The organism is Streptomyces sp. AJS327, assembly GCF_013450295.1.
Lineage (GTDB): Bacteria > Actinomycetota > Actinomycetes > Streptomycetales > Streptomycetaceae > Streptomyces.
This window is the reverse complement of the sequence record NZ_SKBR01000001.1, coordinates 2192796-2250341: the sequence shown is the minus strand read 5'-3', so window position 1 is coordinate 2250341 and position 57546 is coordinate 2192796. Positions and strand designations below refer to the sequence as shown.

Sequence of the window (57546 nt, the reverse complement as noted above, 5' to 3'; positions counted from 1 at the left end):
GACGCGGAGGTCCTCGCGGACCGCTACCTGGGGACCGGGCCGGAACGGGACACCGCCGAGCGGGCGGCGGCCGACCGGAGCTGGGTGTACGGGCACGTGATCGTGGACGAGGCGCAGGAACTCTCGCCGATGGCCTGGCGGATGGTGATGCGCCGGGTGCCCAGCCGTTCGATGACGATCGTCGGGGATCTCGCGCAGACCAGTGGGGCGGCGGGGGCGGACTCCTGGGCGGAGGTGCTGCGTCCGTACCTCGGGGACCGCTGGCGGACGGAGCGGCTGACGGTCAACTACCGCACCCCGTCGGAGGTGATGGAACCGGCCGCGGCGGTGCTGGCGGAGGTCGCCCCGGAGTTGGAGGCTCCGGAGTCGGTCCGGACCTCGGGGGTGACGCCGAGGAGGGTGCGGGTGCCAGGCGGCGGGCTGGTGGCCGGGGCGGCCCGGGCGGCGGCGGACGACCTCGCCGCGCTGGAGGAGTCGGGCGGCGGGCGGGCCGCGGTGATCGCCCCGGAGCGGCTGCTGGCGGCGGTCGCGGACGCGCTTCCCGGGGCGGCGCTGGGCGGGGGCGCGGCGGTGCTGGAGGCTCCGCTGTCGGTGCTGACCGTGCGGCAGTCCAAGGGGCTGGAGTTCGACCGGGTGGTGGTGGTCGACCCGGCGGGTATCCAGGGCGCCTCCCCGCGTGGCGGCCGGGATCTGTACGTGGCGCTCACCCGCGTGACGCATCGGCTGACGGTGGTGTACGAGGGCGAGCCGCCCCGGGCCCTGCGGCCGCCGGCGGCCGGGAGGCGGGGGCCCGGCCGTGGCCGGACTCCCCACTCCCGCCCCTGAGTTCACCCCCGGACGCGGGCCCGGGGCGGAGGCGTCAGAGGATGCGGCAGCCGTTGAAAACGCCGAGCCGCTCGCGGTACAGCTCGATGGGCACGCCGTTGGGGTCCTGGAGGTAGAGGCTCTCCTCGGCCCCACGGTCCGGCCCCGCGTAGGGCACGCCCGCCCGGTCCAGCGCGGCGCGCGCCGCGCTGTGCTGCTCCTCGCCGACGGAGAGCGCGAGGTGCTGCACCCCGCCGACGGTCTCGGTGAACTCGGGGTGCGGGTGGCCGGGGAAGTCGAAGAAGCCCAGCAGGTTGTGGTTGCCGATGTCGAAGAAGAAATGGGTCGATCCGGGGTAGTCCCGGTTCTCGACGATCTCCACCAGGGGGAAGCCGAGGAACTCCTGGTAGAAGCGGATGGTCTCCTCCACGTCCCGGCAGATGAACGCGACGTGGTGCACTCCGCGCGCGGTGCTCCCGGGGCGTTCGGACGCGGAGGCCAGATAGCGCTCCCGCAGCTGCTCACGCCGGGCGCGCAGGGTCTTCAGTTCGGCTTCGGTGGGCTCAGCCATGGCCGTTCCTCCTCGGGCGTGGTTACAACTTCAACTATCCACCCCCGCCGTCCTCTTCGGTAGCCGCACCACGCTCGGCTTCGCTCTCCGCGTGCGCCGGGCGCGCCGCGCGCCCCGCTCGCCCACCGTCGGCGTGCGCGGGGTACGCGGTGCGGGGCGGCGGGGCCCGCCCTCGCCCTCCGGGTGACCGGACGGGACGAGGTCACACCGGGGCGTCCGCGAAACCCGCCGGGATCGTGCGGTACGCCGCTCGACCCGCTGGAACCCGCTCGGACTCCGCCCTCCGGCCACCGAGCCCGCCGGGCCACGCACCGCGGGCACGGCGGAGCTGGCCCGGTCAGCGGACGGGGCGGGCTCAGCCCGCGCTGGAGGCACGCTGCTGACGGCGCGTGGCGACCTGCCGGTACAGCTCGACGGCCTCGGCGCTGCGGCCCAGCTGCTCCAGGCAGTGCGCCTCGTCGTTCCGGCTGGTCAGCGCGTGCGGGTGGTCCGGGCCCAGCACGCGTTCCCGGACGGCGGCCACCAGCCGGTACTCGTCCAGCGCCTCGGCCCAGCGGCTGAGCCAGCCCAGGCCGACGGCCACCTCCCGGCGGCTGACCAGGGTGTCCGGGTGGTCGGGGCCGAGCGTCCGCTCACGGATGGCGCAGACCTCGCGCGCCTCGGCCAGCGCCTCCTCCCAGCGGCCGAGGCGGCCCAGGTTGACGCCGAGTCCGTGCCGGGCGCGCAGCGTCTCCGGGTCGGCCGGGCCCTGCGCCCGGGTGCGGGCGGCGACCAGGTCGGCGTACAGCTCCAGGGCCTCCGCGCTGCGCCCCAGACGCCCCAGGCTGATGCCCGTCTCGTAGCGGGCGGCGAGGGTGTCGGGGTGCTCCGGGCCGAGGGTGCGGGCCCGGGACTCGGCGACCGCCGCGTAGGTCTCCAGCGCCTCCGCCCAGCGCCCCAGGCGGCCGAGCGCGTACGCGACCTCGTACCGGGTGACGAGGGTGTCCTGGTGCTCGGCGCCCAGCACCCGGGTCCGCGCGACGGCCACCTCACGCGCCATCCGGTAGGAGTCCTCCAGACGGCCCAGCCTGCTCAGGTTGAAGGCGAGGTTGTGGCGGCAGCGGAGGGTGTCCGGGTGGTCGGCCCCCATGGTGTTCTCCCGGGCGGCGAGCACCCCGGTGTACACCAGGTGCGCCTCCTCGTGCCGTCCGAGCTGGCCGAGTACGTAGGCGGACTCCTGCCGCGCGGCGAGGGTGTCGGAGTGGTCCGGGCCGAGCAGCGCCGAGCGGCCGGTGGCCACCCGCCGGTACTCCTCCAGCGCCTCGGCGTGCCGTCCCAGCCTGCTGAGGGTGAAGCCGACCTCGTAGCGGCTGGCGAGGGTGGCGGGGTGGTTCTCGCCGAGCAGCGCCTCGCGTTCGGCCGCGACCGAGCGGTGCACCTCGCAGGCCTCCTCCCAGCGGCCCAGACGGCCCAGGTGCAGACCGGTGTTGTGCCTGCTGGCCAGGGTCGCCAGCAGGTTCGGGGAGGGCCCCGCGGGCTCCTCCGCCCCGGGGGCTGACCCGGGTGGCGCGGTGGGCTTGCGGGGCAGCGGCACCAGCGGTGGCTCCCCCGGTCCGGGCACCTCGGTGGTCCACCGGTCGGCGTCGGTGCCGCCGGGCGGCTGACCGGGCGGGGTGGCGGTGCTGACCGGCCAGGCCCCGCTCGACCGGGAGGCGGCGCTCTCGCCACGCGACCCACCGCGCGTCCAGCCCGTTGGGCGGGGCCGAGCGGGCCGGGCCAGCCCGCCGCCGGGGCTGGGGGCCTCGCGCGCCTCGGCCAGGTCGCGGCCGAGGTCGGCGGCACTGTCCGGACGGGCCGCCGGATCCTTGGCGAGCAGCTGGAGGATGACCCGCTCCAGCGGTTCGGGAAGGTCCGGACGGTGGGTGCGCGGGGGTTCGGGCGGGGTGTCCCGGTGGCCGAGCAGCACCGCCCAGGGGTCGCCCCGGTCGAAGGGCGGGGTGCCGGTGACGATCTCGTACAGCACGCAGCCGAGGGAGTAGAGGTCGCTGCGGTGGTCGACGGCGCGGCCCGCGATCTGCTCGGGCGACATGTAGTGCGGGGTGCCCATCGCCACGCCGGTGCTGGTGAGTTTGGAGGTGAAGCCGATGTCGTGGCCGAGGCGGGCGATGCCGAAGTCGCAGATCTTGACGGTGCCGTCCCGGGTGCGCATCACGTTGGCGGGCTTCAGGTCCCGGTGCACGATGCCCTGGTCGTGGGTGTAGGCGAGGGCGGCGGATATCTGCTCGGCCACCTCCAGCACGTCCGGCACGTCGAGCGGCCGGTTCGCGTTGCGCTCCAGTAACTGGCTGAGGTTGTCGCCGTCCAGCAGCTCCATCACCAGGTAGAGCAGGCCGTCCTGTTCACCGAAGTCGTGCACCACCGTCACCCCGCGGTGCTGGAGGGCCGCCGCCACCCGCGCCTCGCGGCGGAAGCGCTCCCGCAGGACCTGCGTGAACGCCCGGTCCCCGCCCGGGTCGAGGGGCTTGAGGCACTTGACGGCGACCCGCCGGTGGAGGGACTCGTCGACCGCGCGCCACACCTCTCCCATGCCGCCGCGCCCGATCAGCTCAAGCAGTCGGTAACGGCCCTGGATCAGTGTGGTGTCCGCCATCGCGTGCCGTCGCCCCCGTCGAATCGCTCGTGGTGCGCTCCCCCTCCGCTCAGTATGACGTCCTCCGCGCCGTGTGTGTATGCCGTGCGTGGCGGCGGCTTCGCGCGGCGTTCGCCCCCGGAGCGGCCACGGTGGCGCTCCGGGGGCTCGGGGTGCGTGGGGGGTTTCGGGGCCGTGGGTCAGCCGGACAGCCCCCAGTCCCCGGTGATGTGCCGGGTGGAGCAGAGGGTGTCGAGGAAGTGGGCGCCTGCCCGGCCGCAGCCCTCGGAGGGACGGACGGGGGTGCCGTGGCCCATGTCCGGCACCACGTACTCGCGGACCACCACCTCTCCGCTCCCGTCGGTGTGCTCGGATCGCGTGGTGCCGTCCGGGAGTTGCTCCTCCGCGTCCGGGGTCTGGTCGGCGCCCAGGACGTCGGTCCACTGCTTGACCGACTCGGTGGCGTTCCGCGGGTGGACGGTGGTGTCGGCGGTGCCGTGCCACACCGCGACCTTCGGGCGGTCGCCCTCGTGGTCCGGATGGGCCGACCGCACCAGGTCGCCCCACTGGGCGGGGGTGCGGGTGACGCCCGGGTTCATACAGCCGAAGGCCTCGGGCAGGCTGCTCGCGCAGCCGTGCGGGATGCCCGCGATGACCGCCCCGCCGGCGAAGGCGTCGGGGTAGGCGGCGAGGAGCGAGGAGGTCATGCCGCCTCCGGCGGACAGTCCGGTCACGAAGACCCGGCCGGGGTCGGCGTCCAGGGCGCCCACCGTGTGCTCCACCATCCGCCGGATGGACGCGGCCTCCCCGCTGTCCCGGGCGGTGTCAGCGCGCTCGAACCAGTTGAAGCAGCGGTTGGCGTTGTTGGCGGTCTCCTGCTGCGGCGCGACGACGGCGAAGCCGTACTCGTCCGCGAACTCCCGCCATCCGGCGCCGTCGACGTAGGTGGCCGCGTCCTGGGTGCAGCCGTGCAGCACGACCACGACCGGGCTGCCGGACGGCAGCCCGTCGGGCACGTAGCGGAACATCGACAGGGCGCCGGGGTTGGCGCCGAAGTCCGGGACCGGCTCCAGCTCCGCCGAGGCCGCGCCCCGCCCGGCCCGCGGGGACGCCCCGGCGGGTTCACCGGGCGCCTCAGCCCGTTCGGTGGGGGTGACGGCCCGCTCGACGGGGGTGGCGCCGCCCGGGTCGGCCTGGGCCGAGGCGGACGAGAGCCACGGTAAGCAGACCGCCAGGGCCACCCCGAGCAGCAGGGGGGCGCGGCCACGCCGCGGTGGGTCCGGGGCGCGCGCTGTGCCGCGGCGCGGCCGGTACGCGTCTGACATGGGTGCTCCTTCCAGGGGTCGGTGCGACGGGACGCACCGTAGAACCGGACGGCGAGCGGGGGGATGTGGTCCGCCGCCACCCGTGCGGGGACAAGAGTGGCCGCGGGCCCTATCGGGCGGTTGCCGGGCGCTGCCTAGCGTGACGCCATGAGCACGCCAGCCTCGCCACCGTCCGACGACGCGCCCGCCCCGGCTCCGGCCGGTGTCCCGCACTCCGTCGCCCTCGACCTCTCCGCCCGTACGGCCCTGGTCACCGGTGCCGCGAGCGGTATCGGCCTGGCCTGCGCACGGCGGCTGGCCGCCGCCGGGGCCACCGTCCTCGCCGTCGACCGGGACCCGGACGGCCTCGACGCGGCCGCCGCCGGGGAGGGCGCGCTCCGCCCGCTGGTCCTCGATCTGACCGACCCGGCGGGGCTGGACGCCGCCGAGCGGGCCGCGGCCGGAGCGGACCTGCTCGTCAACGCGGCGGGCACCCAACTGGTCCGGCCCGTCGAGGAGTTCCCGCCGGACGCCTTCCGGGCGATGCTGACGCTGATGCTGGAGGCCCCGTTCCGGCTGACCCGCGGGGCGCTCCCGCACATGTACCGGCGGGGCTGGGGGCGGGTGGTGCACGTCTCCTCGGTGCACGGGCTGCGCGCCTCGCCCTACAAGGCCGCCTACGTCTCCGCCAAGCACGGGCTGGAGGGGCTGTCCAAAGTGATCGCCCTGGAGGGCGCCGAGCACGGGGTGACCTCGAACTGCGTCAGCCCCGCCTATGTGCGTACCCCGCTGGTGGAACGGCAGATCGCCGACCAGGCGGCGGCCCACGGCATCCCGCCCGAGCGGGTGGTCCGCGAGGTCCTGCTGACCGGCTCCGCGCTGAAGCGGCTACTGGAGCCCGCCGAGGTCGCCGAGGCGGTGGCGTATCTCTGCTCCCCCGGGGCGGCGTTCGTCACCGGCACCACCCTGACCCTGGACGGCGCCTGGACCGCCCGGTGAGGACCCGCCCCTTCCCACCCGTGTGACCAGCGGGTAAGCAGGTGCCATGCGGCAGCCCCACACCCCGTCCCCCGCCGCCCTCGGCGGCGTCTACCTCGACCTCCTCGCCCACGGCGCCCCGCCCGAGGAGTACGAACGCCCGCTGGCCGAGGCGCGCGCCGCGGGCGCGCCACCCGGGGAACTGGCGGCGCTCACCCGGCAGCGCACCCAAGCCCTGCGCGTCCGCGCGGAGTTGGAGGGACGACGGCGGCGGGAGACCGAACTCACCGCGCTCATCGAGACGGTGCACGACCTGGCCGGGCTGCGCGACCTGGACGCCGTGCTCCAGGCCATCGTGCAGCGCGCCCGCTCGCTGCTCGGCACCGAGGTCGCCTACATGACCCTCACCGACCCCGAGCGCGGCGACACCTACATGCGGGTGACCGAGGGGTCGGTGTCGGCGCGGTTCCAGCAGCTCCGGCTGGGCTTCGGGGAGGGGCTCGGCGGCCTGGTCGCCCAGACGGCCCGCCCCTACGTGACCGACGACTACCCCGAGGACGCCCGGTTCCAGCACACCCGTGCCATCGACACCGCCGTCGGCGACGAGGGCCTGGTGGCCATCCTCGGAGTGCCGCTGCTGCTGGGCGGCCGGGACGTCATCGGGGTGCTGTACGCGGCCGACCGCCGGGCCCGGGTCTTCGAACGCGAACAGATCGCGCTGCTGGGCTCGTTCGCCGCGCACGCCGCCATCGCCATCGACAACGCCCGGCTCCTGACGGGCACCCGCGAGGCGCTGGCCGGACTGGAGTCCGCCCACGAGGCCATCGAGCGCGCCGGGGAGATCCACGACCGGCTCGCCGAACTCGTCCTGCGCGGCGGGGAGGTGGGGGATCTGGCGGCGGCCGTGGGGCAGGTGCTGGGCGGCCGGGTGGAGTACGTCGCCCCGGAGCGCATCGGCACCGCCCTCTCCCGCGCGGCGGTCGAGCGCTCCCGCGCCGGGGGGCACGCGGTGGACGAGGGGGACGGCTGGGTGACGGCCGTGGCGGCCGGCGGCGAACTGCTGGGCGCCCTGATCCTGCGCGGCCAGCCCCGGCTCGCCCCGGTTGATCAGCGCACCTTCGAGCGCGCCGCGATGGTCACCTCGCTGCTCCTGCTCGCCCGCCGCTCCGCCGCCGAGGCCGAGCACCGGGTACGCGGCGAACTCCTCGACGACCTGCTGGACTCGGCCACCCGCGACCCCGGGCTGCTCCGCGACCGGGCCACCCGGCTCGGCGCGGACCTGGACGCCGCGCACCTGGTACTCAGCGCCCGGCTGGACACCACCGCCGGCGAGGAGACGCCGTCCCGGGCGCCGGACGGCGGGACGGCACGGCGCCCAACTCCTGGCGCCGCACCACGGATTGCCGATCCGGACCCCGAACTGACCGCCGGGCGTCGCCGGTTGGGGGCTGCCGCAGCTCATCTGGCGGCGGTGCGGCACGGCTTGGCGGCTATCAGGGACGGCGGCACGGTGCTGCTGCTGCCGCTGCCCGCCTCCTCGGCACCCCGGACGGCGGCGGGGCCGGGCGGGACGCCGGACGCGGACGCCGCCGTCTCCGCGGCGGCGCGGGAGGTGGCCGCGCAACTCGGGGCGGCGGTGGGCGCGGCGGTGACCGTCGGCGCCGCCGTCCCGGCCCGCGCCCCGGCCACCGACCCGGGCACGGTGGCCGCGGCGTACGCGGAGGCCCAGCGGTGCGCGGAGGCCCTGCGGCTGCTCGGCCGGGCCGGGGAGGGCGCCGCGGCCGGGGACTTCGGGTTCCTGGGGACGCTGCTGGCCGACGCCCGTGATGTGCGCGGCTTCGTCCGCCGCACGCTCGGCCCGGTGCTCGACTACGACGCGCGGCGCGGCACGGACCTGGTCGCAACGCTGGTGGCCTACTTCGGCTGCGGGATGAGCCCGGCGCGCGCCAAGGACGAGTTGCACGTCCATGTGAACACCGTCGCCCAGCGGCTGGACCGGGTGGCCCGGCTGCTGGGCGACGACTGGCAGTCGCCGGGGCGCGCGCTGGAGATCCACCTCGCGCTACGGCTGCACCGACTGGCCGGGGCGATCGACGGCTGAGTCCCCCAGCCGCTCCGCGCCCGGCTCCTCCTCTCCCGAACTCGCCGTATCCGGCCCGGTGTTCGCGGACCCCGTGCCGTTCCGGGACTCACCGACGCTGGACAGGTCCCGGCTCCTGGTCTCCTGGGCGAAGGCCAGCGCGACCGCGGTGAGCACCGCCGCGCCGATCACGTAGAGCGCGATGGGCGCGGAGTGCCCGAAGTCGGCCAGCAGCGCCGTGGCGATCATCGGCGCCGGGGCCCCGGCGGCGAGCGAGGAGAACTGGGCGCCGATGGAGGCGCCCGAGTACCGCATCCGGGTGGCGAACAGCTCCGCGAAGAACGCGGCCTGCGGGGCGTACATCGCGCCGTGCAGCGTCAGCCCGACGGTGACGGCGAGCACCATCGAGCCGAAGTCCCCGGTGTCGAGCAACGCGAAGAACGGGAAGATCCACAGCGCGACGCCGACGGTGCCGATCAGGTAGACCGGACGCCGCCCGAGCCGGTCGGAGAGGGCTCCCCAGAGCGGGATCACCGCGAAGTGCACGGCGGAGGCGATGAGTACGGCGTTCAGCGCGGTCTGCTGGGACAGGTCCAGATGGTCGGTGACGTAGACCAGGATGAAGGCGGTGAGCACGTAGAAGCTGATGTTCTCGGCCATCCGCGCGCCCATGGCCACCAGCACGTCCCGCCAGTGCTCCCGCATCACCGCGATCAGCGGGGTACGCTCGGCGCTCCGCGGGCTCCCGGCCGAGTTCCGGGTCGGGCCCTGGGTTGTGTCCTGGGCCCTCGCGGCCTCGGCGGCGGACCGCCCGGTCTCGGCGGCGCGTTCGCGTTCCGCCCTGGCCAGCGCCTCCTTGAACACCGGGGATTCGTCGACGGCCAGCCGGACCCACAGTCCGAGCCCGACGAGGACGCCGGACAGCAGGAACGGAACGCGCCATCCCCAGCTCTCGAAGGCCGCGTCGGAGAGCACCGCGGTGAGTACCGCCAGGACCGCCGTGGCCAGCAACTGCCCAGCGGGCGCGCCGGTCTGGGGCCAGGACGCCCAGAAGCCGCGGCGCCGCGCGTCCCCGTGCTCGGACACCAGCAGCACCGCGCCGCCCCACTCGCCACCGAGCGCGAAGCCCTGTACCAGGCGCAGCATGGTCAGCAGGACGGGCGCGAACCCGCCGACGGTGGCGTGCGTGGGCAGTAGCCCGATCGCGAAGGTGGCGCCGCCCATCAGCAGCAGGCTGAGCACCAGCAGCCGCTTCCGGCCGAGGCGGTCACCGTAGTGCCCGAAGACGAGGGCGCCGATGGGCCGGGCGGCGAACCCGACGGCGTAGGTGAGGAAGGCGAGGAGGGTACCGACGAGCGGGTCGGAGTCGGGAAAGAACAGCTTGTCGAAGACGAGCGCGGCGGCCGAGCCGTACAGGAAGAAGTCGTACCACTCGACGGTGGTGCCGATGACGCTCGCGGCGACAACTCGCTTGAGCGATCTGGGGGTTGGGGAAGCGCCTGTAGAGGCGGCCATGGTCACCACTTCCGGGCCGGTGGGCGATACGGGCGGCCAGGGGTGGCCGGCCGGTTGACTGCCGCCACACGGTAGGAACGCGCGGGTCGGGCTCCCATGTGCCGGGACACCACAGTTCACCGGGGACATATGCCCGCGGCCCCCACGCGGCCACGGACCGGGGAGCGCCCCGTACGCCGCCCCCACCGCGCCGGCCGCCAACCACCCTTCGCCGACGCGACGCCAGCGGACGGTGGCCCCGCCCGAGGCCCGGACGCCGGTGCCCGGGAGCGGTCAGCGACGGCGCGCCGCGCCGCCGTCCGGCAGGTAGTGAACGGTGAGGCGGTCGGCGTTCCGCACCAGCCAGGCCCGCGTCCGCTTGGAGCCGTACACCCCGCTCTGGGCGGCCACCACATGGGCCCCGAGGCTGAACTCCGCCGTCAGACGGCCCGCGAAATCCGTCCAGACCAGCCCGGAGAAGCGGTGCTCGTACGCGGCGAACCACATCGTGCCCACCGGGTTCAGCACGGACAACGCGCACCCCGGACGGTCCCCCCGGGCCGCCCCGGCCTCCGGGAGCACCGGCGTCACCCGGAGGAACAGCACCGAGGCGCCCTGCGCCGCGGCCGTGGCACGAATCGAGGGCCACACCAGCTCCCGCCAGCGGGCCAGTTGGTCACCCGCCGCGGCCGAGGGCGCGAGGTCGGGACGCTCACCCCGCACACCCCAGCGGCTCAGGTACCGGCCGACGGTCTGCGGGGTCAGCCGTACCGAGCAGAGCCCCGCCAGCAGTTCGGTCACCAGGTCCCGCGTCCACAGCGCACCCCGCCAGCCGAAGTCGCCCGGGGCGTGGTGCGCCAACACCCGTCGCACGGCGGCCTGTTCATCCCCGGACAGCAACTGCGCCGAACCCTGCCGGTGCGCTCCGGAACCGCTCGGGCGGCGCACCTCGGCACGTCGTTCCCACTCCTCCCACCAGCCCGCGACCAGCTCCGGCGGCACCCCCAACTCCCCTGCCAGCACCTCCGGTTCACGCCCGGCCGTCAGGCCCGTCACCGCGCGCGCCCGGAGGGCCACCCCGCTCTCCGCCACCATCGCCCCGCTCGCCACCGCCCGCTCCTCAGCGCCGCGTCCGGCACCGCTGCGGACGGCGCCTCCCCGAGCAACGAGCCGCCGCCCCGGGACGACACCCGGCCGTCAACCGCCCGCACACGGCGGGCGGTTCCGTTCGGCACGCGCGGGCCGCACGCTCGCCGGGGCCCCACCACCGGCGAACCGCCCACCGCGACCATGGCGTTCCCGCCTCCCATCGAGTCGCCGGGGACGGGGAGTTCATCCGGAAGCGGGAGCCCACGACGTCCTCCCCGGCGGGCCGCCCCCTCCTCCGCACCCCCGCGACACCCACCGGGCCCCAACACCTCCGCCAGCGCGACGACATGACGCCCCCGGCACTCGACCGACACGCCGCCCTACGGCGGCCTACACGACCCGGCCTCCCCCAACCACCCCCACCCGCCCGCCGGTTGACCCGCGCCGCGCCTTCTCCCGTCCGCACCGGCCGACCCCGTCACCGCCGCGCGCCAGCCCACGGAACCCAGCGCCCACCCCGGGAGGACGGGCGCGCACGGCGCGGCCACGCGCGGCACCGTCACCGACCGTCACCGGCCCCGGGGGGCGCCCCGCTCCCCGCGCACCCCCGGTGAACCGCCCACCGGTCCGCGCGGCGTCTCCCCCGTCACCGGGACGGCGTCCCCACCCGGACCCCGGAGCCCCCGGGCCGGACCCCGTCTCCGTACCGCCGCCCGCCACCCACCGGTCCGGACGGTCGGCTCCCGGACACCGGCGGCTGACCTTGCTCGTCCGATGGGCGGAAAACAACCCGTTCGCCAGTTTCATCCTTCCGACACATGCGGTGAAGTTGGAGTAGCTCATGGTGAACGTCCCCAACATCAGGAGTGCCCGGTGGTCCTCTCCGTCTCAGGCGTCGTCCTGCTCGGCCTGATCGTCTTCCTCTTCTTCCGCAAGGACGGCCTCAAGCTCTCGCACGCCCTGGTCTGCGGGCTGTTCGGCTTCTTCCTCGCCGGTACCGCCGTCGCCCCGGGCATCCGGGCGGGCAGCGAGAGCCTGGCCAGCCTGCTGGGCGGCCTCCAGCTCTGACCGGTCCGGCGGCCCCGCCCGCCGGACCACCGGGATGGCCTGACAACCGCTGACGACCGCCGACAACCGAGGAGTGGCAGTGGGCCGGTGGGCACGGAAACCCGGGACGGGCGGCGCGGCGGCGGACCCTCCTCGGCGGTGGCGGCGCGCCCTGCGCGCGGGTACCGACGGCGTGCTGGACGTCCTCCATCCGCTGCTGTTCCTGGCGCGCGGACTGGGCGGACTCTGCCGGGCGGGGCGGAACTGGTGGTCGCGGACCCCGCGTGAGCGGCGCGGACCCACCCTGGGCCTGGCCTCGGTCTGCCTGCTGCTGACCGGCCTGCTGCCCTACGGACCGGCGCTGCTGGCGGTGGCACTGCTCGCGGCCGCCGCCTGGTGCGCGCGCGGGACCGGGCACCGGGAGGCCGAGGCGGGCCCCGATGCGGCCGGGGAGGCCCGGCTCCAGGCGGTGTACGAGGCGCTCGTCCCGTACTTCGCGCGGACCGGCGAACCGGGCCCGCACCCGCTCTACGCCGCCGGGGGCGCGTGGCGGCGGGCCGTGGAGGACGCCAGCCTCACCGCCGAGGGCCGGATCGCCCGGCTGTTGCTGCGCTATCCCGCCTCTTTCCGGGACGGCGAGCCCGCCGAACGGCTGCGCGTGGAACGGCTGCTGGTGGCGAAGTGCGGCCGGTCCCGCGAGTACCGCTTCGACTGGGACGAGGAGCGCAACCGGCTGACGATGCGGGCGCTGCGCCCGCTGCCCACGACCGTCGGCGCGCAGCCCTTCGTGACCGCCCCGGGCGAGACGGTGCTCGGCCTCACCGATCCGGACGCGGTGTGGCGCCGGATGCCGGTGCGGGTCACCGGCGCCGACACGCTGTACGAGGTGCCGCCGGTGATCTGGCGGACGGGACCGCGCTCGACGGCGGCGCACCTGCTGGCGGTGGGGCCGCCGGGCAGCGGCACCAGCACCCTGCTGCGCTCGATCGCGACACAGGCGATGCGGCGCGGGGACGTCCTGGTCGTGGACGGCTGCGGTGGCGAGTTCGCCTTCCTCTCCGGGCGGCCGGGGGTGCTCGCCGTGGAGTCCTCCCTGGCGGGGGTGGCCGCCTCGCTGGAGTGGCTGGGGTACGAGACGGAGCGTCGGCTGCGGGAGGTGAGCCGGGCCCGTCAGGCGGGGCTGCCGGTCCCCCCGGACGTGCGGCGTCCGCTGTGGCTGCTGGTGGACCGTCCCTCGATGCTGGGGCAGCTGGCGGAGGCGGAGGGCGGACGCGATCCGCGCGAGCTGCTGCGGCTGCCGCTGCGGCACGGCCGGGCGGCGGGCGTCACCGTGGCCGTGGCCGAGCAGTTCGAGGGGATCGACCGGACGGACGGCGTCGGCGCGGGCGGGCCCGTCGAGCCCGGTGGGCTGGGCGACTCCGGTGGGTTCGGCGGGGGCGTCGGCGTGCGGGGGGTCGGGGACGCCGGGGGGCCGGGCGGGGCGCTCTGGGCGCACGCCCGGGCCAGGGTGGTGCTGGGCGCGGTGTCGCCGGAGCGGGCCGCCGAGGTGCTCGGCGAGGCGCCGCCGACGCTTCCGGGACCGGAGGCACCGGCCGGGCGCGGTTTCGCGCGACTGGGTTCCGGCCCGGTGCTGCGGCTCCAGGTCCCGCCGACCCCGGACCCGTTCGACGAGACCTCCGGCACGACCGCCGAACGCGAGGCGGTACGGGCCCTGTTGCCGGAGCGCACGGCGGAGCCGGAGGCGGCCGGGAGCGACCCGTCCCCCGCCCCCGGCTCCGGCCCGGGACCGGTCTTCTCACCCCGCAGGGGGTGACGACACCGGGGCGGCGGCAGCGGCGAGCGTCCGCCGCCCCCGAAGCCCGCCCCTCCCCCGCGCGCGGCCACTCAGGCAGGCGGCCGCTCAGGCGATGTACGAACGGGGGATCTCGGCGGCGCCCCCGGAACCGGCCCGCACCTGGGCGGCGGCGGTGGCCAGCCGGGCCGCCGCCTCCTGGGCGACCGGCTCGGCGGTCGTGAAGGGCAGCCGGATGTACCCCTCGAAGGCGCCGTCGATGCCGAACCGCGGTCCGGACGGGACGCGGACGCCCAGCCGCTCCCCGGCCTCGGCGATCCGGGAACCGGAGAGCCCGCCGGTACGGGCCCAGAGGGTCAGCCCGCCGTGCGGCACGGCGTACTCCCACTCCGGGAGGTGCCCCCGGAGGGCGGCGACCAGCGCGTCCCGGTTCTCGCGGGCGCGGCGGCGCCGCTCGTCCAGCATGGTCTCCCAGACGTCCCCGGCCATCAGGCGGGCGAGGGCGAGCTGTTCGAGCAGCGGGGTGCCGAGGTCCGCGTAGGCGCGGGCGGCGACGAGCGCGCGGATGACCTCCGGGGCCGCCCGCACCCAGCCGATGCGCAGCCCCGCCCAGACGGACTTGCTGGCCGAGCCCACGGTGATGACGGTGGAGCCGCCCGAGTCGAAGGCGGCGACCGGCCGGGGCAACGGGAAGCCCGGGTCGTCGAGGACGAGGTCCACCATCGTCTCGTCCGCGATCAGGGTGGTTCCGGCGGAGCGGGCCGCGGAGGTGAGGGCGCGGCGCCGCTCGTCGTCGGCCAGGGCCCCGGTCGGGTTGTGGAAGTCGGCGACGACGTAGGCGGCTCGCGGGGCGGCCTCGCGCAGCACCTGCCGCCACGCCGCGAGGTCCCAGCTGGAGAGCCCCTCCCCCATCGGCACCGGGACCAGCCGGGCGCCGGAGTCACGCAGCAGCTGGAGGATGTTCGCGTACGAGGGGTGCTCGACGGCGACGCGTTCGCCGCGTCCGGTGAGCAGCCGGGCGAGCGCGGCGACGGCCCCCATCGCGCCGGTGGTGACCATGATCTGCTCGGGCATGGTGGGGACGCCGCGCGCGGTGTAGCGGTCGGCGAGGATCTCGCGGAGCGCGGGCAGTCCGGCCGGGTAGTCGCCGTGCGTGTGCGCGTAGGGCGGGAAGTCGTCGAGCGCGCCCCGGAAGGCGTGGCTGAGGTGCGGTTCGGGGGCTGGCAGCGCGGCGCATCCGAGGTCGATCACGCTGCCGGACGCCTCGGGCGGCAGGGGGTCGAGCCCGCGGGTGGGCAGCGGGTTCCCGGCGGGCACCGAGGTCCAGCTCCCCGAGCCCCGGCGGGACTCCAGGAAGCCGTCCCCGCGCAGGGCCTCGAAGGCGGCGGCCACGGTGGTCCGGCTGACGGAGAGCGCGGTGGCGAGTTCCCGCTCGGCGGGGAGGCGGGTGGCGACGGGGATGCGGCCCTCCAGGACGAGGAGCCGCAGGCCGTCCGCGAGCGACCGGTAGGCCGGGGTCCGCTGTCCCGCACGGGGGCGCGCGCCCGGCGCCCGGGCCCCTTCCACGGTGCGGGGGCGCTGCTGGGAGCCGAGGAGGCGGGCGAGCTGGGGCGCGCCGATGGCTGAGTTCCAGTGCGCCATCTTCGGTCCACCTTCCCGTGACTGGCCATGAAACCGCCCGTAAAACTGGCCATGAACAGGGCGGGGTTCCCGGCCACAGCGTGCCACGCTCGACGGAAGCGGCACCAGGAGGGGTCCGGATCCCGGGAGCGGACCTCCCGGGCTGGTGCCGCGCGGCGACCCGGCCGGGGGCGGAGCCAGCGTGGGGAGTGGGGCGCCACCGGCGGGCGGGGGAGCGCGATGACCGGCGGCGAGCGCGGCGATGACCTCGTCGGGCGGCGGTGGCGGGGAGGGCGCGCGGACCGGCCGCGTGCGCCGTGGCGGATGCGCGGGGAGGCCGTGACCTCTCCCCACCCCGGGGACCCAGGCTGGATTTAGCCTGGGGAAGGGTGGGGCGGTAGTGTACGCCTCTGGCTCACCGGGCGGACCGTTACTGCGTGTCTGAGGGATGCGGACCGTGAGCGACATCCCCTGTCACATGTGACAAACCGGTCAACGGTGGGTACGAAGAAGGGGCGGCACGACGGGCGACGCATGTCCCACTACGGGAATCTTCACCGCCGACCGGACGTTGACCGGATGACGACGACAGCGACACCTGTCCTGTGGGCGACAAGCCCGGGAGGCACGAATTCATGAGTGAGCGAGCTCTGCGCGGCACGCGACTCGTGGTGACCAGCTACGAGACCGACCGCGGTATCGACCTGGCTCCGCGCCAGGCCGTGGAGTACGCATGCCAGAACGGCCATCGTTTCGAGATGCCGTTCTCGGTAGAGGCTGAGGTCCCGCCGGAGTGGGAGTGCAAGGTGTGCGGAGCGCAGGCACTCCTTGTCGACGGCGAGGGTCCTGAGGAGAAGAAGGGCAAGCCCGCGCGTACGCACTGGGACATGCTCATGGAGCGGCGCACCCGCGAGGAGCTTGAGGAAGTGCTGGCCGAGCGGCTGGCCGTGCTCCGCTCCGGCACGATGAACATCGCCATCCATCCGCGGGATGACAACACGGGCAAGCGCAAGAGCGCCTGACCACCCCGTGGGCGTGTGGGAGGCCCGGAACCGCTCAGCGGTTCCGGGCCTCCCACGTTTCTCCGGCGTACTCCGTCGATTTTCCGGGGCGTTTCTCCGGCGCCGCGTCTCGTCCTTCCCGTCTCCCGGTCTCCCGGGGCGGCGGTCAGCGTCCCGAGGGCGGCTGGTCGCCGCCGGAGGGGGGCTCCTCGTCCCGGATGACCTCGCCCTCGACCACCTTGCCGTCCGGGCGCCACATCCGGTACCGCTCCTGGGTGCTCCGCGCCTGCTGGTAGGCGTCGCCGAGGCCACCGGCCGGGAAGGCCCGGCGCTCGGCGTACCGCCGCAGGGAGCGGCGCAGCAGCCGGGCGGTGGGCGGGAAGACGCAGAGCAGCCCCAGGACGTCACTCAGCAGTCCCGGCACCATCAGCAGCAGCCCGCCGAGCATGGCGAGCGCGTTGCCGCCCCCGGTGGAGCGCCGCTCGGTGGGCGGTTCGGCGCCGGGGCGCTGGGCGCGCTGGAGGCTCTCCGCCAGCTCCTGCCAGGCGCGCCGCCCGGCCCGCTTCATCAGCACGGAGCCGAGCAGGAAGCCACCGGCCAGGACGGCCAGCACCGTCAGCCCGCCGGCGGCCTCTGTGAGCAGCACCAGCAGCCAGATCTCCAGCACCGCGAACGCCGCGAGGGCCAGGGGCAGCGGGGTGCCCCTGCGACGGGGGCGCCGGGGCCCGGCGCCGTGCGGGCCCGGCCCCTGGGGCGGGGGCTCGTGGGGGTACGGTGCGCGCGTCGTCATGGTTCAAGTGTGCCTGCGGCCGAGGACTTTCTTCACCCGGCCCTCCACGCCCCAGGCGGTCACCCGCCAGAACGCCTCCGCGACGATCGCCTGGCTCATCTTGGAGTCGCCGCGCTCCCGCTCCACGAAGGTGATGGGCACCTCCGTCACGTGGAACCCGGCGCCGACCGCGCGGCGGGTCAGCTCGACCTGGAAGCAGTAGCCCTGTGAGGCGATGCTGTCCATGTCGATGCCCTCCAGCGTCTCCTTGCGGAAGGCGCGGAACCCGGCGGTCACGTCACGCATCGCCACGTCGAGCATGATCCGGGAGTACAGGCTGCCGCAGCGCGAGATCGCCTTGCGGTGCGCGGGCCAGTTGACGATGCGGCCGCCGGGCACCCAGCGGGAGCCGATCACCAGGTCCGCGCTCCGGAGCGCGGTCAGCAGCCGGGGCAGCTCCTCGGGCTGGTGCGAGCCGTCGGCGTCCATCTCCACCAGCACCCCGAAGCCGTGCTCGATGCCCCACCGGAACCCGGCGAGGTAGGCGGCGCCCAGGCCCTCCTTGCCGCGCCGGTGCAGCACGCGCACCTGGTCGTCCTCGGCCGCCAGCTCGTCGGCGACCTTGCCGGTGCCGTCGGGGCTGTTGTCGTCGGCGATCAGGACGTGCGCCTCCGGTACGGCGGCGCGCACCCGGGAGACCACCTGCTGGATGTTGTCCGCCTCGTTGTAGGTCGGGATGATGACCAGCGCGGTGCCGAGCGGCCCGAACTCCCTCTGCTCTCCGGCGTCCGTCACTGCTTCCCCTGCCCCTCGGTGTCGACTTCCTGCTCCGGGCTCCCCTCGGGTGTCGCCCGGCGTGCCCGGCGGCCGAGGAACCAGGCCCCGGCGCAGGACAGGGCGCCCACCATAGCGAGTGTCCACTCGGGCGCCGCACCGACGCGGTCCGCCAGCGTCCGGTCGTCCCGCAGCGGCAGGCTTCCGGTGAGGACGTCCCGCGTGAACTCCTCGGTGCGCTGCTGGATCGTGCCGTCCGGCGCCACGATGGCGCTGATGCCGCTGGGCGCGGCGGTGACGATGGCGCGGCCGTGTTCGATGGCCCGCAGCTTGGACATGGCGAGCTGCTGCTCGGGCTGACCCGTCTCGCCGTAGGTGGCGTTGTTCGTCTGGACGACGAGCGCGCGGGCCCCGTCGTTGACGGTGTCCCGGGGGATCTCGTCGTAGGCGACCTCGAAGCAGATCACGTCGCCGAGCCGGGCGGGGCCGGTCTGTAGGACGCCCGACTTCTCCCCCGGGTAGAAGTCGCGCGGCACCCGGTCGAGCCGGGAGATGATCTTGCTGAGCTGGTCCCGGTAGGGGACGTACTCACCGAAGGGCACCGGGTGCTGCTTGGTGTAGGAGGCGCCGGGACCGGTCTTCGGGTCCCAGACGATGCCCTGGTTCTCGACGTACCCCTCCTTGGTGGGGTGGTCCACCAGGGCGCCGACCAGCACGGGCACGCCGATGGCGCGGACGGCCTCGTCGATCCGCCGCCGCGCCTCTGGGTACTTGTGGGGGTCCAGGTCGGATGCGTTCTCCGGCCAGATCACCAGGTCGGGCTGGTCGGCCTCGCCCCGGTCGACCCGTTTCGCGAGGTCCAGGGTGGCCTCGACGTGGTTGTTGAGGATCTTCATCGGACGGCCCAGGAAGTCCATGCCGGGCTGCTGGACGTTGCCCTGCACCACGGCGATCTCGACCGTGTCGTCCGCCGCGGTCGGCACCGGTACCGCGTATCCGGCCGCGGTGACCGCTCCAGCGAGCGCCAGGCTCCCCGCCGCCGGGGCGAGGCTCCGCACGGTGCGCGGAGCCCGGCGCGACCGCCAGGCCGACCAGGCGACGGCGGCCAGCAGTGTGCCGGTGAGCGCGACGGCGAAGGTGACCAGCGGGGCGCCGCCGAGCGCCGCGAGCGGCGTGAAGGAGGAGCCGGTGTTGGCGAAGGCGAGCCGCCCCCAGGGGAAGCCGCCGAACGGGAACCGGTCCCGGGCCAGTTCCTCGGCCACCCAGAGGCAGGCGCCCCACAGGGGCCAGAGCGGTAGCCGGGAGGTGACGGCCAGCCCCGCGCCGAGCGCGGCGACGAAGAGTCCCTGGAGGAAGGCGAGGCCGATCACCGCGTCCCAGCCCACCACGTGCAGCCACTTGAGCAGGACGGTGAAGAAGGGCCAGCCGAAGGCGAGCCCGATCCAGGCTCCACCGCGCGCCGTGCGGCCCCGCGTCAGCAGGGACAGCGCGGCCACCGCCAGCGGCGAGAGCAGCCACAGGCCGTACGGGGGGAAGGCGAGGGCGAGCGCCACCCCGGCGGCCGCGGCGCCCGCGGCGCGGGGGGCTCCCCGCCGGGCCCGCGCCAGGAGACGGCGCCCGGCGGAGGGACGGGGGCCGTCGGCCCCCTGGTCCGCGTCCGGGGCGCCGGGCTCCGGCGCGGACCCGGCGTCGCGGGGGGTCTGGCCGTCCGCGGGGGTCGGGGCGCCCTGGTGCTCCGACTCGGCCGTGGAGGGGCCGTCGGGAGCGGGTGCTGCGGTGGTGTCGTGGCCCGATGGCACGGTCGCGGCCTTCCTGGAGGTCATCGGTGGTGAGGTGACGGTACATCCCGCACGGCACCGCACGCGGGGTGGGTGGGAACGCACGGCGGTGACGGCTCCGGCGCGCGGGACGCTCCGGCGGCCGGGCGGCCGGAGCCGGCGCCCGCCGCCCTCCCCGCCCTCTCCGGGCCCCCGCCACGGGGGACACCGGGTGGGGCAAGGGGGGTGGGACGTGGAGGCGGGGAGACCTGCGGAGACGCCGGGCCGCCAGGGGTCCGGGGCTGTGGTTCCGGCGACGGGAGGGGGTGACCGGGTGGGGACGGCCACGGCGTCCGCCGCGGCGGATCGGGACCCGGCGCCCTTCGGGCCGACCTGGGACCCGCTGGCTGCGGGCCGACCGAGAGCCGTTGTCTACTGAGCGTCCGGGCCCCGCCCCGGGTCGCACCTGCCAACCAGCCGGAAGCCTCCGCCCCCGTGCCGCGGGCGCTGGACCTGGCTCCCAGCGGTGGTGTGCCAGCTCGGCGCACCACCCCATGGCCCAGCGGCGTTCGACGACTGCGCGGAAGTTCCCCGGTCGGACGTCCTGTGGTGGACTCGGCTGAACCTACCCGTCTCCGTCGGTTTCCTGTCAACAGCTTCGTAACCTGCGGCGTTTCGGAGAAGTACCAGGTCAGTGCGGAGCGGTTCGCGGGGGCCGACAGGCCGACGGCACGTCGTTCGGCGGTATGGCGCGGCAGTACGTCACTCGTTCGGTCGTGCGTAGACGGTGCGTCCGTCAACCACCGTCCGCCGACAGACGGGGAGTTGGGCACCCGGCGTGAGGTCGGGGAGCCCCGGGGTGCCGGAGCGTGGATCGGTCGACCAGTTGGCGACCCGGTCGTCGGGCGTCTGCACCACGAGGTCCCCGGTGGTCCAGACCGCGTAGTCGGCGGGTGCGCCCGGGACGAGAACGCCCGCGTCGTCCCGGCCGATCGCGCGCCAGCCGCCACGGGTGTGCGCGGTGAACGCGCCCCGGACCGAGATCCGGTGCTCGGGGGTGCGGTGGAAGGCGGCGGCCCGCACCGCGGCCCAGGGGCCGAGGGGCGTGACGGGGCAGTCCGAGCCGAGCGCGAGCGGGACGCCCGCGCGCTGGAGCGCGGCGTACGGGTTGAGGGTGCGGGCGCGGTCGGCGCCGAGGCGCCGTGCGTACATGCCGTCCGCCCCGCCCCAGGCCGCGTCGAAACCGGGCTGTACGGAGGCGGTGAGGGCGAACTCCGCGAAGGCGGAGATGGTTTCGGCGGTGAGCATCTCGGCGTGCTCCACCCGGTGCCGGGCCGCGCGGATACGGCCGTGGCCGACGACGGTGGAGGCGCGGCGCACGCCCTGGGTGACGGTCTCCAGCGCGCCGTCCCCGATGGCGTGGAAGCCCGCCTGGAGTCCCGCCTCCGTGCAGGCGGCGATGTGCCCGGCCACCGCGTCGGCGTCGAGGTGGGCCCGCCCGGTGTGCGGGGCGTCGGCGTAGGGGTGGGTGAGGGAGGCGGTGTGCGAGCCGAGCGAGCCGTCGACGAAGAGGTCACCGGCCGCGCCGAGCGCTCCGAGCCGCCGGATCGCCTCCGCTTCCTTCGCGGACGCGACGAGTTCGGCCCAGTAGCCGAAGACGTGCGGGCCGGGTTCGCGGGCGGCCAGCTCCAGCAGTCCGGTCAGGTCCTCGACGCTGGAGATCTCCGGGCCGCCGCACTCGTGCAGCGCGCCGATCCCGAGCGAGGCGGCGTGCGCGCGCGCCGCGCGCTGGGCCTCGGCACGCTGCCCGGGGCTGAGCGCGGCGTGCGCCGCGGCCCGCACCGCGTGGTGCGCGGCGCCCGTGAGCGGCGCCTCGTCCGCCCAGCCGTCGAGGTCGCTGACGTGCGGGACGAGGGCGAGCAGCGCGGTGCTGGCGAGCGCCGAGTGGGCGTCGACGCGGGAGAGGTAGAGCGGCCGTCCGCCGGCCGCCTCGTCCAGTTCGGCACGGCTGGGGTGGCGCTGGCCGGGCCAGTCGGTGGTGTCCCAGCCGGTGCCCAGCAGCACCCCGGCCCCGGGATGCCGGGCGGCGTGCGCGCGGATCCGTTCCAGCGCCTCGCGGGGGTCGGCCGCCCCGGCGAGGTCCAGCCCGGTCAGCGCCAACCCGGCGGACGTCGTGTGCACATGCGCGTCCGTGAAGGTCGGGGTGACGAGCGCGCCGTCCAGCCACACCGTCTCGTCCACGCCGTCGGCGAAGGAGTCGGCCGCGCCCTCGGAGCCGACCCAGGCGATCCGGCCACCCTGGGTGACCATCGCGGTGGCGAACGGGTCGGCGGGGCTGTGGACGGCGCCGCCGCGCAGCAGGGTGGTGGGGCCGTCGGCGGGGGACGCGGTGCTGTCGTTCATGGGACCAGTTTCCCGCCCGCGCGCCGTCGCGTGGTGCGCGGGGGTGGCCGGGGACCCGTCGGATACCGGGGGTTGGGCCCGGCCGCGGCGGCGCGCGCCGGTCGCGTGGGGTCACACGCGGGGCGGGCGGGCCTCGTAGGGCGTGGAGAGCACCACGGTGGTACGGGTGGACACCCCGGCCAGGCTGCGGATACGGGCCAGCAGGTGCTCCAGTTCGATGGGGGTGGCCACGCGCACCTTGAGGATGTAGTTCTCGTCCCCCGCGACGCTGTGGCACGCCTCGATCTCGGGGACCTCGGCGAGCCGGTCCGCGATGTCGTCGGGCGCGCTGGGGTCGAAGGGTTTGACGGAGATGAACGCGGTGAGCGGCAGGCCGACCGCCTCCGGGTCGACGATCGCCGCGTACCCCCGGATCACCCCCCGCTGCTCCAGCCGGCGTACCCGCTGGTGTACGGCCGAGGTGGACAGGCCGGTGGCCTTGCCCAGGTCGGTGTAGCTCATCCGCCCGTCGGTGACGAGCAGTTCCACGATCTGCCGGTCCAAGTCCTCCACCCGCTCAACCTACTGCGCCGGGCGCTCCCCGGCACACCGGGAGCGCGGTCCGCCCCCGGCACGGCAGGGGATGTGAGCAAGGCCACACTCGCGCCCCACGGTCGGTCCGGGCGTGGAGATTACGGGGGAGACACGACGGGAAATCCTTGCTGGAGCCGGAGACAGCAGCCCGGCCGGTCCACCCGAGGGGGGTTGCATGCGCACACAGCCGATCCGTGCCACGGAGGACGAGGACACGGCGGAGCGCACCCGAGGCGCCGTGTCCGACGGCGAGTTCTACGACATCTTCCGGGTCAGCTGCCCGGACTGCGGCCAGCCGATCGCCGTGCTGGCACACGAGGAGGAGCTTCCCCCGCACGCGCTGTGCCCGACGCCCTGGGATCCCTTCGGGCTGACGGTCTGCCAGGGGTCAGGACGCCGGGTGGCGGACGCGCCGCCGGCCGATGACGCGGGCCACACCCAGGAGGACGCCGCGGCGCTGTTGACACTGCCCGAGGGGCTGGACTGGCGGACGCAGCCGTTCTCGCACATCGGCGGCCCCAGCTCGCGTCCGATGGTGCGGATGGCGGCCCGTCAGGGCTGACCGCCCCACGGCGCCGCGGGCGCCGATCACCGATCACCGGTTCCCCCACCTCTCGCCCGAGCGGTTCCGCGCCGTCCGTGCGTTCCCATCCACCGCCCGCGCGGCGGTACTTCCCGCCCGGTACGGGGTAACCAGCCCTGTCCGGAGCGGAGTCGGGCCGGTGGGGTGGGGTGGCGGGGATCCGTTCCGCCACCGGCCGGGGACGCGGACGCGGCCCGCCGGGCACCCCGGCGGACTCCAACCCGCCCCGTCCGACACCGTTTCGTCTTCACGAGCCCGGGCGACGGCCCAGCACCGACGCGGCCCAACGCCCCCGCGTACCGGGCGCGTTGGGCACCCGGGGGCGCGGTACGCCGGGGTGGTGGGGCTGGACGGGGGCGTCTCCCCCGCCCGTCCGGGTGCCCGGGTGATATTCGCTTGCCGACGCCGCGGGGAGGGCGCAGGCTCCCGCCATGGCGAGGATCGGTGTGGTCGGACTGCGGCGGGGGCGTGAACTGGCCCGCTGGTGTGCCCGGTTGGGGCTGGAGGTGGCCGCGCTCTGCGAGCGCGACGCGGAGGTGCTGGCGTCCGCGGCGGCGGAGTTCCCCGGCGCGTGGACGGCCCGTGACTGGCCGGAGCTGCTCGACCGGCCGCTGGACGGTGTGGTGCTGGCCCATGACTTCGACGCGCACGCCGAGCCGTCCGTCGCCTTCCTGGAGCGCGGAGTTCACGTGCTCGCGGAGTGCGCGGCGTGCGGGACGGAGGAGGAGGGGCGGGCACTGGTCGAGGCGGCCGAGCGCGGCCCGGCGCGGTACTCCTTCGCGGAGAACTACGTGCTGCATCCGCACGTCCGGTTGCTCGCGGAGTCCCTGGGCGGCGGCGAGATCGGCGAGGTGACCCTGATCGAGGCCGACTACCTGCACGGGCTGTCCCCGGAGCGGGAGGCGGCGCTGGTGGGCGACCCGGGGCACTGGCGGGGGCGGATCGGCCCCACCGCGTACTGCACGCACACCCTGAGCCCGGTGCTCGACCTCACCGGCGCGTGGCCCGTCGAGGTGACCGCGCACCCGGTGCTGCCGGGGCCGAGGCCGGGGGCGACCGTGCTGGTCGTCCGGCTGTCGAGCGGCGCGCTGGCGGTGACCCGGCAGACCTTCCTCCAGGGCGAGCCGGACAGTCACTGGTCCTGGGTCTCGGTGCGCGGCACCCGGGGGCTCGCGGAGTCGGCGCGTGCCCCGGGGGACGAGGCGTGGGTGGTGCGCGTCCGGCGGGAGCCGTGGGCGAACGGCGGGACGGTCCGGGACGTCCGCCGGGACCCACCCCGGCTGCGGCGGGGTGGCCGTCTGGTCGAGCGGGCGGAGGAGGGCACGGCCCTGGTGGTTGAGGCGTTCCGGGACACCCTGCTGGAGGGGGCACCGCCCCGGGTGGGGGTACGCCAGGCGGTGGCGGCCTCGCTGGTGGGGGTGGCGGGCGGCCGGTCGCTGGAGCGGGGTTCGGTGCCCGTGCCCGTCCCGGACGTGGCGGCCTGGACGGCCGGGTAGCGAGCCGCGCCGCCGTCACCCGGTCCGCCGCCCCCTGCGGGCCAGCGCGAGGGTGCGCTGGGCTCCGGCCACCACCGCCGGGTCGACGAAGCGGCCGTCGGGCAGCGCCAGCGCGCCCGCCTCGGTCAGGGCCGCCGTGACGATCTCCTCCGCCCGTCCGACCTCCTCCGGGCTCGGCAGGAACGCCCGCTCGATCACGGGGAGTTGACGGGGGTGGATGGCGGTGCGGCCCAGGAAGCCGAGGGCCCGGCCAGCGGCGCAGGACGCGGCCAGCCCGGTGAGATCGCGTACGTCGGTGAAGACCGACTGCGGGGGCGGGGCCAGTTCGGCGGCGCGGGCGGCCACGACGGCGCGGCTGCGCGGCCAGTCGAGCCCCGCGTCGTCGGTGACCCCGATATCGGCCCGCAGGTCGGCCTCGCCCAGCGCGATGCCGCACACCGCGGGGTGGGCGGTGGCGATGGCGAACGCGGCCTCGATACCGCGGGCCGACTCCAGCAGCGGGTAGAGCGGCGGGACGACGGACGACCGGGCGCCCCGCGCCCGCTCGGCCACCCACCGGACGTCCGCCGGGCCGCCGACCTTGGGCAGCCGGAGCCCGCCCAGGCCGGGCAGTGCCGCCAGGACGTCCACCTCGCGTTCGGCGCGCGGCCCGCCGGAGGCGCTGAGCCGGACGTGCGGCGGACCGGCCGGGGCGGTGGCGTCGGAGGTGGAGAGCAGTTCCGCGGTGGCGTCCAGCGCGTAGTCCTTACGGTCCGGGGCGACGCCGTCCTCCAGGTCGATCAGGACCACGTCGGCGCCGGAGGTCAGCGCCTTGGCGACCACCGCCGGGCGGTCGCCCGGCACGTAGAGCCAGGTCAGCCAGGCCGAGCGGAGTCCACCGAGCGCCTCCGGCGGCGGGGCGTGCGGTGGGGTGCCGTGCGTTCGGGAGCCGTGCGGTCCGGAGCGGCGCGGGGCGCGGGCGCTCACAGGGCGCCCTCCGCGCGCAGGGTCTCGATCTCCGCCTCGGTGAGCCCCAGTTCGGCCAGGATGCCGTCGGTGTCGGCGCCGTGTGGGCGTCCCGCCCAGCGGATCGCGCCGGGCGTCCCGGAGAGCCGGAAGAGGACGTTCTGCATGCGCAGCGGCCCGAGTTCCGGGTCGTCCACGGTGGTGACCGTGTCCAGCGCCCGGTACTGCGGGTCCTCCAGCACGTCCCGTACGTCGTAGATCGGCGCGACCGCGGCCTGCGCCTCCTCGAAGGCGGCGAGGACGGTGGCGCGGTCGTGGCGGGCGATCCAGGAGCCGACCGCCTCGTCGAGTTCGGCGGCGTGCTCCGCCCGGCCGGCTCCGGTGGCGAACCAGGGCTCGTCGATCAGCTCCGGGCGCCCGACCAGGCGCAGCACGCGCTCGGCGATGGACTGGGCGGAGGTGGAGACCGCGACCCAGCCGTCGTCCGCGGTGCGGTAGGTGTTGCGGGGCGCGTTGTTGGTGGAGCGGTTGCCCGTCCGGGGCTGGACGTAGCCGAGTTGGTCGTACCAGAGCGGCTGGGGGCCGAGGACGGTGAGCAGCGGCTCGATGATGGCCATGTCCACGATCTGGCCGCTGCCGGTGCGGTCGCGCCCGGAGAGGGCGGTGAGCACCGCGTACGCGGTGGCCAGCGCCGTGACGGAGTCGGCCAGTCCGAACGGGGGCAGGGTGGGCGGCCCTTCGGGTTCGCCGGTGATCGCGGCGAAGCCGCTCATCGCCTCCGCGAGGGTGCCGAAGCCCGGGCGGTGGGCGTACGGGCCGTGCTGCCCGAACCCGGTGACCCGGGCGAGCACCAGGCGCGGGTTGGCGGCCGACAGCTCGTCCCAGCCGAGGTTCCACTTCTCCAGGGTGCCGGGGCGGAAGTTCTCCACCACCACGTCCGACTCGGCCACGAGCCGGAGCAGTACCTCCCGGCCTCCCGGGCTGGACAGATCGAGGGTGAGGTTCCGCTTGTTCCGGCCGAGGAGCTTCCACCACAGGCCCACCCCGTCCTTGGCGGGTCCGTGGCCCCGCGAGGGGTCCGGCCTGCCGGGGTGCTCCACCTTGATCACTTCGGCGCCGAAGTCACCGAGCATGGTGGCCGCGAGCGGTCCGGCGAAGAGCGTGGCGAGGTCGAGGACGCGCAGGCCCTCCAGGGGGGCGGGCCGCGCGGCGGCGGTGTCGTTCATGCGCTGGCGTCTCTCTGCTGGTGCGGTGGTGCGGGGAGCGTGCGGGCAGGGTGCGGGGAGGCTGTGGGCAGGGATGTCAGCGGCCGTCGGCCAGTGCGTCGATCTCCGCGCGGGTGGGCATCGACGAGCTGGCGCCCGGCCGCTGGACGGCCAGCGCGGAGGCGGCGGCGGCCCAGGCCATCGCCTCGGGCACCGGTCGGCCCTCGCTGACGGCCACGCTGAGCGCGCCGACGAAGGTGTCACCGGCGGCCGTTGTGTCGACCGCGCGCACGGGCAGCGCGGGCACACGGACCGGCTCGGCGTCCCGCGCGACCCGGTAACTCCCCGCCTCGCCCAGGGTGATGACGACCTCCGGGACCTCCTTGAGCAGCGCCTCACCCGCCGCGCGCGGGTCGGAGAGCCCGGTGAGCGCCGCGGCCTCGTGCTCGTTGGGCACCAGCAGGTCGGTGACGGCGAGCAGTTCGGCGGGCAGCGGCCGCGCCGGTGCGGGGGTGAGCACGGTGCGCACCCCGTGTTCGCGGGCGGCCACGGCCCCGGCCAGCACGCCCTCCAGGGGCAGTTCGAGCTGGAGGAGGAGGGCGTCGCACCGGGCGATCCGCTCCTCGTCCCCCTCGGCGAGCCCGGTGACCCCGCCGTTGGCGCCGGGGACGACGACGATGGAGTTGCCGCCCTCCGCGTCGACCACGATGTGGGCCGTGCCGCTCGGCCCGGGCAGCGTCCGCAGTCCGGTGACGTCCACGCCGTCCGCCGCGAGCCCGGCGCGCAGCCGCCGCCCGAACTCGTCGTCCCCGACCGCGCCGACCATCGTGACCGCGCCGCCCGCCCGGGCCGCGGCGGTGGCCTGGTTGGCGCCCTTGCCGCCGGGGATGGTGCGGAAGTCGTGGCCGTGCACCGTCTCCCCGCGCAGGGGGGCGGTCCGCACCCCCACGACCAGGTCCATGTTGGTGCTGCCGAGGACGGCGATGCTCATGCGGTGGCCTCCTGAGATGTTGCTGCGGTTGCTGCGGGTTCCGGTGCCGTCGTGGGCGCGGTGGTCCCGGCGGACGGGGGCGGGGCGGCGTGGGCGGCGGTGCGGGCGGCGAGCGCGGCGAAGCTGACGCCGTCGAACCCAGCGACGCTGGTGCGGAGCCGGTCGTGGAGGGGGTCCGTCCAGTGCCGGGGCAGCGCCCCGGGCGAACCGGCCAGCGCGCCGGTCAGGGAGCCCGCGGTCGCGCCGTTCGAGTCGGTGTCCCAGCCGCCGGACACCACCCGGCAGACGCTGCCGGAGAAGTCGCCGCCCGCGTGGGTCAGCGCGGCGGCCAGCAGCGCGGCGTTGGGCAGCACGTGCACCCAGTGGTGCCCGGCGTAGGTGGCGTGCAGCTGGTCGACGACGGTGGCGAACCCCTCGGCGCCGCCGGTGGGTTCGGCCCGGGCCAGCTCCACGCCGTGACGCACCGCGTGGGCCAGCCGGGAGCGGGCGGGGACGACGGAGAGCCCGGCGCGCAGACAGCTCTCGACGTCCGCGCCGCCGCCCGCCGCCTCGGCGAGGGCGGCGGCGGCGAACATCGCGCCGTAGACGCCGTTCCCGGTGTGGGTGAGCGTCGCGTCCCGCCAGGCCGCGGTGGCGGCGGCGGCCGGGTCGCCGGGGTGGGTCCAGCCGTGGACGTCGGCGCGGATCTGGGCGCCGATCCACTCCCGGAAGGGGTTGCGGTACCGCGCGGTGTGCGGGGGCTCGATCCCGTCCAGCAGGTTGCGGTAGGCGATCCGCTCGGCGGTGAAGACCCGGCCCGCCGGGAGTTCGTCCAGCCAGAGCCGCGCCACGTCGGCGGTGCCGAAGCCGTGTCCGTGGCGGTCGAGCAGCAGCAGGGCGAGGAGCGGGAAGTTGAGGTCGTCGTCCTCCGGCGCCCCGTCGATGTTCTCGGCGAGCGAGGTGGCGCGGGAGCGGCGGTTCCAGGGGTGGGCGGCGGCCACCGCCGGGTCGAGGCCGCGTTCGGTGAACCAGGTACGCAGCGGCCAGTTGCCGGTGGAGCGGGCGATGGCCCGGATGCCGTCGAGTGGCAGCTTCTCGACCGGTTTACCGAGAACGCAGCCCACGGCCCGGCCCAGCCAGGCGGCGTGCAGCCGCCGCTCCAGCGCGGGGTCGCCGGAGGTCGTGGGGCCGCCCCCCGGCGGCCCCACGACCTCGGCCCGGGGCCCGGGCCAGTCGGGGCAGGCGGCGCGGACGGCGTCCAGCTCGGTGGGTTCGTCCTTGGCCAACGGGCTGGGCAGCGTGGCGAGTTCGTCGAGGAGCCGGGCGGCGAGGGCGCGCAGCGCGGGGTCGGCCGGCCCGGGTGAGGCGCCCGCGCGCTCCGGTGCCGGGAGGCCCCCGGCGGCCCGCCAGCGCTGGGCGACGGGGGTGGCGTCCCGGCCGTCCTGGGCGGCCTGGCGCAGCTCGTGGCCGACCAGGTCCTCGGGCTGTGCCCAGGTCAGGCGGACCGGGGCGGTCACCGGGCGGCTCCGCTCAGCGCGGCGAACGCGGTCTCGTGCGCGCGGCGGCGTCGCGCGTCGCGCTCGAACACCTCGCGGGCGACGGCGCTGAGGCGCTCCGCGGGGCCGCGCAGGTCCAGCCTGCTCGCCCGGGCGACCTCGGTGCTCCACTCCTCGGGGACCGTGTCCGCGCCGTACAGCGCCCCGGCGAGGGCGCCGCCCATGGTGGCGATGGAGTCGCAGTCCCGCCCGTAGTTGACGGCGCCGAGCACGGTGTGCCGGTAGTCGCCGCCGCCCACCAGCAGCATCCCGAGCGCCACCGGCAGCTCCTCGATGGAGTGCAGCCGGGAGGGGCGCCGGGCGCCCAGCGAGGGGCTGCGGTACTCGGGGCCGACGGTGTCGAACGGGGCGACGGCGGCTCGCAGCGGCGCCAGCGCCTCCTCGAAGTCGTCGTACCGCACGGCCTCCTCGCAGACCGCCTCGATCGCGGCGCGCGTCCCGTCCTTGGCCAGCCGCAGGGCCTCCTCGACCACCGAGCGCGGGGTGGCGCCGGGGACGAAGGCGGCGGCCACGGCGGCGGCGAACACCCCGGCGGCCTCCCGCCCGTACGAGGACTGGTGCGCGCCCGCCACGTCCAGCGCCTCGGCGTAGGCGGCGTCCGGCGCGCAGGCGTTGACCACCCCGACGGGCGCCATGTACATCGCGGCACCGCAGTTGACGATGTTGCCGACGCCCGCCTCCCGGGGGTCGACGTGACCGTAGTGGATCCGGGCCACTATCCACTTCTCCGCGAGGAAGATCCGCTGCAACGGGAGGGCCTCCGCCTCCAGTTCGGGAATCCAGCGGGGGGTGCCGATCAGGTCGGGCACCAGGTGGTCGGCGACCGCGTAGGCGTCGAGGTGGTCGCGGACCCTCTCGTACACCCGGATCAGCGCGTGCGTCATCAGGGTGTCGTCCGTGACGTGCCCGTCGCCCTTGTGGTACGGGGCGATGGGACGGGCGGTGCGCCAGTCCTCCCGGTGGAACGGCTCGACGATGCCGCGGACCCGGCCGCCGTGCCGCTCCGCGATGGCCTCGGGGCTCCAGCCCTCGACCGGGCCGCCGAGGGCGTCCCCGACAGCGGCGCCGACCAGGCATCCGGCCGCGCGGTCGGTGAGCGAGGGGGTGGCTGTCACGGTGGTCATGCGAGGGGTCCTTCCGCCGAGGGGGTGGGCAGCTGGTTGTCGACGAGGTGGGCGGCGAGTTCGACGAGGTCGACCCCCGCGAGCGGGGGCAGCGCGCAGCCGGAGAGGGTGCGGCAGGCGTCCCGCCAGCTGGCGGGCAGCGGCCGCGCGCCGCCGAGGGCGCCGGTCAGCGCGCCGGTGAGGGCGGGCGCCGAGTCCGCCACCCGGGAGAGGCAGGCCGCGGCGGGCACCGCCTCGCCGATGGTCCCGGCCGAGGCGAGGGCGAGGGCGAGGGCCACCGGCACGGTCTCGGCGGCGGCGATGCCGTAGCTGTAGACGTGGTCGACGATCTCGTGTTCGAGCACCGGGACCAGCGCGAACGCGGTGCCGGGCCGCCCCGGTCCGGGAGCCACGGCGGCCCGGGCGAGCCGCACCGCGTGCAGGGCGTTCCGGCGGATCTCGGTGCCCTCCGGCAGCTGGGCGAGGGCGGCCTCCACGCAGGCGCCGGCCGGACCCGCGGCCAGCGCGACGGAGACGGCGGCCGCCATGGCGCGGGCGCCGTGCACGCCGTCGTCGTCCTGGGTGTAGCGGGCGTCGAACTCGGCGAGCGCGGCGGCCGCCTCCGGAGCCCCCGGGTGGACCACGGCCAGCACGGCGGCGCGCACGCAGGCGGCGTCGTCGAAGTAGTGCGGGTTGTCGTGGCCGGTCGCCGGGGGGCGCAGCCCGGCGGCCAGGTTGCCCAGACCGGCGCGGACCGAGATGCGGGCGCGCAGCGGTATCTCGGCCGACTCGATCTCGTCGGCGCGGGCGGCCGCCGCGGCGACCTCGTCGGCCAGCGCGTTCCAGGAGAGCGTCAGCGCGGACCGCACCCGCTGGTCGGGGCTGAGGTCGGTGTCCCGCCCGCTGCCCGCCGACAGCACGGCGCGGGCGGTGAGCGCGGCCCACTCCGCGTCGTCCGAGGGGCCCAGCCGCAGCGGCTCGGGCGGCTGGTTGAGCGCGATGGGCACGGGCAGCGTGGTGGTGGCGTTCTGCTCGGCGAAGGTGTCGAGTTCGCGGGTGAGACGCCGGGTCCAGTCGGGCATCCGGGCCGCCCGGTGCCGTCCGGAGGGCCAGCCCGCCGCGTCTCCGGCGGCGATGCCGAGCAGCAGCCCCTCCACGCGGAGCGGGTCGCCGCTCTCCGGGGCCCGGGCGGGCGCGGTCTGGGCGGCGGCGTTCACGAGGCGGCCCGTTCGTCGTCGGGCAGCAGCCGGTCCGCGACGTTCAGGATGTGACGTCCCGCCATCGAGGGCAGGCAGCTGCCGCGCACCGGGCCGATGGCGGCGGCCCAGTCGGCGGGGATGGCCCGCTCGCCCCGGAGCGCCCCGGCCAGCGCCCCGGCGACGGCGGCGGTGGTGTCCGCGTCCCGCCCCATGTTGACGGCGGTCAGCACGGCGTCGGCGAAGTCGCCGCCCGCCGCGGTGAAGGCGCCGAAGGCCAGCCCGACGGCCTCGGGGGCGAGGTCGGTCCAGGGGTATCCACCGATCACGACGGAGGTGCGCACCGCCCGCTCGACGCTGAGCCGGTTGGCGCCGGGCGCCACCCGGGCGCGGCGCGCCACGGACACCGCGCGCTGGAGCGAGCGGGAGGTCCAGGAGTCCTCGGGGATCACCGACAGCGCCGCCTGGACGACCGCCTCCGGGCCCTCCGCGACCATACCGGCGGCCACCCCGGCGGCGACGGCCCGGCCGCCGAAGATGCCCTCGCCGTCGTGGCTGACGGTGCCGTCGATGGCGACCAGCCGGGCGGCCTCGGCGGGGCGCCCGGCGGCGAACACCCCGAAGGGGGCGGCGCGCATGGCCAGGCCGTCGCTCCAGGAGTGCCGGTGCTGCGCGGAGATCGGCGCCGCGAGTCCTCTGCGCAGGTTCTCCAGGGTGCCGCGCTCGCTGAACCCGGCGCCGCGGAACGGGCCTTCGTCGAGGTCGGCGATCCACTGGTGCCACGCCGCCTCGACGTGCTCGACGCTCAGCGCGGAGCCGTGGTCGGCCAGCAGCAGCCCGGAGAAGACGGCGTACTCGGTGTCGTCGGTACCCGCCGGGGACTCGCTGACGAAGCCCTCGATGCGCCCCCAGCGCTCGCGGATCTGGGAGGGCTTCAGGTTCTCGGCGGGCGCGCCGAGCGCGTCCCCGACGGCGAGCCCGAGCATCGCGCCCCGCGCCCGAACGCGCGGGGTGAGTGCGGCCGGGGATGGTTCCTCGGAAACGGGGTGGAGCCGGGTGCCGGTGACTCGGGTGCCGGGCGGCGCGGCGCGGGGCCGCGGCTCGGCGGGGTACGCGGGGTACGTGGCGCTCATGGTTCCGATCGTGCTCTCTCCTCGGTGGGACCGCCTGTCAGCGCTGGTATCTGTTGAGGACCCGGTTGCCGTCGCCGACCAGCGCGGAGCGCAGCGCCGCGAGGTCGATGTCCCCGCGGTAGTACCGCTGGAAGGCGGGGGTGGCGATCTTGTCCGACCACTCCGGGTAGCCGCGGACGCCCAGCACCGGAGCGGGCCGCAGCTTCCGGGCGAGGTCCGCCCCGGTCTTCCAGCCGTGCTTGCGGGTGTTGAGCGCGGGGTCGCGAAGCGCCTCGGTGCCGGTGGGCAGTATCCAGTCGCCCTTGGCCAGTTCGGCCAGGTGGTCGGGGCGGGACAGGTAGGCGACGAAGTCGGCGGCGGCCTGCTTGTGGTCGCTGTCCTCGGCCACCGACAGGGTCTGCGGGCTGACGCCCTGCGCGAGCCCGTCGGGGCCCTCGCCCGCGGGCATCGGCAGCACGCTCCACTCGAAGCCGTCCGGGGCCTGCTGGAGGACCTGCTGCCGGAAGGAGAAGTTCAGCGGCACCATCGCGTAGCGGCCGGCGAAGAAGCCGGGCAGGGTGTCCGACCCCTGCATGCCGAGGCTGCTGCGGGGCGCCGAACGGTCCTTGTTGACCTGCCGGTTGATGGTCTCGGCCACGGCGGACTCGCGGGGGCCGTAGCGGACGCGGTTCTTGGGGCCGTCGTCGGTCCGCTCCCGGCCGATGATCTCGCCCCCGGTGGAGCGGGACAGGTTGACGGACTGGCTGACCGGCTCGCTCATCCCCCAGGCCACGCCGTACCGGTCGGTGCGGCCGTCGCCGTTCCGGTCGGCGGTGAGCTTCCTGGCGACGCCCTCGAACTCGCGCCAGGTCCAGGGCTCGCGCACGGTGGGCACGCGGACCCCGGAGGATCTCAGCAGCTTGGTGTTGGCGATCAGCACTCGGGGTTCGTGCAGGATCGGCACGCCCCAGACGCCGCCCTGGTAGGTCGTGGTGGACCAGGACTCCTTCGGGATCCCGTCGCGCAGCCGCTTCGGCAGCAGGTCGCTGAGGTCCGCGAGGTAGCCGCCGTGGGCGAAGTCCGTGAGGTCGTCGGCGGCGTCGTGGATGATGTCCGGCGCCTCGCCGCCCTCGAAGGAGGTCAGCAGCTGGTCATGGACGTTGTCCCAACTGCCCTGGACGTAGCGGATCTTCACCTTGGAGTGACTGTCGTTCCACCGCTTGACGAGCGCCTTGTTGGTCGCGACGGACTCCTTCTGCCAGGCGAGGCTGAGGTAGTCGAGGGTGATCGTGCCGTCCCGGTCGCGGCCGTCCCCGCCGCCGCAGGCGGCGAGCAGGCCGAGCCCGAGGACGGCGGCGAGCGCGGTCCGCGTCGGACGGGCGGCGCGGCGCGGGGTGCGGGGCGGGGTGCGGAGGGTCATCCCTTCACCGCCCCGGCGAGCATCCCGTTGACCAGTCTGCGCTGGAGCAGGGCGAAGAAGACCAGGCTGGGCAGGGTGGCGAGGACGGAGGCCGCCGCGAGGGGGCCGAGGTCGGCGGCGCCCTCATCGCCGATGAAGTGCGTGAGGATCACGGACATCGTCTGGTTCTCCGGGGACTTGAGCAGGACCAGGGCGAAGAAGAACTCGTTCCAGGCGGTGACGAAGGAGAACATCAGCGTCGCCACCAGTCCCGGGGTGAGCAGCGGGAAGACCACGCTGACCAGGGTGCGCAGCCGTCCGGCGCCGTCCACCGCCGCCGCCTCCTCCAGGGAGTACGGCACCGCCTTCACGTACCCCTGGAGCATCCAGAGCGAGAAGGGCAGGTTCCACACCACGTACACGGCGGTCAGCCCGGCCAGCGAGTTGATCAGGTGGAGGTTCTTGAGCACCATGAACAGCGGGATGATGACCAGCACGAACGGGAACATCTGGCTGACCAGGATCCAGCCGGTGGCCGCGGTCGTCACCCGGGAGCGGTAGCGCACCATGGCGTAGGCCGCGGGCACCGCCAGCGTCACCGCGATCAGCGCCGCGCTCCCCGCGACGAGCAGGCTGTTCAGCGCGGAGCCGAGCAGCGGCTGGGCGTCGAAGGCCGCGCGGAAGTTGTCCAGCCCGGGCTCGCGGGGGATCCAGGTCGGGTCGACGGAACCCAGTTCCCGGGGGGACTTGAAGGCCGTCGAGACCAGCCACACCAGGGGGAAGGCGAGGAAGACCAGGTAGCACAGGAGCGCGAGGTACTGCCCGGCCCGGCCGGTGGCGCGCCGCGCGCGCACCGCGGTGACGCCGTTCATGCCGCCTCCTCCTTGAGTCGCTTGCGCAGGAACAGGGTGAGGAAGACGGCGATCACCGCGATCATCGCGAGGCCCATCGCCGCGGCGTAGCCGAACTGGCCGTAGCGGAAGGCCTCCTCATAGGCGTAGAGCATCGGGAGGCGGGTCTCGCCGCCGGGGCCGCCGTTGGTGAGGACGTAGACCAGACCGAACGAGTTGAAGTTCCAGATGAAGTTGAGCGCCGTGATCGCCACGACCACCGGGGCGATGGCGGGCCAGGTGACCGCCCGGAAGCGGCGCCAGACCCCGGCGCCGTCCAGTTGGGCGGCCTCCCGCAGCTCCAGCGGCACGTTCTGTAGACCGGCCAGCAGCACCACGGTGGTCTGCGGCATCCCGGCCCACACCCCGACGAGGATCACCGCGGGGAGCGCGAGGGAGAGGTTCGTCAGCCAGTCGACGTTCTCCCCGATGAGCCCGAGGTCGGTGAGCGTCTTGTTGAGGATGCCCGCGTCCTGGTGGTAGACGAGCCGCCAGATGATGCCGATCACCACCTCCGGCATGGCCCAGGGGACCAGCGCGAGCGTCCGGGCGAGCCAGCGGAAGCGCAGGTTCTGGTTGAGCAGCAGCGCCAGGCCGAGGGCCAGCAGGAACTGGAGCGCGGTGACGGAGACCGCCCAGACCAGGCCGATCCGGAAGGACTCCCAGAACAGCGAGTCGTACCGCAGGTCGACGAAGTTGTCGGCGCCGATGACCTGCGTCGGGCTGGTCCGCCCGGTCTGCGCGTCGGTGAACGCCAGCGAGACGCCGTACAGCAGCGGGCCGACGCTGAGTACCAGGATCGGGATCAGCGCGGGCAGCAACAGGAACCAGCCGCCGCCGTCGAGCCCGAGCGCGGCCTTGCGCTGCCGGGGGGTGCGGGGCGGCGGCGTGCCGCGCCCGCGGGAGGTGGGGGCCGCGCGGCGTCCGGTGGTGGAGGCGCGGGTGGCCGGGGCGCTCATGCCGCCGTCACCTCCCGGCCGCCGGTCGTGGAGGCGCGGACCACCAGCCGGGGCGGCACCGTCACCCGCCGGGGCGGCAGTTCCTCCCGGGACGGCCCGCCCTCCGTGGCGAGCCGGTCGAGCAGCATCCCGGCGGCCAGTCCCCCGCGGCGGGCCGAGCCGAGGTCGACGCTGGTGAGCGGGGGCCAGGCGGCCCGGGCCAGCGAGGTGTCGTCCATCCCGGCGACGGCGATGTCGCGCGGTATTCGGACGTCCCGGGCGTGCAGCGACCGGGCCGCGCCCAGGGCCAGTTGGTCGTTGGCGCAGAAGAAGGCGTCGATGTCGGGCCGGGCGTCGAGCAGATCTCCCGCGGCGCGGGCCCCTTCGTCCACCCCGAACGCGGTGGTGGTCTCCAGCGCGGCGTCGTACGCGAGGCCGAGTTCGGCGAGCGCGGAGCGGTATCCGGCGGACCGGTTGCGGCCGGGCACCGTGTCCGGCGGGCCGTTGACGAAGGCGATCCGCCGCCTGCCCTCCTCGGCCAGGTGCCGCACCGCCAGCCCGGCGCCGGTCACCGAGTCGGCCCGTACGCAGTCCACCGGCGCCCCGTCGGGCGGGGAGCCGATCACGACGACGGGTCCGGCCGCCGCCGCCAGCGCCTCGGTGTGCTCCGGGGCGACGCGGATGGGGCAGAGGATCAGCCCGTCGCTGGTGCGGTCGGCGAGGCTGCGCACCACGGCGATCTCGTCGTCCACGACGGCGTCGGTGGAGTGCAGCAGCAGCCGGTAGCCAGCGGCCTTGGTGACGGCCTGGATCTCGCGCACCATGGCCACGTAGACCGGGTTGCCGATATCCGGCATCGCGAAGGTCAACTGGCGGGTGTGGCCTCCCTTGAGGGATCGCGCCACGGCGTTCGGCACGTAGCCGAGTTCGGCCGCGGCGGCGCGCACCCGCGCCTCGGTCTCGGGCCGTACCACCTGCCCGTTGAGCACCCGGGAGACGGAGGCGATGGAGACACCCGCGCGTTCCGCTATCGACACGATGGTGGGTGACCCGTTCGCCATCGCCACACTCGCCCCCTCGATGTCGGCATCTGTTGATGCGGGACTGACAGAACCTGAACGTGCCCGGGCGGCCGGGCCGTTGACGAACCCGCCGGGCCCGGGGGCCGGAGGGGCCGCCGGGACGGCGGAGCACCGGAGCGCTTCCCCGGCGGCGTGGTGAAAAGGTTTACAGCCGCTGGAAACGTTTACAGATACTGCGCTGAAGCGGCGTCCCCGTCAATGGCCGATACGTGCTGTGACGGACGTCTCCTCGATCCGGAAGCCAGGCCCCGGCGGCGGGCGTTGACCCGGCCACCCGCCAGGTCCACCGGCACACCACCGGCCGGGCACCGGCCCCCGCGCCCGGCGCGCGGAACGCCGATCGGCCCGTACCGCACCCCGGGGAGCGCGAACGGGCCGATACGAACGCCGGGGCGCCTGGGGCGCCGGGCCACCGGGCGGCCGGATGGTCCGTCAGCCGGACTGGCGGCGGGAGTGGGCCGCGGGGAGCGGGGGACGCCGGGAACCGCCCGTGGTCCCCCGCTCGGTCAGCGGCTCTCCGGGCCCAGCAGGTGCCGGGCGATGACCACGCGCTGGATCTGGTTGGTGCCCTCGACGATCTGGAGCACCTTGGCGTCCCGCAGGTACCGCTCGGCCGGGAAGTCGGCGGTGTAGCCGTACCCGCCCAGCACCTGCACGGCGTCGGTGGTGACCCGCATCGCGGCGTCGGTGCAGAACAGCTTCGCGGCGGCGGCCTGCCGCCCGAAGGGCCGGCCCGCGTCCCGGCGGCGCGCCGCGGCGAGGTAGAGCGCGCGGCCCGCCTCGACCTGGGTGCACATGTCGGCCAGCAGGAAGCGCAGCCCCTGGAAGTCGGCGACGGGACGCCCGAACTGCTCGCGTCCGGTGGCGTACCGGGCGGCCTCGTCCAGCGCGGCCTGGGCCACGCCGATGGCGCAGGCCGCGATCCCCAGGCGGCCCGAGTCGAGCGCGGCCAGCGCGATACCGAAGCCCTCACCCTCCGCGCCGATCCGCGCGGTGTCCGGCACCCGGACCCCGTCCAGGTGAACCTGGGCAGTGGGCGATCCGTTGAGGCCCATCTTGCGCTCGGGCGGCGCGGCGCTCAGCCCCTCGGCGTCCCCCGGCACCAGGAAGGCGGTGATGCCGCGCGGCCCCGCCTCGCCCGTCCTCGCGAGCACGGTGTAGAAGTCGGCCACCCCGGCGTGGGTGATCCACGCCTTGCTGCCGTTCAGCACCCAGCCGTCGCCGTCCCGCACCGCCCGGGTGCGCAGCGACGCCGCGTCGGACCCCGAGGACGGCTCGGAGAGACAGTAGGCGCCCAGCAGTTCACCGGTGAGCATCGCGCGTAGATGTTCCGCACGCTGCGTCTCGTCCCCGAAGTGCGCGAGCGCGTGACAGGCGAGCGAGTGGACGCTGACACCGAGCCCCACGGTGAGGCGGGCGGCGGCGAGTTCCTCCAGCACCTGGAGGTAGACCTCGTAGGGCTGGCCCCCGCCGCCGTACTCCTCCGGATAGGGGAGGCCGAGCAGACCGGAGCGGGAGAGCAGCGCGAAGACCTCGCGCGGGAACCGGGCGGCCGCCTCGTCCTCGGCCGCCGTCGGAGCGATCTCACGGCGGTTCATGTCCCGTACGAGGCCCAGGAGTTCGCGTGCCTCGTCGGTGGGGAGTTCGCGGTCGACCGGTTGTGGACCGTACTCGGACATGGTGGCGCTCCTCCTGTTGGACGGCGATGGCGGCGACCCGGGTGTGGGATGACCCGCCCCGCGAGGTGGCTCCGACCTGGCGGGGTCAGGGCGCACGCACCGCACGAACTCGGCCCCGCCCGGGTTGCGGTGGGGATGACCTGCGATGGGGACGAGTGGAGTATGCCCGATCACCGTGCTCGCGTCACGGCGCGGCGGCTGTGAGTTGGGACGCCCGGACCCGGGTCGGCGGGGCCGGGAAAACCGGAAACCCTATTGGTCCGAACCATTGACGGACTGGTCTAGTCCATCTAGATTTCCCGGAGTGGCCATGCGGGCGTGCCCATGACACCCACGCCGGTTCGCCCCGTGGCCGCACCGTTCACGCACCAGAGCCAGGCACGTTCCTCTCCCCCACACCCGTGAGGAGACCCATGCTCCGAAGGAACGGAAGACGATCACACGGCTGGCGCCGCTCGGTGGCCGCGCTCATCGGCGCCGCCTGCGCCGCCGTACTGGCCACCACACTGCTGGCCCCCAACGCGACGGCGGAGGCGCCCGGTTCGCCGTCCGCGAGCGCCGCCTCCGGCAAGGCCGCGGACCGGGTGGTGGGCTACTTCACCAACTGGGGTGTCTACGACCGCGATTACCACGTCAAGGACATCGAGACCTCGGGTTCGGCGGACAAGCTCACGCACATCAACTACGCCTTCGGCAACGTCCAGGGCGGCAAGTGCACCGTCGGCGACGGCTTCGCGGACTACGAGAAGACCTACACCGCCGAGGAGAGCGTCGACGGCGAGGCCGATACCTGGGACCAGCCGCTGCGCGGCAACTTCAACCAGCTGCTCAAGCTGAAGGAGAAGCACCCGGACCTCAAGGTCCTCTGGTCGTTCGGCGGCTGGACCTGGTCCGGCGGCTTCACCGAGGCGGCGAAGAACCCCGAGGCGTTCGCGGAGTCCTGCTACCAGCTGCTGAACGACGAGCGGTGGGCGGGCCTGTTCGACGGGATCGACCTCGACTGGGAGTACCCCAACGCCTGTGGGCTGACCTGTGACGAGAGCGGTCCCGACGCCCTCGCCAACGTGATGAGGGCGGTCCGCGCCAAGTTCGGGGACGACCAGCTGGTCACGGCCGCCATCACGGCGGACGCCTCGGACGGCGGGAAGATCGACGCCACCGACTACGCCTCGGCGGCGCAGTACGTCGACTGGTACATGCCGATGACGTACGACTACTTCGGCGCCTGGGACGCGCAGGGCCCGACGGCGCCGCACTCCCCGCTGTCCGCCTACGACGGCATACCGCAGGAGGGGTTCAACACCACAGACACGATCAGCAAGTTGAAGGCGCTGGACATCCCGTCCGACAAGCTGCTGCTCGGCCTCGGCTTCTACGGACGCGGCTGGACCGGCGTCTCCCAGGAGGAACCGGGCGGCACCGCCACCGGCGCGGCACCCGGCACCTACGAGGCGGGCATCGAGGACTACAAGAAGCTCAAGGAGTCCTGCCCCGCCACGGGCGAGGCGGGCGGCACCGCCTACGCGCACTGCGGCGACCAGTGGTGGAGCTACGACACCCCGAAGACGATCGGTGACAAGAGCGCGTGGGCCAGCGAACAGGGCCTGGGCGGCACGTTCTTCTGGGAACTCAGCGGCGACACCAGCAACGGCGAACTGATCAACTCCATCTCGTGACGGCGGTCTGAGACCACCCGTCACGCGGCGGGCCGAATTCCCGGTCGGCTCGTCGGCCCGGGGGCGGAGCGGCACCCCACATGCCGCTCCGCCCTCTCGCCTGTCCGTGCCCGGCCCCTCCGCTCCCCCGGCGGGGCCGGGCACCGAGCGTCGCGAACGGTCGCCGCGTGGCGGTTCGTTGACGAGCGGGAGCGAACCGGCGCCCTCAACTCTCCGCGAAACCCGCCGTGTGGACGGGACGGGGACGCGGCGGTGCGGGAGCGCCGGACGGCACCGGAGCGGGACCCGCCCCGAACTCCGCGACCACCTCCAGCGTGCGGCGCAGGGTGCTGACCAACAGCGCGCACACCTCGGCCCGTTCGAGTTCGCCGCGGGCTAACCAGTCCAGCGTGACCCCCTCCACCGAGGACAGCCAGCCCACCAGCGCCGACCGGGCCAGCGGCGGGAGTTCGGCACCCTCCCAGACCTCCTCGCCGAGGGTGGTCAACAGCCGTTCCCTGACCCGGTCCCGGATCGCCAGCACCTGGCTGTCGTGTCCGACACCGCCGGTCACGATGGTCCGGTAGGCCGCCTGGTGGTGCTGCGCGTAGTGCAGGTATCCGTCGAGCGTGCGCTCCACCCGCTCCCCCGGCGGCAGTTCGGGGTCATCAGCCGCGCCGTCGACCAGTTCCGCGACGGACTCCTCGATGATCGCGAGGTAGTAGCCGCGCTTGTTGCCGAAGTAGTAGTAGATCAGGCCCTTGGCGACGCCCGCCTGCCGCGCGATGTCGTCCATGGAGAGCGCGTCGTACGAGGTGTGGGCGAACAACGTCCGCCCGACGACGATCAGTTCGGCGCGGCGCGCCTGGGAGCGCGGGCTCTCGCCACGGCGCCCCCGGTACTGCTGGCTGCTGTCCAATTCCCGCCCTTGTTTCCGCAGTCCATGGGAGACCGAAGTATGTCAGAGCGGGCCGCCCCCACGTCCCCGCTCACCTCGCCTTCCGGCCCCCGCACCCACCGGCGGACTGGGCCTGGCCCGCGGGAAGTTGGGCCTTCGGGTAGGTCTGTTCCGCCGGCGCCGGACCAGCGGGCGACGGGTGTGACGGGGCGGCCGCTCCCCGGAGGGAAACCGGCGGCGGCCCCCGGACCCCGGCGGCGGTCCCGGAGGGCCCGAGGCCGGGGACGGGCGGCGGAGGGCGTCAGCGCCGCCGGACGTTGCCCATCGTCCGGGTGACGGTGATCTCGATGACCACCCGGCCCGGGTTCTCCCGCGGCGTCCGGTAGCGCCGGGCGTAGCGCGCGACGGCGTCCGAGACGGAGGCGGGGTCGTCCCGGACGACGGCGGTGCCCTCCAGTGTCGCCCAGCGTCCCCGGTCGGCCTGGCTGACCGCGACGCGGGCGGCGCCCCCGGCCGCCCGCACGTTGCGCGCCTTCCGGCTGGTACCGCTGGTGATGACGCGGGCCACCCCGGCATCCGGGTCGTAGGTCACCCCGACGGGGACCAGGTGCGGACCACCGTCCGGGCGGGTGGTGCTGAGGAAGCCGATGTGCCGCTCCTCCCAGAACGCACGGAACTCCGGATCGGTAGCGAGGTGCCGGGCTGTCATCGTGCCTCTCTCCACAGGTCTGACGCGTCGCACGGGTCGTGGCGACCGTACGGAGGTGCCCCGGTCACCCGGGGCACACCGGTTCCCCGGCCCGTACGGGTTCCACGGCCGGTCCGCCGTCCGCGCCCCGGCCGGGCTTGGCGGGGGCCCGCCGTCGGCCGCGTTCCGGGAACGGCCGCGCCCTCCGGCCCGGCCGTCCCACGGCGCCGTCCCATTGTTCCTCCACCCCGGGGCCGTCCCGTCGGCGGCCTGGCACGCGGCGCCGCCGGGCGGCGCCGCGGTGTGAACGCCCCGCTGTGGCCTGGGCGTTCACCTCCCGCTATGGCGCGCGCCGGGGGCGCGGTCCGGAGCGGGACGGGGTGGGGCCGCTCAGCTCAGCCAGCGAGGATGTGCACCAGGAACCAGCCCGCGAAGCCGGTCCAGGCGACGGCGAACACCAGCCGCCCGGGCCGGGTGTGGGTGCGGAACCAGGCGCGGGTGCGCTCCGAGAGGGTGTCGCCACGGGACCGGTTCAGCAGCGCCCACACCTCGGCCAGCAGACCCAGGCCCAGCAGGCCGCCCCACAGCCAGTCGTACCACTCCACGTCGAACCTCCTTGGGATCACGGTGGCTTCGGGTGGGGACGCATCCCGCGCTGGGCGGCCTGGACGCCGTCCGGACGGTCTCTCCCGGCCCGGCGGTTCCGGCAAGCGAGCTGCGAGGGGGTGATGCCCGGTACACCGGCGGTCAACCCCGTGGACGGAAGCGGCTGTTCCGGACGAGGGAGACGCGCGGGGCGAAGGAGCCGTCCGGGCCGGGCCGCGCCCCGCCCTCCTGGGGGTAACCAACAAGGCGCGGGGCGCGGGAAGTCGGGCGGTGGGATCGCGGGAGCGGGGCACCGAGGTCCGGGCCGGCCACGCCACGTCCTCCCGGCCGCCACGGCCGTTCCCCACCGTTCCGGTCTCCCGGGAGGGCCCCGTGGCCCGGGCCTCCGTCACGCACGGTAGCGCCGCCTCTCCCGTCACCCGGGGGTGCCGCGCGACCACGGGGAGCATCCGGTCACCGGGGGTTCACGGCCCGCCAGGCGGCCGTGCGGAACGCCGGGGTCGCCGCCCCGCGCTCCGAGTCCGGTCCGCTGACCTCGCCCCCTGTCTCCGTGGTCCCCGCCGGGGTCCGCGCCCACGCGGACCGGACTCGTCCCCTCCTCACCCGTACGGGGCAGCGTCTCCCGGACGCTGCCCCGCGCTCGCCCCGGCCGTGGCGGGAGCAGGCCCCAGGGCCGGGGCGGACGGCACCGGAGCGGGCGCGGCCGGGAGGTTTGGACGCGCCGCACGGAGCCACCCCGGAAGGCGGGACATCGTCGCACCGACCCCGAGGAGGCACCATGCCCGCCGGATCCAGCCGGAAGCGCGAGCGGCAGTACGAGCACATCAAGGAGGGCCAGAAGCAGCGTGGCGCCTCGACCCGGAGGGCCGAGGAGATCGCCTCGCGCACCGTCAACAAGGAGCGGGCGCAGTCCGGCGAGGCACGGCGGGCGAGCCGTACCTCGGTCCGGGACAAGCCCGCGTCGCGGCGTGGCGGCGAACGCTCCGGGAACCGCCGGGGCGCCCAGGGGCCGACGCGTGACCAGCTCTACAACGAGGCCAGGCAGCGCGGCATCGAGGGACGTTCCAGGATGGACAAACGGCAGCTGTCCCGGGCGCTCGGCCGCTGACGGCGGGCGCCCCGGGGACGGCTCACGCCCCGGCAGACGGCCAGGAAGGTGAGAGCCCCATGTGTGCCCACATCCGCCCGAACCCGGACATCACCCCTGTCCCCGGAGCGCCCTGCTGGGTGAGCCTTTCGGCCACCTCGCTGGACGCGACGGTGGACTTCTACTCCGGGGTGCTCGGCTGGACCTTCCAGAGCGCCGGACCGGACACGGAGTTCACCATCGCCTACCGGGACGAGATGCCGATCGCGGGCATCGGCTCCAAGGGCCATCCGCTGAACGTTCCGGTGACGTGGACCCCGTACTTCGCGGTACCGAGCGTCGACGTGGCCGGGGACCGGATCCGGGAGCGCGCGGCGACGGTCGCCGTGGGGCCGCTGCGGTTCGACGAGGGCCGGGCCCTGGTGGCCGCCGACCCGCACGGCGCCTGGTTCGCCCTCTGGGAGGGCCCGGTGGTCGCCAACTGGCACGCCGAGCAACACTCCCCACCGGCCCGCCTCGACCTGCGGACCAGGGACGCCTTCGCCGCCGCCATCTTCTACGCGGAACTGCTGGAGTGGGCCCGGGGCAACGGCACCTGCGACGTGGACTACGCGGAGGACACGGTGCGGGTGCTGGTACACGGTCACGTCGCGGCGACCCTGCTCGGCGGCGCGATCGAGGCCGCGCCCGACCCGCGGATCCGGCCGCGCTGGGAGGTGGCCTTCTACGTCTGGGACGTGGACGCGGCGGTGGCGGCGGCCGAGTCGTCCGGTGGGACCGCGGTCTCCGCCGACCGGGGGTCCGGATCCCCCGCCGTGACCCTCACCGATCCGGACGGCGCGCTGTTCACAGTGCGCGCCCGGGGCGTCTGACACGCGGACGGCCGGGGTCGCCGCCACCCCTTCGGGTGGATCCCGTCACGGATGGTCCGGGGAGGGCTGAGGAGATCATCTCCTCCCAGGAAAGGGCCCCTCCGTGCACGGAGCACCCCCTCGCCCCGCCGCCTCCCGCCGTCCGCTCCCGGCGGCCGGGGTGGCCCTCACGCTGGTCGCGGCGCTGTCCGTGGCCAGCGCCCCCGCCCACGCCGAGGACCGCACCACCCCCGTACAGCTCCTCGCCGTCAACGACCTGCACGGCAACCTGGATCCGGCGCCGGGACCCGCCGGGGCGATCACCCGGACCGGGGTCGACGGCCGGATCGAGACCGTCCCGGCGGGCGGCGTGGCCCGGCTGGCCACCCTGCTGGAGTCGGCCCGCGCCGACGCGGGGACGGCGCACTCGCTGACCGTCGCCGTCGGCGACATGATCGGCGGCAGTCCGCTGCTCTCGGCCGCCTACCACGACGAACCTACCGTCGAGGCACTGGAGGCGCTCGACCTGGCCGTCTCCTCCGTCGGCAACCACGAGTTCGACGAGGGCGTGGCGGAACTGCTCCGGATCGACCGTGGCGGCTGCCACCCGGAGGACGGCTGCGCCGATCCCCAACAGCCCTACGACGGGGCGGACTTCCCCTACCTAGCCGCCAACGTGCTGCCCCGGGCGGGCGCCGGGACCGCCCGGGGCTCCGCGCGGGAGCCGATCCTGCCGCCCTACTGGATCAAGCGGCTGCCGAGCGGTGAACGCATCGGGTTCGTCGGCCTGACGAGCAGGGACACCCAGGACGCGCTCAGCGCCAGCAAGGCCCGCGACCTGGTCTTCCAGGACGAGGTGCGCACCATCGACCGGTACGCGGCGGAGCTGGACCGGCGCGGCGTCCGGGCCATCGTCGCGCTGCTCCACGAGGGCGGAACGCGAGCGGGGCGGACCTACGACGCCGACTGCGACGCCCGGGGCCCGGCGAGTGAACTCACCGGCCGGGCCAAGGACATCGCGGCCCGCGTCAGCCCGAAGGTGGACATGTTCGTCACCGGCCACACGCACGAGCCGTTCGTCTGCACCCTGCCGGATCCGGCGGGTGAGCCCCGGCTGATCACCCAGGCCGCCTCCTTCAGCCGGACCTACACCGACGTCCGCTTCGAACTCGACCGGGAGTCGGGCGAGCTGGTCCGTCCCTCGGCGCGTGCCCGGAACCACGTCGTGACCGGTGACACCCCGGGGCACGAGGGGGTCTCCCGGGTGGTGGAGACGTGGCGGAAGCGCTCGGCGACGGTGGCGAACGAGCCGGTCGGCCACATCGCGGAGGACATCCCCGGCCGCGGCTCCGACCGGCCCGAGACCCCGCTCGGGGACCTCGTCAGCGACGCCCAGGTGGCGGCCACCCGGGAGCAGGGCGCCCAGCTCGCGCTGCTCAACTGGGGTGGTGTCCGCGCCGATCTCGTCCACCGCGCCTCCGGCCGCGAGGGGGACGGGGTGGTCACCCACGGCGAGGCGTTCCAGGTACAGCCCTTCGAGAACCCGCTGGTGACGATGGACCTGACGGGCGAGCAGCTGCTGGCGGTGCTGCGTCAGCAGTTCTCCGGCTCCCACGCCGACTCACCCGAGGTGCTCCAGCCCTCCGGCGCCCTGCGCTACGAGGCCGACACGCGCCGCTCCGGGGCCGACCGGCTGCTCACCGACACGGTCCGGGTGGCCGGTGAACCGGTGCGCGGCGGCGACACCTACCGGGTGACCGTCAACGAGTTCCTGGCCGAGGGCGGCAACGGGTTCAGCGTGCTGACCGAGGGCACCCGCCGGGAGACCGGGCCCAGCGACCTGACGGCCCTCGTGGACTACCTGCGCGGCCACTCCTCGCCCGGGAAGCCGCTGCGCGCCCCGGCGGCGGACCGGGTCACCTGGCGCTGACACCCGGCGCCCGCCCCGGCCCGGTCATCCGGCCGGGGGCAGCGGCTTGCGCAGCACCAGCAGGTGGTAGCCGAGGTGGTCGCGGAAGAAGCCGCGCCCGGACTCCCGGAGGGGTTCGAGCGCGTCGGTGTCGACGGTGCCGAACCGCCGCTCCAGCTCGGCCCGCTTCTGCTGGTAGACCACACACACCAACTCGCTGGTGACCAGCATGTTCGGGGTCAGGTCCTGGAGTTGGACGAGGTCGAGACCGACCTGCTCGACCTCCGAGAGCAGCGTCAGCAGCGAGGTGGGCGGCGGGGCGGTGCACAGCTGTGTGTAGGCCGCCACCTCGTGTTCGGTGGGGGTGCCGCGCAGCGCGAACTCGGTGAGCAGCAGGCGGCCGCCGGGCCGGAGCACGCGCAGGGCCTCGCGCAGCGCGGCGGAGCGGTCGGCGAGGTGCATGAAGCAGTCGATCGACCAGGCGAGGTCGAAGGTGCCGTCCGGGTAGGGCAGTGCCATCGCGTCGGCGCAGGCGAACTCCGCCCGTTCGGCCGCCGGATGGCTCAGCCGCAGCTCCTGACAGAGGTCCGCCTGCTGCTTGCTGACGGTGATCCCGGTGACCCGGGTTCCGGTCCGCCCCACCAGCCGGAGGGCCGGGCCACCCGCGCCGCAGCCGATGTCGAGCAGGTGGTCCTCCGGCCCGGGCTCCAGCAGATCGATGAGGTAGTCGGTCAGCCGGTCCCCGGCCGACCGCAGCACCTGGGCGAGGTCGGCGGTGGGGGCCGTGCGGCCCGGTTCCACGAAGAGGCCGGTGTGCAGGGTGGTGATGTCGTGCATCATCGCCAGCGACACGTCGTCGGTGTCGTAGGAGGCGGCGACCTCCTCGGCGCTGGGGACGTGAGCGGTGAGTGACGGTTCGACGCTGGTCATCGGAGGGGCTCCCGGGGCCTGGGCACGGCGGTGGTCGGTGAGGGACGCGGCGAACGGACGCGCGGGAGGCGGCCGGGCTGGCACGGCCCGGTGTGCACCCGGCCGCCCCGGCGACGGCTCCCCGGTGGCGTCCGGCCTCACTTGACCCCGGTGAACATCAGGAACGGCGCGGTGGTGCGCTCGGCGGCCCACTCCCGGCTGTGGAACAGTTCCTCGTCGGCGAGGCCCCGGGCGTCCTCCAGGACGTGCGCCCGGCGCTCGACGTTCCGGAATCCGACCTCGCGCAGCAGTTCCTCGTAGACCTCGCCGGGCCAGTAGACGTCCACGATGTCGAACCAGGAGCCGTCCTTCCGCTTCAACCGGACCGGCATCGGGTCACCGGGGCGGTACTCCACCCCGGGTTCGCCCAGCTCGAAGCAGTCGAACCGGACGCCGCGCCGCTCGTGGTCCGGGTTGAGGACGACGAAGGTCCCGCCCGGCCTGAGCAGCCGGTACACCTCGCTGAACATCCGGTGCAGCTGTTCGCGGGTGGGCACGCAGACCAGGACGTAGTTGCACATGGCCTGGTCGGCGCAGGCGTCCGGGAGTCCGGCGATCCGGTCGTCGACCAGGGCGTGGTGCTCCAGCAGGGGGTTGCCGCGCTGCCGGGACGCCTCCAGCATCGCCGGGGAGATGTCGGCGGCGAGGACCCGCGCGCCGTACCGCTTGGCCACGTGGTCGGCGACCTTGCCGTGGCCGCAGCCGAAGTCCAGGACGACCCGGCCGGACTCGCGGCCGAGGCCGAGCGCGCGGAACACGAAGGGATAGCCCAGCAGCCAGTCGGTGGACGCCTCGATCTCCGCGTAGGACTCCGCTACCTCCTCGTCCGCCCACTCCGTTTCCCGCAGGTCCGCCTCAAGCCCCTGTCCACCCGAACTCCCCACCATGTCCACCGTGTTGCTCCCCTTCACCGTTCCGAACGTCACCAGGAAAGCGAATACGCGGGATCCGTGACGGGCAACAGGATCCCCGGAAAAGGCCCCGAAAGACGTAACTGGTCAAAATGGCGCCGCACGGTGCCCCCCCGGGCGCGGGCGTGCGCGGAGCGCGGATCCGGGGGTACCGATCCGGGCGTACGGATCCGGGATACGAAACCCGGCGCGGGGGAATGCGGGAATGCCGGAACCGGGTTACCGGGAACGCGTGCGCCGGGAGACCGGGGAACCCAATACCACTCACCGCTCGAATACCGCTCGAAAACCGCCCCAGTACCGTCCGGCTACCTGGGCACCGGGAATCCGGCCTCCGGGAACCCGGGTAACGGCAACCCGCGTACCGGGAACCGCGCGAACCCGGAAACGGGAACGGTGGGCGGCGCCTCCGGGCGGGACGGGAGTTCCGTGGGCCTCCCGCCCCGCCGGACAGGCGCACCGCGACCGCCGTGCCGCGCGCTCACCGCCGGTCACCGCGCGGCGCTGGCGCCCGGGTCGCCGTCGACGTGGCGGAACTCCCGGGCGCCCGGCCGTGGTTCAGGACGCGCCGTGCTCCAGCGCGGGAGCGCGGTCGGGACGGCGCAGGTACTCCGTGCGGTAGAAGTACTCCAGGTACAGGTCGAGCAGGGCGGCGTCCACCGGCGGGCAGTCGAGGCCGGAGCCCGCCAGCCCACGCTCCACGTTCTCCTGGCCGAACGCCGGGAACACGTCGTTGAAGAACAGCTCCTTGATGCTGAGGTCGGACTTGTTGCCGTGGTCGACGCAGAGCGAGATGAACGGCGCCGTGGGGCTGTTGGGATGCGCAGCGACGTGCCGCACCAGCTCCCCCACCCAGTCCTTGTAGGGCAGGTCGATGATGTGGTGCCCGGCGGCCCGCATCCGCCCGATCATGTCGGCCAGCGTCGCCGGGCGCGGATTGGTGAGGTGGTAGACGCGGCTCTCGGCGGGCCGGGTGGTGAGGATGTGGGTGACGGCGTCGGCGAGGTAGTCCACCGGTACGAAGTCCAGCGGCAGGTCGATGTCCGGGGCCAGTCCGGTCTCCGCGATGGTGCGGAAGAGCGAGCTGATCGCCGTGGCCGTGTTGCAGATCCCCGAGCGGCGCTCCCCGGTGACCTCGTACGGGCGGTGCACGGTCACCGGGAGGCCCTGGTCGGCGGCTTCCCGCAACAGCCCCTCGGCGACCCACTTGCTCTCCGCGTAGCCCATGGTCAGCCGGTCGCCGTGGCGCAGGGGCACGTCCTCGGGGACGTAGCGCACCCCGGCCGAGCCGAACCCGGCGATCACCGCGATGGTGGAGACGAAGTGCACCGGGACGCGGCGGGGCGCGGCGAGCGCGATCACCTCCCGGGTGCCCTCCACGTTGGCCTGCCGCAGGGCGGTGTACGGGTAGAGGAAGTTGACCAGCGCCCCGGCGTGCAGCACCAGGTCGACGGTCTCCGAGAGTTCCGTGAAGTGCTTCTCGTCCAGGCCGAGTTGGGGTGCCGTCAGGTCGGAGGGGAAACACACCAGCCGCTCCTGCGGCCAGTCCGCCTCGATGTGGTAGCGCGCCAGGTTGTTCAGGACCCGGCGCCGCGCGTGCCGGGCGTCCCTGGCCCGCACCGGGCACAGGACGCGCGCGTCGGTGCGCCGCAGCAGCCGGTCGAGCAGGAAGGCGCCGACGAAGCCGGAGGCGCCGGTAAGCAGGATCTCGCGCTGCGGAACGCGGGGCGCGGGGCCGGACGCCTCCGGCAGCGCGGCGCCCAGGTCGGCCTCCCGGTCGAAGTCGACCCGTTCGGGGGCCGCGCCGGTGGCGGCTCCCCGGCGCAGCGCGTGGGCGGTGCTGGCGAAGCCGGTGAGGGTGGGGTCGTCGAGGAGGTGGCGGACGAGCGCGCTGCCGTGAGCGGCCTCCATCCCGAGCAGGTTGAGCGACCGGGTGACCATCTCCGAGGCGAGCAGCGAGTCGCCGCCGAGGTCGAAGAAGCTGTCCTGGGGGCTGACCGGCACCCGCAGCAGCGTCTCCCACACCTGACCGAGGCTCTGCTGGAGGGCGCCTCCCGCGGTGTCCGGCCGGGCGGCGGTCTGTTCGGGGCGCCGGGCGGCCGGGACCTGGACGACCGGTTCCAGGGTCAACTCCGGTGCGGCGTCGGGGGTGTTCACCGGTTCGGCGAGCAGCGCCCGGCGGTCGACCTTGCCGTTGCGCGCCACCGGGAACTCCGCGCGGACCTGGATGCGGTGCGGCAGGACGTGCTGGGGCAGCCACTCCGCGAGGGCGGCGCGCAGCCGTTCGGCGGCGGGTGGGCTGCCGGAGACGGCGGGGGTGACGTACGCGGCGAGGCGCAGTTCGGCGCCGTCCCCGACCGCCTCCACAACGGCCTCCCCCACCTCGGGATGCGACCGCAGGATGGTCTCGACCTCGTCCAACTCCACGCGGTAGCCCCGGAGTTTGACCTGCCGGTCGCGGCGGCCACGGAACTCCAGCACCCCGTCGGCGCGCCAGCGGGCCTGATCGCCCGTGCGGTACAGCCGCCGCGGCTCCGCCTCCCCGAACGTGGCGTGCACGAAGTGGCGGGCGGTCAGCTCGTCGTCGCCGCAGTAGCCGAGGGCCAGGCCGTCGCCGCCCACGTACAGTTCGCCGTCCTCGCCGGGTTCGGCGAGGGTCCCGTCCGAACGGACCACGTAACAGGTGGAGTTGGCGACGGGACGGCCGATGGGCACCGAGTCGGCCTCCGGCGGTACGTCGCGCACCACCTGGGCCGTGGAGATGACGCTGTTCTCGGTCGGGCCGTAGAAGTTGATCAACTGGCCAGGGCGTGACTCGGCCAGTACCCGGCGCGCCAGGTGCGGGTCGAGCGCCTCCCCGCCGGCGGAGAGGTGCCGCAGCCCGCCGAAGGCGCCGGGGTGGGTGCGGGCGGTGTGGTGCAGCACGCTCGTGGTGAGGAAGGCGACGCTGATCCGGCGCTCGCCGATCTCCCGGCCCAGGCCGAGTGGCGAGACGAGGATCTCGCGGTCGAGGAGCACCAGGCAGGCGCCGTTGAGCAGCGCCGACCAGATCTCGATGGTGGAGGCGTCGGAGGAGAGGCTGTAGCCGTGCAGTACCCGGTCGTCCGGGGTCACGGTGAGGTGGGAGGTCCCCACCGCGAGCCGGACCACCCCGCGGTGCGGTACCGCGACCGGCTTGGGGCGGCCCGCGGAGCCGGAGGTGAAGACGACGTAGGCGCACGTCGTGGCGTCCACCGCGGTGCCGGGGCCGTCCGCGGCGTCCCCGGCCCCCCTCTCCGTCCGCGTCTCCGCCCGCGTCTCCGGGGCGTCGTCGGCGGTCAGTTCGACCGTGGCCCGCAGCTGGCGCAGACGGCACACCGAGCCGGGCAGGACCACGACGACCTGGACCTCCGCGTCCTCGGCCATCGCGCGCAGCCGCGCCTCGGGGAAGCCGTCGTCGAGCGGCACGTAGGCGGCTCCAGCCCGCAGCACGCCGAGCACGGCCACCAGCGACTCCACACAGCGGCCACCGCTGATGCCCACGCGTGCGCCGGGGCGCACGCCGACCGCCTGGAGCCGTTCGGCCAGCCGGGCCGCGCGCCGGTCCAGCTCGCCGTAGCTGAGGGTGCGTCCGTGGTGCTCCACGGCGGGCGCCGCGGGCGTCCGCCGGGCCTGCTGGTGGAACAGCTCGTGCAGCGCGCTGTCCCGCGGATAGGGGGTGGTGGTCTCGTTCCAGAGCCGTACCTGGTCGATCAGGTCGCTCGGCGGTGTGCTCATGCGTGCTCTTCTCTCAAGGACTCCGGCGCGCGGCGCGTTCCGCCGCGCGGCAGCGTGAGCGGGCCGCGTCCGCAGCGCCGTAGGGGTTGGGGAGTGCTGCCACCGGAACGGGGCCCCGCCCGGGAGGGTCGGGGTCCGGCTGCCGGAGGGATCGTCGGGGGCCGGCGCGCACGGGCACGCCGGCCACGGGGACGGACGGAGTACGGCCTCCCGCGAGCGGACACGGGACAGTCGGCCCGGAGGCCGGGAGACGTGGGGAGGAGACGGTCCCTGGCGGACACGGCGGGTGCCCGGCCGCCGGGGCGCGGTCGGTCCGTGGTGGGTTCCGGGCGGCGGAACCCGGGCGCGTGGCGGGGCTCAGCCGCCAACGGGCGCCGGTGGCTCCCCCGTCCCGGGGGAGCGTCCCGGCGCCGCGCGCGGCTGGGCGGCCCGCCCGGCCGTGACCGGGCGGGCCGTGGGTCCGGTCACCGCGCGCCGGGCGGTACGTCGGTCCAGGAGACGGGGACCCGGGCCGGGTCCGGCGGACCGCCGTCCGCCGCCAGGCCCAGGAACGCCGCCCAGAGGGCTTCCGCCTCCGGCAGGCGGACCGGTCCGGCCACCCGGGTGGGCTCCCCGCCGGAGGCGAACACCGCGCGGCAGGGCAGCGTGAGGAAGCCACCCTCACCGGGCATGTCCGCCATCTCGCCCACCCCGGTGGCGAAGACGACGCGGCCCACCCCGGCCCAGAACAGCGCCGCCGCGCACATCGCGCACGGTTCGGCGCTGCTGTACAGGGTGGAGCCGCGCAGCTCCGCGGGCGTCATGGTCCGGACGGCGCGGCGCGCCACCTCGGTCTCGGCGTGGGCGCAGAGGTCGTCGTCCGAGGTCGCACGGTTGCCGCCCTCCCCCCGGAGCGTGCCGGTGGCGTCCACCAGAACGGCTCCGAAGGGCGCGTTGCCCTCCCGCACCGCCTCCCAGGCGAGTTCGAGGGTGCGGTGCAGATACCGGCGGTCGGTCTCGGTCACCGGGTCCTCCACCACCGGCCGGTGGGGAGAGGTAGCGGGCGTTGCGGGGGTCACGGGTTCCTCCGGGTTCGGGGTACGGGCCGGGTGCGGGCCCCGGTCGCGCCGTCCGCGGGTGCCCGGCCGACGGGCTGGCCGGCCGTCGGACGCTCCGGGCGGCGGCCGCCCGCGCCGCCACCGCGCGACGGGGCTCGGGGCGCGGGCGCGGTGGGGCGCGCGCCTCCCGCGAGGCGCCGCTCACCAGCTCACGGGGAGCTGCCGGGGCATCAGCACGTGCCGGTCCTCGATCCACCGCACCGGTTCGTCCGGGTGCGCCAGCCGCAGCGTGGGGACCTCCTCCAGCAGGACGCCGAAGCCGATCGCGGCCATGTTCCGGCTCAGCTGCGACGCCGGGCAGTGGTGCCGTCCTCCGCCGAACCTCAGGTGGGCGGAGGCCCCCTCGCGCTCGATGTCGAAGCGGGACGGTTCGGGGAAGACGGCCGGGTCGTAGTTGGCCGCGTCGGTGGCGACCATCACCAACTCGCCCTTCCTCACCAGCGCGTCGCCGAGTGGCACGTCCTCCCGGGCGACGCGGGCGAGGCCGCCGCCCATGGTGAGCGTGTACCGCAGGATCTCGTCCACGGCGGTCGACATCAGCTCGGGCCGCTCCCGCAGTCTGCGGGCGTCCTCCGGGTGCCGCATCAGCGCCAGCGCGCCCGTCGCCAGCAGCGCCCCGGGGTTGCCCATGGTCGAGATGAACAGCGACACCGCGATGTTCATGTACTCGTCCTCGGTGATCGGGGCCGCGCTGGGCTCCCGTCCCGTGGTCCCCGCGGCGTACCGCTCGGCGTACCGCTGCCCGGCGTCGTAGATCGCGTCCAGCAGGCCGGAGGGCTCGTCGCGTTCGCGGTGCAGGTGGGCCCGCATGTACCTCTGGCTGCGGGCCATGTTGGCCTCGCGCTCCTCCAGCGAGTACCCGCCGAAGGTGAGGTCCTTGTCGACCATCTCCTCGAAGAGGTCGATGTCCTCCTCCGGCAGCCCGAGCAGCCTGGCGCCCACCAGCAGCGAGATCGGCACCGCGAAGGCGGAGCACAGGTCGGCGGGGGCGCCCCCGGCCTTCATCCGCCGGAGCAGGTCCCGGCCGGTGGCCCGCACCCACTCCTCGTCCACGTTGGTCTGGCCGGCGCCGACGTGGCGCATGAACTCGCCGCGCACCCCGGTCTCCGTCAGCCGGTTGACGACGCTGGTGCCGATCGGCGGGATGGTGAGTTCGTCGCGCTGGGAGACGCCCTCGTGGTGGGTGAGGCTCAGGCTGAAGCGCGGGTCGCCGAGCACCTCCCGAGCCCAGTCGTGACTGGTGACGTACCAGACGGGGTCACCGGTGTTGGTGGTCAGCCGCGCGATGGGCGCCCGTTCACGCAGCCGGTCGTACTCGGGTGGGAAGTAGTCCCCCTGGCTGGTGAAGAAGACGGACTCCGGCAGTTCCTCGGTTTTCACACCTGCTCCGTTCTCGGGTTCCGTTGCCGCCGTGGCGCGTGCCATCTCAGCGCCCCTCGTCCGCGGGGTGGACGGCCCGCACGAAGAGCGAGGTCGGCTGGGTGGTGAGCCAGGCGTACTCGTCGGGGTAGTGCGTCTCGCACTCGGGCAGCGGCATCGGCTCGGCCAGCCGGTCCAGCGCGAGCCCGGCGTCCCGCAGCGCGTCGCAGATGGCCGACAGGGGGCGGTGGTAGAAGGTGACGGGGATCGGCTCGTCGCCCAGCCGCCACTCGTCGGTGATCAGATGGGTGCGGAAGTAGTCGATGCCCTGGTCCCAGCGGACGCTCGCGGCCGGGTGGGGGGTGGAGAGCACCAGGCGGCCGCCCGGCTCCAGTACGCGGCGCACCTCGCGCAGCGTGGGGCCCCAGTCCTCCAGGTAGTGCATCACCAGCGAGGCGGTGACCACCTCGTAGGAGGAGTCCGCCGCGAACTCCAGGGGGTCGGCCACGTCCTGGACCCGGAACTCGGCCCGGTGGCCGTGCCGTTCGCGGGCCAGGTCGAGCATCCGGCGGCTGCGGTCGACGGCGGTGACGCGGGCCCCGCGCTCGATCAGCTCGCCGGTGAGTCCACCGGCCGCGCAGCCGATCTCCAGGACTCGGACGCCGTCGAGCGGCCCGGCGAGGCCGAGCACGCTGGGACGGTCGTAGAAGGCGTTGTACGGCGTGGAGTTGGTGAAGGCGACGTACCGCTCTCCGAAGGCGTCGTAGTCCGTGACGGCGAGTCGCTCCGGTGCGGAGTGGGTGGTCTGGGCGGACATTCAGGTCTCTCCTGACGGGCGGCGCGGAGCGCCGGGGTCGGGTGGCGGCTGCGGTCGGGTGGCGGCCGTGCGCGGACGGACATCGCGCGGCCCGGCGCCACCTCCCCCGCTGAAACAGCCGAAGCAGTCTGGGGGTTTCGGGTGACGCGACGGTGGACGGGTATTCGGTGGCCGGTGCGCCCCGCGCGCCCTGACCGCTCAACGGGGTGCCGCCGCACGGTGGTTGGCCGCCGTGTCCGGCGCCGGGCCGGGCCGGGCGAGGCGGGCGCACGGAGCGGTCCGGGGAGCCGGGCGGGCACCGGACATGGCGCCCACCGGTGTGCCACGGACTGTGCGCACCGGCGGAGTTGGGTCATTGCAGGAGCAACCGCACCATGTAGGTGGGGAGTTCGGTGGCGGTGTCCCGGCGGAAGCTGGTGACGCGCCAGCGGCTGTCCGCGGTGACCTGCTGAAGCCGGTTGGGCGGGCAGAAGAGGAAGTCGAACCAGTCGGTGGCGGCGGTGCGGTGGCGCACCCGCATTCGCGCGAAGCGCTGTACGGAGGGGGGTTCGTCGGCGGGTTCGGGCACCGCCTCCCCACCACCCGGCCGGGGCATGGCCTCGAAGTCGATGTTCGTGCCGATCAACTGGGCGCCAGGACGGGCGAGTTCGGCGAGCCGGTCGAGGATGCGGCTGCTCCGGCCGGGCTCGCCGAGCAGTCCGAGGTTGGCGCCGAGCATCAGGAAGGTGTCGAACGTGCCGAGGTCGGCGGGGAGTTCGGGAACGGAACCCACCCGGGCGTCGATCCCCCGGGCACGGGCGACGGCCACTCCTCCGACGGACGGGTCGACTCCGACCACGTCGTGTCCCAGCCGGACCAGGTGGGTGGCGTGACGGCCCGCGCCGCAGCCGATGTCCAGAATGCGGCCCCGCACGTCCTGGCAGGCCCAACGGTCCACGGGCAGCCAGCGGTCGGGCTCGGTGAAGTAGTCGGCCGCGTCCTCGGCGTAGACGTAGCCGTCCTCGAACTCGTAGACCAGGTGGGTCTCGCCGCGCTGGGCTCCGGACTCGTGGACCGCCGAGTAGGCGCTGCCGAACGGGTCGTTGGGGTCGCCGCCGGCCTGCTCACCGGTTAACCGGTGGGCCACCCCGAGGGCCAGGCCCTGCCGGGGGGCCGTGGGGACGGTGGTCGACGGGGCGGGGGACTCTTTCTCGATCACGAAGCGTCCTGTCTGTTAGGCGGGGCGCGGCGGAGGCACCGGTGGAACGCGCGGGCTCCGGCCCCGTGCGGGGGCTGCGGGACCGGCGGTCGCGGCGGACGGTGCGGCGCCGACCGGGGCGCCGGGCTGGTCAGCTGAAGGAGGTGGCGAAGGTGGAGAAGTCGGCGGTGCGCCAGTGTTCGGGGCGCATCCGGAAGGCGACGTCCTCGGCCAGCTGCTCTTTGGTGGTCTCCAGGTAGGCGGTGGCCGTCTCCGCGTCCAGGTAGCGGTGGGCGATGGCCGAACGGAGCGCCGGGTTGAGGGCTTCCTCCACGGCCGTGACGGGGCCCTCCACGCTCACGTACCGGTAGGGGGGCGTCTCGTCCTGCACGCAGAGGCTGAACCGACCCGCCGCGCGCACCAGTTGAGCCTTGATGGTGTTGCGGCCGGTGTGCAGGACGACCTCTCCCCCGGGCTGGTAGTCGAACCAGAGCGGCACCAGCAACGGGGCCCGCCGCCCCCGCGGGTCCGTGACTCCCAGAACTCCGACGCGCGGTTCGGCGAGAAATCTCTCCCGGGTTCCGGTGGGCATGGCAATGCTCATGGCGTCCTTCCTCGGGATTGCTCTTCAGAACGGCCGAAGTCGGCCGGACGAGGTCCACATGGAGTGTGGCGCTTACCGCGCGCCAGCATCATTTCCCGTGACCCTACAGGAGCAAACCGTGGAGATTAACGCGACTATTGTTGTTCTTCGAGGTTCTGTTCGCTTTCCACTCGACGGCGGGATGGATACGCACTCTGATAACTCCCCGCCGTACGGCCCGCGTTGACGCATACCGCATTCCGCCGTTTATCATTTCGCAGTTCCCTGAGTGCTTTTCCCGTACGCCGGTATCGCGCGCGCCCCGTAACACCCCGCTCGCCGCCGGGCGAACAACGAGCGCCGTG

Annotated in this window: 46 protein-coding genes (1 of these 46 cut by a window edge); 12 read left to right on the top strand and 34 right to left on the bottom strand. The window is 74.9% G+C overall.

What is annotated here, in order from left to right; genetic code table 11:
* On the top strand, positions 1-825 hold the 3' end of the coding sequence (locus tag E0L36_RS08990) for an ATP-binding domain-containing protein (RefSeq protein ID WP_180928289.1). 1497 nt of this gene lie to the left of the window's left edge; the window shows 825 of its 2322 coding nt (coding positions 1498-2322); its start codon lies off the left edge, out of view; it ends in the stop codon at positions 823-825.
* Between the two features lie 34 nt (positions 826-859).
* Here the strand turns inward: E0L36_RS08990 and E0L36_RS08985 are convergent, their stop codons facing one another.
* The 3 genes from E0L36_RS08985 to E0L36_RS08975 all read right to left on the bottom strand — a co-directional run bounded on the left by E0L36_RS08985 (position 860) and on the right by E0L36_RS08975 (position 5308).
* The gene (locus tag E0L36_RS08985; protein ID WP_180928288.1) at positions 860-1375 is read right to left on the bottom strand and encodes a VOC family protein; all 516 of its coding nucleotides are present in this window, start codon (positions 1373-1375) and stop codon (positions 860-862) included.
* Positions 1376-1730: 355 nt separating this feature from the next.
* On the bottom strand, positions 1731-4004 hold the full coding sequence (locus tag E0L36_RS08980) for a serine/threonine-protein kinase (RefSeq protein WP_180928287.1): 2274 nt from the start codon (positions 4002-4004) through the stop codon (positions 1731-1733).
* A 179-nt stretch (positions 4005-4183) separates the two neighbouring features.
* Positions 4184-5308: a PHB depolymerase family esterase gene (locus tag E0L36_RS08975; RefSeq protein WP_180928286.1), complete on the bottom strand. Its 1125-nt coding sequence runs from the start codon at positions 5306-5308 to the stop codon at positions 4184-4186.
* A gap of 147 nt (positions 5309-5455) precedes the next feature.
* Here E0L36_RS08975 and E0L36_RS08970 point away from each other — a divergent pair, with 147 nt between their 5' ends.
* Both E0L36_RS08970 and E0L36_RS08965 read left to right on the top strand, forming a co-directional pair.
* Complete coding sequence (locus E0L36_RS08970) at positions 5456-6286, top strand: 3-hydroxybutyrate dehydrogenase (RefSeq protein ID WP_180928285.1); 831 nt, start codon at positions 5456-5458, stop codon at positions 6284-6286.
* A gap of 46 nt (positions 6287-6332) precedes the next feature.
* Positions 6333-8366, top strand: a complete 2034-nt coding sequence (locus E0L36_RS08965; RefSeq protein WP_180928284.1) for a GAF domain-containing protein — start codon at positions 6333-6335, stop codon at positions 8364-8366.
* Here E0L36_RS08965 and E0L36_RS08960 read toward each other — a convergent pair.
* Both E0L36_RS08960 and E0L36_RS08955 read right to left on the bottom strand, forming a co-directional pair.
* Positions 8328-9860 carry an MFS transporter gene (locus E0L36_RS08960; RefSeq protein WP_180928283.1) on the bottom strand — a complete coding sequence of 511 codons (1533 nt, stop codon included), beginning with the start codon at positions 9858-9860 and terminating at the stop codon, positions 8328-8330. The two genes, E0L36_RS08965 and E0L36_RS08960, sit on opposite strands and share 39 nt — an antisense overlap.
* Before the next feature lie 273 nt (positions 9861-10133).
* On the bottom strand, positions 10134-10949 hold the full coding sequence (locus E0L36_RS08955; protein WP_180928282.1) for a winged helix-turn-helix domain-containing protein: 816 nt from the start codon (positions 10947-10949) through the stop codon (positions 10134-10136).
* Between the two features lie 852 nt (positions 10950-11801).
* On the opposite strand from E0L36_RS08955, the gene E0L36_RS08950 reads away from it, so the two are divergent.
* Entirely contained in the window at positions 11802-11996 is a 195-nt protein-coding gene (locus tag E0L36_RS08950) for a hypothetical protein (RefSeq protein ID WP_180928281.1), read from the top strand.
* A gap of 172 nt (positions 11997-12168) precedes the next feature.
* Positions 12169-13788, top strand: a complete 1620-nt coding sequence (locus E0L36_RS08945) for a hypothetical protein (protein WP_180928280.1) — start codon at positions 12169-12171, stop codon at positions 13786-13788.
* 87 nt (positions 13789-13875) lie between these two features.
* On the opposite strand, the gene E0L36_RS08940 is transcribed toward E0L36_RS08945, so the two are convergent.
* Entirely contained in the window at positions 13876-15408 is a 1533-nt protein-coding gene (locus E0L36_RS08940) for a PLP-dependent aminotransferase family protein (protein WP_180928279.1), read from the bottom strand.
* Positions 15409-16022: 614 nt separating this feature from the next.
* Here E0L36_RS08940 and E0L36_RS08935 point away from each other — a divergent pair.
* A complete protein-coding gene (locus E0L36_RS08935) occupies positions 16023-16409 on the top strand; it encodes an RNA polymerase-binding protein RbpA (RefSeq protein WP_180928278.1) in 387 nt (128 codons plus the stop codon).
* 145 nt (positions 16410-16554) lie between these two features.
* Here the strand turns inward: E0L36_RS08935 and fxsA are convergent, their stop codons facing one another.
* From fxsA to E0L36_RS08910, 5 genes are all read right to left on the bottom strand, one after another.
* Entirely contained in the window at positions 16555-17178 is a 624-nt protein-coding gene (gene fxsA, locus E0L36_RS08930) for an FxsA family membrane protein (protein WP_180928277.1), read from the bottom strand.
* A gap of 3 nt (positions 17179-17181) precedes the next feature.
* Positions 17182-17952 (bottom strand): polyprenol monophosphomannose synthase, encoded by a 771-nt coding sequence (locus tag E0L36_RS08925; protein WP_180928276.1) that lies wholly within the window; start codon positions 17950-17952, stop codon positions 17182-17184.
* Positions 17949-19754 (bottom strand): apolipoprotein N-acyltransferase, encoded by a 1806-nt coding sequence (gene lnt, locus E0L36_RS08920; RefSeq protein WP_180928275.1) that lies wholly within the window; start codon positions 19752-19754, stop codon positions 17949-17951. The genes E0L36_RS08925 and lnt overlap by 4 nt, the downstream gene beginning before the upstream one ends.
* Positions 19755-20450: 696 nt before the next feature.
* Positions 20451-22091: an amidohydrolase gene (locus tag E0L36_RS08915; protein WP_180928274.1), complete on the bottom strand. Its 1641-nt coding sequence runs from the start codon at positions 22089-22091 to the stop codon at positions 20451-20453.
* 111 nt (positions 22092-22202) lie between these two features.
* Complete coding sequence (locus tag E0L36_RS08910) at positions 22203-22643, bottom strand: Lrp/AsnC family transcriptional regulator (protein WP_180928273.1); 441 nt, start codon at positions 22641-22643, stop codon at positions 22203-22205.
* 196 nt (positions 22644-22839) lie between these two features.
* On the opposite strand from E0L36_RS08910, the gene E0L36_RS08905 reads away from it, so the two are divergent.
* Both E0L36_RS08905 and E0L36_RS08900 read left to right on the top strand, forming a co-directional pair.
* Positions 22840-23226 (top strand): hypothetical protein, encoded by a 387-nt coding sequence (locus E0L36_RS08905; protein ID WP_258015938.1) that lies wholly within the window; start codon positions 22840-22842, stop codon positions 23224-23226.
* Between the two features lie 452 nt (positions 23227-23678).
* Positions 23679-24743, top strand: coding sequence for a Gfo/Idh/MocA family protein (locus tag E0L36_RS08900; protein WP_180928272.1), 1065 nt, complete (start codon positions 23679-23681; stop codon positions 24741-24743).
* Between the two features lie 15 nt (positions 24744-24758).
* Here the strand turns inward: E0L36_RS08900 and E0L36_RS08895 are convergent, their stop codons facing one another.
* The 12 genes from E0L36_RS08895 to E0L36_RS08840 form a co-directional block, all read right to left on the bottom strand.
* Entirely contained in the window at positions 24759-25709 is a 951-nt protein-coding gene (locus E0L36_RS08895) for a CoA ester lyase (protein WP_374705496.1), read from the bottom strand.
* The gene (locus E0L36_RS08890; protein WP_180928271.1) at positions 25706-26914 is read right to left on the bottom strand and encodes a CaiB/BaiF CoA-transferase family protein; all 1209 of its coding nucleotides are present in this window, start codon (positions 26912-26914) and stop codon (positions 25706-25708) included. The genes E0L36_RS08895 and E0L36_RS08890 overlap by 4 nt, the downstream gene beginning before the upstream one ends.
* 76 nt (positions 26915-26990) lie before the next feature.
* A complete protein-coding gene (rbsK, locus tag E0L36_RS08885; protein WP_180928270.1) occupies positions 26991-27884 on the bottom strand; it encodes a ribokinase in 894 nt (297 codons plus the stop codon).
* A complete protein-coding gene (locus E0L36_RS08880; protein ID WP_180928269.1) occupies positions 27881-29380 on the bottom strand; it encodes an ADP-ribosylglycohydrolase family protein in 1500 nt (499 codons plus the stop codon). Before E0L36_RS08880 ends, rbsK begins: the two co-directional genes overlap by 4 nt.
* Positions 29377-30543, bottom strand: coding sequence for an ADP-ribosylglycohydrolase family protein (locus tag E0L36_RS08875; protein WP_180928268.1), 1167 nt, complete (start codon positions 30541-30543; stop codon positions 29377-29379). The genes E0L36_RS08880 and E0L36_RS08875 overlap by 4 nt, the downstream gene beginning before the upstream one ends.
* The gene (locus tag E0L36_RS08870) at positions 30540-31739 is read right to left on the bottom strand and encodes an ADP-ribosylglycohydrolase family protein (protein WP_308416674.1); all 1200 of its coding nucleotides are present in this window, start codon (positions 31737-31739) and stop codon (positions 30540-30542) included. The genes E0L36_RS08875 and E0L36_RS08870 overlap by 4 nt, the downstream gene beginning before the upstream one ends.
* Entirely contained in the window at positions 31736-32851 is a 1116-nt protein-coding gene (locus E0L36_RS08865) for an ADP-ribosylglycohydrolase family protein (RefSeq protein ID WP_180928267.1), read from the bottom strand. The genes E0L36_RS08870 and E0L36_RS08865 overlap by 4 nt, the downstream gene beginning before the upstream one ends.
* 37 nt (positions 32852-32888) lie before the next feature.
* Positions 32889-34250, bottom strand: a complete 1362-nt coding sequence (locus E0L36_RS08860; RefSeq protein WP_180928266.1) for an ABC transporter substrate-binding protein — start codon at positions 34248-34250, stop codon at positions 32889-32891.
* Positions 34247-35101 (bottom strand): carbohydrate ABC transporter permease, encoded by an 855-nt coding sequence (locus tag E0L36_RS08855; protein WP_180928265.1) that lies wholly within the window; start codon positions 35099-35101, stop codon positions 34247-34249. Before E0L36_RS08855 ends, E0L36_RS08860 begins: the two co-directional genes overlap by 4 nt.
* Positions 35098-36078: a carbohydrate ABC transporter permease gene (locus E0L36_RS08850; protein WP_180928264.1), complete on the bottom strand. Its 981-nt coding sequence runs from the start codon at positions 36076-36078 to the stop codon at positions 35098-35100. The genes E0L36_RS08855 and E0L36_RS08850 overlap by 4 nt, the downstream gene beginning before the upstream one ends.
* The gene (locus E0L36_RS08845; protein ID WP_180928263.1) at positions 36075-37118 is read right to left on the bottom strand and encodes a LacI family DNA-binding transcriptional regulator; all 1044 of its coding nucleotides are present in this window, start codon (positions 37116-37118) and stop codon (positions 36075-36077) included. The genes E0L36_RS08850 and E0L36_RS08845 overlap by 4 nt, the downstream gene beginning before the upstream one ends.
* A 527-nt stretch (positions 37119-37645) precedes the next feature.
* Positions 37646-38818 carry an acyl-CoA dehydrogenase family protein gene (locus tag E0L36_RS08840; RefSeq protein WP_180928262.1) on the bottom strand — a complete coding sequence of 391 codons (1173 nt, stop codon included), beginning with the start codon at positions 38816-38818 and terminating at the stop codon, positions 37646-37648.
* Positions 38819-39231: 413 nt separating this feature from the next.
* On the opposite strand from E0L36_RS08840, the gene E0L36_RS08835 reads away from it, so the two are divergent.
* Positions 39232-40494 carry a glycoside hydrolase family 18 protein gene (locus tag E0L36_RS08835; protein ID WP_180928261.1) on the top strand — a complete coding sequence of 421 codons (1263 nt, stop codon included), beginning with the start codon at positions 39232-39234 and terminating at the stop codon, positions 40492-40494.
* Positions 40495-40699: 205 nt separating this feature from the next.
* On the opposite strand, the gene E0L36_RS08830 is transcribed toward E0L36_RS08835, so the two are convergent.
* The 3 genes from E0L36_RS08830 to E0L36_RS08820 form a co-directional block, all read right to left on the bottom strand.
* A complete protein-coding gene (locus tag E0L36_RS08830; RefSeq protein ID WP_180928260.1) occupies positions 40700-41392 on the bottom strand; it encodes a TetR/AcrR family transcriptional regulator in 693 nt (230 codons plus the stop codon).
* A 280-nt stretch (positions 41393-41672) separates the two neighbouring features.
* Positions 41673-42080: a TIGR03618 family F420-dependent PPOX class oxidoreductase gene (locus tag E0L36_RS08825; protein WP_180928259.1), complete on the bottom strand. Its 408-nt coding sequence runs from the start codon at positions 42078-42080 to the stop codon at positions 41673-41675.
* Positions 42081-42454: 374 nt separating this feature from the next.
* The gene (locus tag E0L36_RS08820) at positions 42455-42664 is read right to left on the bottom strand and encodes a hypothetical protein (RefSeq protein WP_180928258.1); all 210 of its coding nucleotides are present in this window, start codon (positions 42662-42664) and stop codon (positions 42455-42457) included.
* Positions 42665-43443: 779 nt separating this feature from the next.
* Between E0L36_RS08820 and E0L36_RS08815 the strand changes: the two genes are divergently transcribed.
* The 3 genes from E0L36_RS08815 to E0L36_RS08805 all read left to right on the top strand — a co-directional run bounded on the left by E0L36_RS08815 (position 43444) and on the right by E0L36_RS08805 (position 46533).
* Positions 43444-43773 carry a plasmid stabilization protein gene (locus E0L36_RS08815; RefSeq protein ID WP_180928257.1) on the top strand — a complete coding sequence of 110 codons (330 nt, stop codon included), beginning with the start codon at positions 43444-43446 and terminating at the stop codon, positions 43771-43773.
* Positions 43774-43832: 59 nt separating this feature from the next.
* The gene (locus E0L36_RS08810) at positions 43833-44624 is read left to right on the top strand and encodes a VOC family protein (RefSeq protein ID WP_180928256.1); all 792 of its coding nucleotides are present in this window, start codon (positions 43833-43835) and stop codon (positions 44622-44624) included.
* 103 nt (positions 44625-44727) lie between these two features.
* Complete coding sequence (locus E0L36_RS08805) at positions 44728-46533, top strand: bifunctional metallophosphatase/5'-nucleotidase (RefSeq protein ID WP_308416673.1); 1806 nt, start codon at positions 44728-44730, stop codon at positions 46531-46533.
* 24 nt (positions 46534-46557) lie between these two features.
* Here the strand turns inward: E0L36_RS08805 and E0L36_RS08800 are convergent, their stop codons facing one another.
* The 8 genes from E0L36_RS08800 to E0L36_RS08765 all read right to left on the bottom strand — a co-directional run bounded on the left by E0L36_RS08800 (position 46558) and on the right by E0L36_RS08765 (position 57202).
* Positions 46558-47442 (bottom strand): class I SAM-dependent methyltransferase, encoded by an 885-nt coding sequence (locus E0L36_RS08800; protein ID WP_180928255.1) that lies wholly within the window; start codon positions 47440-47442, stop codon positions 46558-46560.
* Positions 47443-47579: 137 nt separating this feature from the next.
* Complete coding sequence (locus tag E0L36_RS08795) at positions 47580-48407, bottom strand: class I SAM-dependent methyltransferase (RefSeq protein WP_180928254.1); 828 nt, start codon at positions 48405-48407, stop codon at positions 47580-47582.
* Positions 48408-48950: 543 nt separating this feature from the next.
* The gene (locus E0L36_RS08790; protein ID WP_180928253.1) at positions 48951-52148 is read right to left on the bottom strand and encodes an amino acid adenylation domain-containing protein; all 3198 of its coding nucleotides are present in this window, start codon (positions 52146-52148) and stop codon (positions 48951-48953) included.
* 464 nt (positions 52149-52612) lie between these two features.
* Positions 52613-53152 carry a nucleoside deaminase gene (locus E0L36_RS08785; RefSeq protein ID WP_180928252.1) on the bottom strand — a complete coding sequence of 180 codons (540 nt, stop codon included), beginning with the start codon at positions 53150-53152 and terminating at the stop codon, positions 52613-52615.
* A gap of 234 nt (positions 53153-53386) precedes the next feature.
* Positions 53387-54625: a cytochrome P450 gene (locus E0L36_RS28235; protein ID WP_180928251.1), complete on the bottom strand. Its 1239-nt coding sequence runs from the start codon at positions 54623-54625 to the stop codon at positions 53387-53389.
* Positions 54626-54671: 46 nt separating this feature from the next.
* Positions 54672-55421: a class I SAM-dependent methyltransferase gene (locus E0L36_RS08775; RefSeq protein ID WP_180928250.1), complete on the bottom strand. Its 750-nt coding sequence runs from the start codon at positions 55419-55421 to the stop codon at positions 54672-54674.
* A 352-nt stretch (positions 55422-55773) separates the two neighbouring features.
* The gene (locus E0L36_RS28230; protein ID WP_180928249.1) at positions 55774-56619 is read right to left on the bottom strand and encodes a bifunctional 2-polyprenyl-6-hydroxyphenol methylase/3-demethylubiquinol 3-O-methyltransferase UbiG; all 846 of its coding nucleotides are present in this window, start codon (positions 56617-56619) and stop codon (positions 55774-55776) included.
* A 130-nt stretch (positions 56620-56749) separates the two neighbouring features.
* The gene (locus E0L36_RS08765; protein ID WP_180928248.1) at positions 56750-57202 is read right to left on the bottom strand and encodes a pyridoxamine 5'-phosphate oxidase family protein; all 453 of its coding nucleotides are present in this window, start codon (positions 57200-57202) and stop codon (positions 56750-56752) included.
* Between the last annotated feature and the right edge of the window lie 344 nt (positions 57203-57546).

What these genes read in the sequence shown, in the direction of transcription:
- E0L36_RS08860 (WP_180928266.1), bottom strand. Translation starts at nt 34,250, where the DNA reads ATGACCCTCCGCACCCCGCCCCGCACCCCGCGCCGCGCCGCCCGTCCG.
- E0L36_RS08940 (WP_180928279.1), bottom strand. Translation starts at nt 15,408, where the DNA reads ATGGCGCACTGGAACTCAGCCATCGGCGCGCCCCAGCTCGCCCGCCTC.
- E0L36_RS08855 (WP_180928265.1), bottom strand. Translation starts at nt 35,101, where the DNA reads ATGAACGGCGTCACCGCGGTGCGCGCGCGGCGCGCCACCGGCCGGGCC.
- E0L36_RS08960 (WP_180928283.1), bottom strand. Translation starts at nt 9,860, where the DNA reads ATGGCCGCCTCTACAGGCGCTTCCCCAACCCCCAGATCGCTCAAGCGA.
- E0L36_RS08900 (WP_180928272.1), top strand. Translation starts at nt 23,679, where the DNA reads ATGGCGAGGATCGGTGTGGTCGGACTGCGGCGGGGGCGTGAACTGGCC.
- E0L36_RS08975 (WP_180928286.1), bottom strand. Translation starts at nt 5,308, where the DNA reads ATGTCAGACGCGTACCGGCCGCGCCGCGGCACAGCGCGCGCCCCGGAC.
- E0L36_RS08865 (WP_180928267.1), bottom strand. Translation starts at nt 32,851, where the DNA reads ATGAGCGCCACGTACCCCGCGTACCCCGCCGAGCCGCGGCCCCGCGCC.
- E0L36_RS08875 (WP_180928268.1), bottom strand. Translation starts at nt 30,543, where the DNA reads ATGACCACCGTGACAGCCACCCCCTCGCTCACCGACCGCGCGGCCGGA.
- E0L36_RS08905 (WP_258015938.1), top strand. Translation starts at nt 22,840, where the DNA reads ATGCGCACACAGCCGATCCGTGCCACGGAGGACGAGGACACGGCGGAG.
- E0L36_RS08775 (WP_180928250.1), bottom strand. Translation starts at nt 55,421, where the DNA reads ATGTCCGCCCAGACCACCCACTCCGCACCGGAGCGACTCGCCGTCACG.
- E0L36_RS08985 (WP_180928288.1), bottom strand. Translation starts at nt 1,375, where the DNA reads ATGGCTGAGCCCACCGAAGCCGAACTGAAGACCCTGCGCGCCCGGCGT.
- E0L36_RS08810 (WP_180928256.1), top strand. Translation starts at nt 43,833, where the DNA reads ATGTGTGCCCACATCCGCCCGAACCCGGACATCACCCCTGTCCCCGGA.
- E0L36_RS08915 (WP_180928274.1), bottom strand. Translation starts at nt 22,091, where the DNA reads ATGAACGACAGCACCGCGTCCCCCGCCGACGGCCCCACCACCCTGCTG.
- E0L36_RS08845 (WP_180928263.1), bottom strand. Translation starts at nt 37,118, where the DNA reads ATGGCGAACGGGTCACCCACCATCGTGTCGATAGCGGAACGCGCGGGT.
- E0L36_RS08850 (WP_180928264.1), bottom strand. Translation starts at nt 36,078, where the DNA reads ATGAGCGCCCCGGCCACCCGCGCCTCCACCACCGGACGCCGCGCGGCC.
- E0L36_RS08980 (WP_180928287.1), bottom strand. Translation starts at nt 4,004, where the DNA reads ATGGCGGACACCACACTGATCCAGGGCCGTTACCGACTGCTTGAGCTG.
- E0L36_RS08935 (WP_180928278.1), top strand. Translation starts at nt 16,023, where the DNA reads ATGAGTGAGCGAGCTCTGCGCGGCACGCGACTCGTGGTGACCAGCTAC.
- lnt (WP_180928275.1), bottom strand. Translation starts at nt 19,754, where the DNA reads ATGACCTCCAGGAAGGCCGCGACCGTGCCATCGGGCCACGACACCACC.
- E0L36_RS08835 (WP_180928261.1), top strand. Translation starts at nt 39,232, where the DNA reads ATGCTCCGAAGGAACGGAAGACGATCACACGGCTGGCGCCGCTCGGTG.
- E0L36_RS08790 (WP_180928253.1), bottom strand. Translation starts at nt 52,148, where the DNA reads ATGAGCACACCGCCGAGCGACCTGATCGACCAGGTACGGCTCTGGAAC.
- E0L36_RS08840 (WP_180928262.1), bottom strand. Translation starts at nt 38,818, where the DNA reads ATGTCCGAGTACGGTCCACAACCGGTCGACCGCGAACTCCCCACCGAC.
- E0L36_RS08800 (WP_180928255.1), bottom strand. Translation starts at nt 47,442, where the DNA reads ATGACCAGCGTCGAACCGTCACTCACCGCTCACGTCCCCAGCGCCGAG.
- rbsK (WP_180928270.1), bottom strand. Translation starts at nt 27,884, where the DNA reads ATGAGCATCGCCGTCCTCGGCAGCACCAACATGGACCTGGTCGTGGGG.
- fxsA (WP_180928277.1), bottom strand. Translation starts at nt 17,178, where the DNA reads ATGACGACGCGCGCACCGTACCCCCACGAGCCCCCGCCCCAGGGGCCG.
- E0L36_RS08890 (WP_180928271.1), bottom strand. Translation starts at nt 26,914, where the DNA reads ATGAACGACACCGCCGCCGCGCGGCCCGCCCCCCTGGAGGGCCTGCGC.
- E0L36_RS08765 (WP_180928248.1), bottom strand. Translation starts at nt 57,202, where the DNA reads ATGAGCATTGCCATGCCCACCGGAACCCGGGAGAGATTTCTCGCCGAA.
- E0L36_RS08825 (WP_180928259.1), bottom strand. Translation starts at nt 42,080, where the DNA reads ATGACAGCCCGGCACCTCGCTACCGATCCGGAGTTCCGTGCGTTCTGG.
- E0L36_RS08965 (WP_180928284.1), top strand. Translation starts at nt 6,333, where the DNA reads ATGCGGCAGCCCCACACCCCGTCCCCCGCCGCCCTCGGCGGCGTCTAC.
- E0L36_RS08970 (WP_180928285.1), top strand. Translation starts at nt 5,456, where the DNA reads ATGAGCACGCCAGCCTCGCCACCGTCCGACGACGCGCCCGCCCCGGCT.
- E0L36_RS08815 (WP_180928257.1), top strand. Translation starts at nt 43,444, where the DNA reads ATGCCCGCCGGATCCAGCCGGAAGCGCGAGCGGCAGTACGAGCACATC.